The sequence below is a fragment of the Streptomyces sp. NPDC003036 genome (assembly GCF_040611175.1).
Classification (GTDB): domain Bacteria; phylum Actinomycetota; class Actinomycetes; order Streptomycetales; family Streptomycetaceae; genus Streptomyces.
The window spans coordinates 1-57,671 of sequence record NZ_JBEXNO010000008.1 but is presented as its reverse complement, the minus strand read 5'-3'; the positions used below and the strand labels follow the sequence as shown (position 1 = coordinate 57,671).

Annotated in this window: 49 protein-coding genes (1 of these 49 running past the window's edge); 29 read left to right on the top strand and 20 right to left on the bottom strand. The window is 71.2% G+C overall.

Annotated elements, in window-relative coordinates:
- On the bottom strand, positions 1-127 hold the beginning of the coding sequence (locus ABZX67_RS08140; protein ID WP_355356117.1) for a hypothetical protein. It extends 434 nt beyond the left edge of the window; 127 of the gene's 561 nt are visible here — the first part of the coding sequence; its start codon is at positions 125-127; its stop codon lies off the left edge, out of view.
- Positions 128-290: 163 nt separating this feature from the next.
- Between ABZX67_RS08140 and rimP the strand changes: the two genes are divergently transcribed.
- The 11 genes from rimP to ABZX67_RS08085 all read left to right on the top strand — a co-directional run bounded on the left by rimP (position 291) and on the right by ABZX67_RS08085 (position 13,632).
- Positions 291-788: a ribosome maturation factor RimP gene (gene rimP / locus ABZX67_RS08135; protein WP_355356115.1), complete on the top strand. Its 498-nt coding sequence runs from the start codon at positions 291-293 to the stop codon at positions 786-788.
- Between the two features lie 2 nt (positions 789-790).
- Positions 791-1,786 (top strand): transcription termination factor NusA, encoded by a 996-nt coding sequence (gene nusA, locus ABZX67_RS08130; RefSeq protein WP_355356113.1) that lies wholly within the window; start codon positions 791-793, stop codon positions 1,784-1,786.
- 116 nt (positions 1,787-1,902) lie between these two features.
- On the top strand, positions 1,903-2,181 hold the full coding sequence (locus tag ABZX67_RS08125) for a YlxR family protein (RefSeq protein WP_355356111.1): 279 nt from the start codon (positions 1,903-1,905) through the stop codon (positions 2,179-2,181).
- Positions 2,182-2,331: 150 nt separating this feature from the next.
- The gene (gene infB / locus ABZX67_RS08120) at positions 2,332-5,475 is read left to right on the top strand and encodes a translation initiation factor IF-2 (protein ID WP_355356109.1); all 3,144 of its coding nucleotides are present in this window, start codon (positions 2,332-2,334) and stop codon (positions 5,473-5,475) included.
- 147 nt (positions 5,476-5,622) lie between these two features.
- On the top strand, positions 5,623-5,916 hold the full coding sequence (locus ABZX67_RS08115) for a DUF503 domain-containing protein (protein ID WP_355356107.1): 294 nt from the start codon (positions 5,623-5,625) through the stop codon (positions 5,914-5,916).
- A gap of 64 nt (positions 5,917-5,980) precedes the next feature.
- Positions 5,981-6,433, top strand: a complete 453-nt coding sequence (rbfA, locus tag ABZX67_RS08110; protein ID WP_355356105.1) for a 30S ribosome-binding factor RbfA — start codon at positions 5,981-5,983, stop codon at positions 6,431-6,433.
- Positions 6,430-7,329, top strand: coding sequence for a tRNA pseudouridine(55) synthase TruB (gene truB / locus ABZX67_RS08105; RefSeq protein WP_355356103.1), 900 nt, complete (start codon positions 6,430-6,432; stop codon positions 7,327-7,329). Before rbfA ends, truB begins: the two co-directional genes overlap by 4 nt.
- A 122-nt stretch (positions 7,330-7,451) precedes the next feature.
- Positions 7,452-10,199, top strand: coding sequence for a serine protease (locus ABZX67_RS08100; RefSeq protein ID WP_355356101.1), 2,748 nt, complete (start codon positions 7,452-7,454; stop codon positions 10,197-10,199).
- Between the two features lie 42 nt (positions 10,200-10,241).
- Complete coding sequence (locus tag ABZX67_RS08095; protein ID WP_355356099.1) at positions 10,242-11,207, top strand: bifunctional riboflavin kinase/FAD synthetase; 966 nt, start codon at positions 10,242-10,244, stop codon at positions 11,205-11,207.
- A 114-nt stretch (positions 11,208-11,321) separates the two neighbouring features.
- Positions 11,322-12,896 carry a molybdopterin-dependent oxidoreductase gene (locus ABZX67_RS08090; RefSeq protein WP_355356097.1) on the top strand — a complete coding sequence of 525 codons (1,575 nt, stop codon included), beginning with the start codon at positions 11,322-11,324 and terminating at the stop codon, positions 12,894-12,896.
- Positions 12,897-12,978: 82 nt separating this feature from the next.
- Positions 12,979-13,632 carry a fasciclin domain-containing protein gene (locus ABZX67_RS08085; protein ID WP_355356095.1) on the top strand — a complete coding sequence of 218 codons (654 nt, stop codon included), beginning with the start codon at positions 12,979-12,981 and terminating at the stop codon, positions 13,630-13,632.
- A 79-nt stretch (positions 13,633-13,711) separates the two neighbouring features.
- On the opposite strand, the gene ABZX67_RS08080 is transcribed toward ABZX67_RS08085, so the two are convergent.
- Positions 13,712-14,452 carry an anti-sigma factor gene (locus ABZX67_RS08080; protein WP_355356093.1) on the bottom strand — a complete coding sequence of 247 codons (741 nt, stop codon included), beginning with the start codon at positions 14,450-14,452 and terminating at the stop codon, positions 13,712-13,714.
- Entirely contained in the window at positions 14,449-15,054 is a 606-nt protein-coding gene (locus ABZX67_RS08075; RefSeq protein ID WP_355356091.1) for a sigma-70 family RNA polymerase sigma factor, read from the bottom strand. The genes ABZX67_RS08080 and ABZX67_RS08075 overlap by 4 nt, the downstream gene beginning before the upstream one ends.
- Positions 15,055-15,216: 162 nt before the next feature.
- On the opposite strand from ABZX67_RS08075, the gene ABZX67_RS08070 reads away from it, so the two are divergent.
- Complete coding sequence (locus tag ABZX67_RS08070) at positions 15,217-15,681, top strand: ATP-binding protein (RefSeq protein WP_355356089.1); 465 nt, start codon at positions 15,217-15,219, stop codon at positions 15,679-15,681.
- Here ABZX67_RS08070 and ABZX67_RS08065 read toward each other — a convergent pair.
- From ABZX67_RS08065 to eccE, 9 genes are all read right to left on the bottom strand, one after another.
- A complete protein-coding gene (locus ABZX67_RS08065) occupies positions 15,678-16,688 on the bottom strand; it encodes an ABC transporter ATP-binding protein (RefSeq protein WP_355356087.1) in 1,011 nt (336 codons plus the stop codon). The genes ABZX67_RS08070 and ABZX67_RS08065 overlap by 4 nt on opposite strands.
- 8 nt (positions 16,689-16,696) lie before the next feature.
- On the bottom strand, positions 16,697-17,656 hold the full coding sequence (locus ABZX67_RS08060) for an ABC transporter ATP-binding protein (protein ID WP_355356085.1): 960 nt from the start codon (positions 17,654-17,656) through the stop codon (positions 16,697-16,699).
- Entirely contained in the window at positions 17,653-18,573 is a 921-nt protein-coding gene (locus ABZX67_RS08055; RefSeq protein ID WP_355356083.1) for an ABC transporter permease, read from the bottom strand. Before ABZX67_RS08055 ends, ABZX67_RS08060 begins: the two co-directional genes overlap by 4 nt.
- On the bottom strand, positions 18,570-19,577 hold the full coding sequence (locus ABZX67_RS08050; protein WP_355356344.1) for an ABC transporter permease: 1,008 nt from the start codon (positions 19,575-19,577) through the stop codon (positions 18,570-18,572). Before ABZX67_RS08050 ends, ABZX67_RS08055 begins: the two co-directional genes overlap by 4 nt.
- Before the next feature lie 41 nt (positions 19,578-19,618).
- The gene (locus ABZX67_RS08045) at positions 19,619-21,454 is read right to left on the bottom strand and encodes an ABC transporter substrate-binding protein (RefSeq protein WP_355356080.1); all 1,836 of its coding nucleotides are present in this window, start codon (positions 21,452-21,454) and stop codon (positions 19,619-19,621) included.
- A 183-nt stretch (positions 21,455-21,637) separates the two neighbouring features.
- Entirely contained in the window at positions 21,638-24,517 is a 2,880-nt protein-coding gene (locus ABZX67_RS08040) for an SCO5717 family growth-regulating ATPase (RefSeq protein WP_355356078.1), read from the bottom strand.
- 319 nt (positions 24,518-24,836) lie between these two features.
- Positions 24,837-25,070: a DUF397 domain-containing protein gene (locus ABZX67_RS08035; protein ID WP_355356076.1), complete on the bottom strand. Its 234-nt coding sequence runs from the start codon at positions 25,068-25,070 to the stop codon at positions 24,837-24,839.
- 128 nt (positions 25,071-25,198) lie between these two features.
- Positions 25,199-25,945: a hypothetical protein gene (locus tag ABZX67_RS08030; RefSeq protein WP_355356074.1), complete on the bottom strand. Its 747-nt coding sequence runs from the start codon at positions 25,943-25,945 to the stop codon at positions 25,199-25,201.
- Entirely contained in the window at positions 25,945-27,297 is a 1,353-nt protein-coding gene (gene eccE, locus ABZX67_RS08025) for a type VII secretion protein EccE (RefSeq protein ID WP_355356072.1), read from the bottom strand. Before eccE ends, ABZX67_RS08030 begins: the two co-directional genes overlap by 1 nt.
- A gap of 182 nt (positions 27,298-27,479) precedes the next feature.
- Between eccE and eccB the strand changes: the two genes are divergently transcribed.
- From eccB to ABZX67_RS07985, 8 genes are all read left to right on the top strand, one after another.
- Positions 27,480-29,009 carry a type VII secretion protein EccB gene (eccB, locus tag ABZX67_RS08020; RefSeq protein WP_355356070.1) on the top strand — a complete coding sequence of 510 codons (1,530 nt, stop codon included), beginning with the start codon at positions 27,480-27,482 and terminating at the stop codon, positions 29,007-29,009.
- Positions 29,010-29,023: 14 nt separating this feature from the next.
- Positions 29,024-30,283, top strand: a complete 1,260-nt coding sequence (gene mycP, locus ABZX67_RS08015) for a type VII secretion-associated serine protease mycosin (protein ID WP_355356068.1) — start codon at positions 29,024-29,026, stop codon at positions 30,281-30,283.
- Between the two features lie 120 nt (positions 30,284-30,403).
- Positions 30,404-30,832, top strand: coding sequence for a hypothetical protein (locus ABZX67_RS08010; RefSeq protein ID WP_355356066.1), 429 nt, complete (start codon positions 30,404-30,406; stop codon positions 30,830-30,832).
- A 6-nt stretch (positions 30,833-30,838) separates the two neighbouring features.
- A complete protein-coding gene (locus ABZX67_RS08005) occupies positions 30,839-32,683 on the top strand; it encodes a hypothetical protein (protein ID WP_355356064.1) in 1,845 nt (614 codons plus the stop codon).
- Positions 32,684-32,864: 181 nt separating this feature from the next.
- Positions 32,865-33,971, top strand: coding sequence for a S8 family serine peptidase (locus ABZX67_RS08000; RefSeq protein WP_355356062.1), 1,107 nt, complete (start codon positions 32,865-32,867; stop codon positions 33,969-33,971).
- 112 nt (positions 33,972-34,083) lie between these two features.
- Entirely contained in the window at positions 34,084-34,446 is a 363-nt protein-coding gene (locus tag ABZX67_RS07995; RefSeq protein WP_355356060.1) for a WXG100 family type VII secretion target, read from the top strand.
- Between the two features lie 78 nt (positions 34,447-34,524).
- Positions 34,525-34,824: a WXG100 family type VII secretion target gene (locus ABZX67_RS07990; RefSeq protein ID WP_355356058.1), complete on the top strand. Its 300-nt coding sequence runs from the start codon at positions 34,525-34,527 to the stop codon at positions 34,822-34,824.
- A 236-nt stretch (positions 34,825-35,060) separates the two neighbouring features.
- On the top strand, positions 35,061-35,576 hold the full coding sequence (locus ABZX67_RS07985) for a hypothetical protein (RefSeq protein ID WP_355356056.1): 516 nt from the start codon (positions 35,061-35,063) through the stop codon (positions 35,574-35,576).
- A gap of 189 nt (positions 35,577-35,765) precedes the next feature.
- Here the strand turns inward: ABZX67_RS07985 and ABZX67_RS07980 are convergent, their stop codons facing one another.
- From ABZX67_RS07980 to eccCa, 6 genes are all read right to left on the bottom strand, one after another.
- A complete protein-coding gene (locus ABZX67_RS07980; protein ID WP_355356054.1) occupies positions 35,766-36,149 on the bottom strand; it encodes a hypothetical protein in 384 nt (127 codons plus the stop codon).
- Positions 36,113-36,766, bottom strand: coding sequence for a hypothetical protein (locus tag ABZX67_RS07975; protein WP_355356052.1), 654 nt, complete (start codon positions 36,764-36,766; stop codon positions 36,113-36,115). The genes ABZX67_RS07980 and ABZX67_RS07975 overlap by 37 nt, the downstream gene beginning before the upstream one ends.
- Before the next feature lie 407 nt (positions 36,767-37,173).
- Complete coding sequence (locus tag ABZX67_RS07970; protein ID WP_355356050.1) at positions 37,174-37,683, bottom strand: hypothetical protein; 510 nt, start codon at positions 37,681-37,683, stop codon at positions 37,174-37,176.
- Between the two features lie 160 nt (positions 37,684-37,843).
- Positions 37,844-40,117 carry a hypothetical protein gene (locus ABZX67_RS07965; RefSeq protein WP_355356048.1) on the bottom strand — a complete coding sequence of 758 codons (2,274 nt, stop codon included), beginning with the start codon at positions 40,115-40,117 and terminating at the stop codon, positions 37,844-37,846.
- A gap of 12 nt (positions 40,118-40,129) precedes the next feature.
- Complete coding sequence (locus ABZX67_RS07960) at positions 40,130-40,633, bottom strand: hypothetical protein (protein ID WP_355356046.1); 504 nt, start codon at positions 40,631-40,633, stop codon at positions 40,130-40,132.
- 523 nt (positions 40,634-41,156) lie between these two features.
- Positions 41,157-45,122: a type VII secretion protein EccCa gene (gene eccCa, locus ABZX67_RS07955; protein ID WP_355356044.1), complete on the bottom strand. Its 3,966-nt coding sequence runs from the start codon at positions 45,120-45,122 to the stop codon at positions 41,157-41,159.
- A 281-nt stretch (positions 45,123-45,403) separates the two neighbouring features.
- Between eccCa and eccD the strand changes: the two genes are divergently transcribed.
- The 6 genes from eccD to ABZX67_RS07925 all read left to right on the top strand — a co-directional run bounded on the left by eccD (position 45,404) and on the right by ABZX67_RS07925 (position 52,559).
- Positions 45,404-46,903 carry a type VII secretion integral membrane protein EccD gene (eccD, locus tag ABZX67_RS07950; protein ID WP_355356042.1) on the top strand — a complete coding sequence of 500 codons (1,500 nt, stop codon included), beginning with the start codon at positions 45,404-45,406 and terminating at the stop codon, positions 46,901-46,903.
- A gap of 168 nt (positions 46,904-47,071) precedes the next feature.
- A complete protein-coding gene (rpsO, locus tag ABZX67_RS07945; protein WP_003958228.1) occupies positions 47,072-47,362 on the top strand; it encodes a 30S ribosomal protein S15 in 291 nt (96 codons plus the stop codon).
- 348 nt (positions 47,363-47,710) lie between these two features.
- Positions 47,711-49,933, top strand: a complete 2,223-nt coding sequence (locus ABZX67_RS07940; RefSeq protein ID WP_355356039.1) for a polyribonucleotide nucleotidyltransferase — start codon at positions 47,711-47,713, stop codon at positions 49,931-49,933.
- Entirely contained in the window at positions 49,930-51,309 is a 1,380-nt protein-coding gene (locus tag ABZX67_RS07935) for a pitrilysin family protein (RefSeq protein WP_355356037.1), read from the top strand. Before ABZX67_RS07940 ends, ABZX67_RS07935 begins: the two co-directional genes overlap by 4 nt.
- Before the next feature lie 39 nt (positions 51,310-51,348).
- Complete coding sequence (dapB, locus tag ABZX67_RS07930) at positions 51,349-52,104, top strand: 4-hydroxy-tetrahydrodipicolinate reductase (RefSeq protein ID WP_355356035.1); 756 nt, start codon at positions 51,349-51,351, stop codon at positions 52,102-52,104.
- Positions 52,104-52,559, top strand: coding sequence for a hypothetical protein (locus ABZX67_RS07925; protein ID WP_355356033.1), 456 nt, complete (start codon positions 52,104-52,106; stop codon positions 52,557-52,559). Before dapB ends, ABZX67_RS07925 begins: the two co-directional genes overlap by 1 nt.
- Here ABZX67_RS07925 and ABZX67_RS07920 read toward each other — a convergent pair.
- Complete coding sequence (locus tag ABZX67_RS07920) at positions 52,549-53,097, bottom strand: hypothetical protein (RefSeq protein WP_355356031.1); 549 nt, start codon at positions 53,095-53,097, stop codon at positions 52,549-52,551. The genes ABZX67_RS07925 and ABZX67_RS07920 overlap by 11 nt on opposite strands.
- Positions 53,098-53,193: 96 nt before the next feature.
- Positions 53,194-53,433 (bottom strand): hypothetical protein, encoded by a 240-nt coding sequence (locus ABZX67_RS07915; RefSeq protein WP_355356029.1) that lies wholly within the window; start codon positions 53,431-53,433, stop codon positions 53,194-53,196.
- 170 nt (positions 53,434-53,603) lie between these two features.
- Between ABZX67_RS07915 and thyX the strand changes: the two genes are divergently transcribed.
- From thyX to ABZX67_RS07900, 3 genes are all read left to right on the top strand, one after another.
- Entirely contained in the window at positions 53,604-54,344 is a 741-nt protein-coding gene (gene thyX / locus ABZX67_RS07910; protein ID WP_355356027.1) for an FAD-dependent thymidylate synthase, read from the top strand.
- Positions 54,345-54,542: 198 nt separating this feature from the next.
- Positions 54,543-55,442 (top strand): 4-hydroxy-tetrahydrodipicolinate synthase, encoded by a 900-nt coding sequence (dapA, locus tag ABZX67_RS07905; protein ID WP_355356025.1) that lies wholly within the window; start codon positions 54,543-54,545, stop codon positions 55,440-55,442.
- Positions 55,443-55,581: 139 nt separating this feature from the next.
- Positions 55,582-57,267 (top strand): ribonuclease J, encoded by a 1,686-nt coding sequence (locus tag ABZX67_RS07900; protein ID WP_355356023.1) that lies wholly within the window; start codon positions 55,582-55,584, stop codon positions 57,265-57,267.
- Positions 57,268-57,671: the final 404 nt, after the last annotated feature.

Genomic DNA, 57,671 nt, shown 5'->3' with positions numbered 1-57,671 from the left:
CGGCCGCCGACGCCGAACGCGCGGAGCCGCCGTCACCGGCCGAGCAGCCGGCCGCCCACAGCCCCGCCGTGGCGACCGCGCCCGTCGCGATGAGCGCACGCCTGCGTGTCGTACCCCTGCGCCCCACGCGTCTCTCCCATCGGCCACATCGGCCCGCCGGCGAAGATCATCGCAGGCGAGCGTACCCGCGGGTCCCGCGAGGTGGACGGCAACACCCCCCGCGACCGGATACCCTTTGCTCTGACACGCGACGATCCCACAACAGCACACGCGGCCGAGGAGTCACCCGGATGAGCACCACCCAGAGCGAAAGGCTGCGCGGGCTGCTGGAACCGCTCGTCAGCGCCCAGGGTCTGGATCTGGAAGAGATCGAGGTGTCACGGGCCGGCCGCCGCCGGATGCTCCGGATCGTCGTGGACTCGGACGAGGGCGTGGAGCTCGACGCCTGTGCCGAGGTGAGCCGCGCCATCTCCGACAAGCTCGACGAGACGGACGCGATGGGCGACGAGGAGTACGTCCTCGAAGTGAGCTCGCCGGGCGCCGACCGCCCGCTGACCGAGCACCGCCACTACGTACGCGCCACCGGCCGCCTGGCCCGGCTCCAGCTGCACGAGGGCGGCGACCTGGTGGCCCGCATCCTCTCCGTGGACGACGACGGCCTCGATCTCGAGGTGCCGGGCGTGAAGGGGCGCAAGCCCACCACCCGCCGCGTGGAGTTCCCGGACATCGCGAAGGCGCGCGTGGAGATCGAGTTCAACCGCAAGGACAAGAAGGAAGAGGAGGCGTAGCCGTGGACATCGACGTGAAGCTCCTGAGGGGCTTGGCACAGGAGAAGGAGATTCCCTTCGACCTGCTGGTCGAAGCCATCGAGTCGGCCCTCCTCATCGCCTACCACCGCACCGAGGGAGCCCGCCGCCACGCCCGTGTCGTGCTCGACCGGCAGACCGGTCACGTGACGGTGTGGGCGAAGGAGGACCCGGCCGACCTGGAGGAGGGGCAGGAGCCCAAGGAGTTCGACGACACCCCGTCGGACTTCGGCCGCATCGCGGCGAGCACCGCCCGCCAGGTCATCCAGCAGCGCCTGCGCGACGCCGAGAACGACGTGACGTTCGGCGAGTACGCCCGCCGCGAGGGCGACATCGTGGCCGGCATGGTGCAGCAGGGCAAGGACCCCAAGAACGTCCTGGTGAAGCTGGACGACAAGCTGGAAGCCATCCTTCCGGTGCAGGAGCAGGTGCCGGGCGAGGAGTACACGCACGGCCTGCGCCTGCGTACGTACGTCGTCCGCGTCGCCAAGGGCGTGCGCGGCCCGTCCGTCACCCTTTCGCGGACGCACCCCAATCTGGTGAAGAAGCTCTTCGCCCTGGAGGTCCCGGAGATCGCCGACGGTTCCGTCGAGATCGCCGCGATCGCCCGTGAGGCCGGTCACCGTACGAAGATCGCCGTGCGGTCCACCCGCTCGGGGCTCAATGCCAAGGGCGCCTGCATCGGCCCGATGGGCAGCCGGGTGCGCAACGTCATGGCCGAGCTGCTCGGCGAGAAGATCGACATCGTCGACTGGTCGGACGACCCGGCCGAGATGGTGGCGAACGCGCTCTCGCCCGCACGGGTCTCCAAGGTCGAGGTCGTGGACATGGCGGCTCGCTCCGCCCGGGTGACCGTGCCCGACTACCAGCTGTCCCTGGCGATCGGCAAGGAGGGGCAGAACGCCCGTCTGGCCGCCCGCCTCACCGGCTGGCGCATCGACATCCGCCCCGACACGGAGCAGCCCTCCGAGCAGGGCTGAGCGTTCCGGGGAATAGATCCCGCCGTGGTCACGTTGTGCCACAGCGAGTTCACGACAACAACCGTTCGATTTTTGCCCCAAAGGGGTGAGGTCGGTGCGGGGAGGTAGACTTAAGCGTGTCTGGCCGGACGCATGCCCGCGCATGCCCTGAGCGAACCTGCGTGGGATGCCGGGAGCGGGCGGCCAAGCGCGAACTGCTGCGCATCGTGGTGATCGACGGCGCCTGCGCCCCCGATCCACGCGGTACGCTGCCCGGCCGGGGTGCATACGTGCATCCCGCCTCGGTCTGTCTCGACCTGGCGGTCCGCCGAAGGGCGTTCCCCCGGGCCTTCAAGGTCCAGGGACCGCTCGAAACGGCGGATGTCCGCCAGTACGTCGAGCAGCCGGAACCGTAAGAAAGAAGTACGGCACGGAAAACCGTGCGGTCAGGTACCTCGCGAGTCTGGAAGTAGGTCGAGATTGCGATGAGCACTCGATGAGTACGCGATGAGTACGCCCATGAAGTAGCGACGGTCCGGCGGTAACCCGGACCTAAAAGGAGCGAAGTGGCTAAGGTCCGGGTATACGAACTCGCCAAGGAGTTCGGTGTAGAGAGCAAGGTCGTCATGGCCAAGCTCCAGGAACTCGGTGAATTCGTCCGTTCGGCGTCTTCGACCATCGAAGCGCCGGTTGTACGCAAGTTGACTGACGCGCTGCAGGGGCCCGGCGGCAACGCCGGCAAGTCCGCAGCCAAGCCCGGCGCGCCCCGCAAGGCCGCGCCTGCCAAGCCTTCCCCCGCCGCGCCGAGCCGCGCCGAAGGCACCCCCGCCGCCCCCGCGCCCTCCCCGGCGCAGGCTGGGGGCACCTCCCACGCCGCCAAGGCTGTGGGGGATCGTCCCGCTGCCCCGAAGCCCGGCGCCCCCGCGCCGAAGCCCGCGGCGGCCGAGAAGCCCTCGACGCCGGCCGCCGGCCCGCGTCCCACCCCGGGTCCGAAGCCGGCCCCCGCGGCGCCCAAGCCGGCGCCCGCGTCCCCGGCTCCGTCCAACCCGGAGTTCACCGCGCCTCCGGCGGCCCCGGCCGCCGGAGGCGCGCCGGCCGCCGGTCAGCGCCCCGGTGGCGCCACCCCCGGTCCCCGTCCGGCCGCACGGCCCGGCCAGGGCTCCGGTCAGGGCGGTGCCCGTCCCGGCGCCCCGCGCCCCGGTGGCGAGCGCCAGGCCCCGCGTCCGGGCGGTGCCCGTCCCGCGGGTCCGCGTCCGGGCAACAACCCCTTCACCTCCGGTGGCTCGACCGGCATGGCGCGCCCGCAGGCGCCCCGTCCCGGTGGTGCCCCGCGTCCGGGTGCCGGTGCGCCCGGCGCCGGTGGTCCGCGTCCGCAGGGCGCCGGTCAGGGCGGTCCCCGTCCGCAGGCCGGTCCCGGTGGTCCGCGTCCCACGCCCGGCTCCATGCCGCGGCCCCAGGCCCCGCGTCCGGGTGGCGGCCCTGCCGGTAACCGCCCGAACCCGGGCATGATGCCGCAGCGTCCGGCTGCCGGCCCGCGTCCGGGCCCCGGTGGCGCCGGTCGCGGCCCCGCCGGCGGCGGTGCCCGTCCGGGTGGCGGCGGCGGTCGTCCCGGCTTCGCCGGTCGTCCCGCCGGTCCCGGTGGTGGCGGCGGCGGCTTCGCCGGCCGTCCCGGTGGCGGTGGCGGCGGCGGTCGTCCCGGCGGTCCGGGTGGCGGCGGCTTCGGTGGCGGCGGTGGCCGTCCCGGCTTCGCCGGCCGTCCCGGCGGCCCCGGTGGCCGTGGTGGCACGCAGGGCGCCTTCGGCCGTCCCGGCGGCCCCGCGCGTCGCGGTCGCAAGTCGAAGCGGCAGAGGCGCCAGGAGTACGAGGCCATGCAGGCCCCGTCGGTCGGCGGCGTGATGCTGCCTCGCGGCAACGGCGAGACCGTTCGCCTGTCGCGCGGTGCGTCCCTCACCGACTTCGCGGAGAAGATCAACGCCAACCCGGCGTCGCTCGTCGCGGTCATGATGAACCTCGGCGAGATGGTCACCGCCACGCAGTCCGTCTCCGACGAGACGCTGCAGCTCCTCGGCGACGAGATGAACTACACGGTTCAGATCGTCTCCCCGGAGGAGGAGGACCGCGAGCTGCTCGAGTCCTTCGACCTCGAGTGGGGCGAGGACGAGGGTGGCGAGGAGTACCTCGCGCCGCGTCCGCCGGTCGTGACCGTCATGGGTCACGTCGACCACGGTAAGACGCGACTGCTGGACGCGATCCGCAAGACGAACGTCGTCGCGGGCGAGGCCGGCGGTATCACCCAGCACATCGGTGCGTACCAGGTCGCGACCCAGGTCAACGACGAAGAGCGCAAGATCACCTTCATCGACACCCCGGGTCACGAGGCGTTCACCGCCATGCGTGCCCGTGGTGCCAAGTCCACCGACATCGCGATCCTCGTGGTGGCGGCGAACGACGGTGTGATGCCCCAGACGATCGAGGCGCTGAACCACGCCAAGGCGGCCGACGTGCCGATCGTGGTCGCGGTCAACAAGATCGACGTCGAGGGCGCGGACCCGGTCAAGGTGCGCGGTCAGCTGACCGAGTACGGCCTGGTGGCCGAGGAGTACGGCGGCGACACCATGTTCGTCGACATCTCCGCCAAGCAGGGTCTGCACATCGACTCGCTGCTGGAGGCCGTGATCCTCACGGCCGACGCCTCGCTCGACCTGCGGGCCAACCCGGAGCAGGACGCGCAGGGCATCGCGATCGAGTCGCACCTCGACCGCGGCCGCGGCGCCGTCGCGACCGTCCTGGTGCAGCGCGGCACCCTGCGGGTCGGCGACACGATGGTGGTCGGCGACGCGTACGGCCGCGTCCGGGCGATGCTCGACGACAAGGGCAACAACGTCGAGGAAGCGGGTCCGTCGACCCCCGTCCTGGTCCTGGGTCTCACCAACGTCCCGGGCGCCGGCGACAACTTCCTCGTCGTCGACGAGGACCGCACGGCCCGCCAGATCGCCGAGAAGCGTGCTGCGCGTGAGCGCAACGCCGCCTTCGCCAAGCGCACCCGCCGGGTGTCCCTCGAGGACCTCGACAAGGTGCTCAAGGCCGGTCAGATCCAGGAGCTCAACCTCATCATCAAGGGTGACGCTTCCGGTTCGGTCGAGGCGCTCGAGTCGTCCCTGCTCCAGCTGGACGTCGGCGAAGAGGTCGACATCCGCGTCCTGCACCGCGGTGTCGGTGCGGTCACGGAGTCGGACATCGACCTGGCCATGGGCTCCGACGCCATCGTCATCGGCTTCAACGTCCGCGCGGCCGGCCGTGCCGCGCAGATGGCGGAGCGCGAGGGCGTCGACGTCCGGTACTACTCGGTGATCTACCAGGCCATCGAGGAGATCGAGGCGGCCCTCAAGGGCATGCTCAAGCCGGAGTACGAAGAGGTCGAGCTCGGTACGGCGGAGATCCGCGAGGTCTTCCGCTCGTCCAAGCTGGGCAACATCGCGGGTGTGCTCATCCGCTCCGGCGAGGTCAAGCGCAACACCAAGGCGCGCCTCATCCGCGACGGCAAGGTCATCGCGGAGAACCTCAACATCGAGGGTCTGCGTCGCTTCAAGGACGACGTCACCGAGATCCGCGAAGGCTTCGAGGGTGGTATCAACCTCGGAAACTTCAACGACATCAAGGTCGACGACGTCATCGCGACGTACGAGATGCGCGAGAAGCCGCGCGCCTGATCACAGGAGCGGTAAGCCGGGGCCGGTCGGCGGAGGAATATCCGTCGATCGGCCCCGGCCGTTCCGTGTACGGTTCTTGTGTCCCTGCCAAGTGGCAACTGATCGGCAGGGCCATCGAACCCGAACCGGCGGGACATCCGGACATACATGTATGTGGGGACTCTGTCCTTCGACCTGCTCCTCGGCGACGTACGGTCGTTGAAGGAGAAGCGCTCCGTCGTCCGCCCGATCGTCGCCGAGCTCCAGCGCAAGTACGCGGTGAGCGCGGCCGAGACCGGGGGCCAGAACCTCCACCGCAGGGCCGAGATCGGTCTCGCGATGGTCTCCGGAGACGTCGGGCATCTCACGGAGGTACTGGACCGGTGCGAGCGCATGGTCGCCGCCCGGCCCGAGGTGGAGCTGCTGTCCGTACGGCGGCGGCTGCACACCGACGAAGACTGATCGTGCAAAGGGCGCCAGACGTGCGGGACGACACCGCACAGCGCAAGAAAGAGGAGACGGACCAGTGGCCGACAACGCGCGGGCGAAGAAGCTGGCGGACCTGATCCGGGAGGTGGTGGCGCAGAAGCTCCAGCGCGGGGTCAAGGACCCGCGGCTCGGTTCGCATGTGACCATCACCGACACCCGGGTCACGGGGGACCTGCGGGAGGCGACCGTCTTCTACACCGTGTACGGCGACGAAGAGGAGCGCAAGGCCGCCGCCGCGGGCCTGGAGAGCGCCAAGGGCGTCCTGCGGTCCGCCGTCGGAGCGGCGGCGGGCACCAAGTTCACCCCGACGCTGACCTTCGTGGCGGACGCCCTGCCCGAGACCGCCAAGACCATCGAGGACCTGCTGGAGGTGGCCCGCGCCTCGGACGCCAAGGTGCGCGAGGCGGCCTCGGGCGCCGCGTACGCGGGCGAGGCGGACCCCTACCGCAAGCCGGGCGACGACGAGGACGAGGACGCCGCCACCGAATGAGCCAGCACACCACGACGCCGGACGGCCTTGTCATCGTCGACAAGCCGTCCGGCTTCACTTCGCACGACGTCGTCGCCAAGATGCGCGGGATCGCCAAGACCCGGCGCGTCGGACACGCGGGGACGCTCGACCCGATGGCCACCGGGGTCCTCGTCCTCGGCGTCCAGAAGGCCACCAAGCTCCTCGGTCACCTCGCGCTGACCGAGAAGGAGTACCTGGGCACCATCCGCCTCGGGCAGAACACCATCACCGACGACGCCGAGGGTGAGATCACCTCGTCCACCGACGCGTCCGCCGTCGTCCGCGAGGCCGTCGACGCCGAGGTGGCCAAGCTGACCGGCGACATCATGCAGGTGCCGTCCAAGGTCAGCGCCATCAAGATCGACGGCAAGCGGTCGTACGCCCGCGTGCGCGGTGGCGAGGAGTTCGACATCCCGGCCCGGCCGGTGACGGTCTCCTCCTTCCAGGTGTACGACATGCGCGAGGCGGTGGCGGAGGACGGGACGCCCGTCGTGGACCTCGTCGTCTCGGTCGTCTGCTCCTCCGGTACGTACATCCGCGCCCTCGCCCGCGACCTGGGCGCCGGCCTCGGCGTCGGCGGCCACCTCACGGCGCTGCGGCGCACCCGCGTGGGCCCGTACAAGCTGGACGCGGCGCGCACGCTCGACCAGCTCCAGGAGGAGCTGACCGTGATGCCGATCGCCGAGGCGGCGGCCGCGGCGTTCGCGCGCTGGGACGTGGACGAGCGGCGGGCGAAGCTGCTGCTCAACGGCGTACGGATCGACATGCCGGCGTTCGACAGGGCTCCGGTGGCGGTGTTCGGGCCGGGTGGCCGGTTCCTCGCGCTCGTGGAGGAGAAGGGCGGCAAGGCCAAGAGCCTCGCGGTCTTCGCCTGACACCCTCGCCCCGCGGAGTTCACCCGGTTGGCGAGGCGCTCGGAGCGAACACGGGGAGCGCTGGGGGGCGCTTTCCGTACGGGTCCTTCTCGCGGTGATCATCGCCGACCTACCGTCGAGCCATGGAACGCGGGGACGGTGCGACGCTCGTACACATCTGTGACGCGGGAGGCCGGGCGCGCGGTACCGGCTTCGTCGCGGACGACCTGGGAACGGTCGTGACCAGCCATGAGGCCGTCGACGGCCTGAGGCGGGTCGTGCTGCTCGGGCCCGGCGGCCGGACGTGCGTCGCCGAGGCCGACGCCATCACGCCGCTGCCGGGCGCCGCGCTCGCCCTCGTACGCGGCACCGGGCTCGGCGCGCGCCCCCTGCCGCTGGCGGACCGCCCCGGCGTCGAGCCGGGCACCTACGTACGGATCGCCGCGGGCGGCTGGCGCCAGGCACGGGTCCTCGGACCGGCCGACGTGACCTACACCGCCACCGACCGGTTCCATCCGCTCGGCGATGTGCTGGAGCTCGCCGTCGGCACCGAGGGCAGCGAGGCGCTGCGGCGGGGCGGCGAGGCCGCGGGCGGCCCCGTCGTCGACGCCGCGACCGGGGCCGTGCTGGGCGTCCTGGCCACCGCGCTGCACGCCGAGCGGCGGGCTGCCGGTTTCGCCGTACCCCTGGCGGCGATGGCCGCGCGCGACCCCGGAGGGCCGCTCGCCGCCCTGCTGCGGCGCAGCGCCGCGACCGTCCCGGCGTACGGGAGGGACCTCAACCTGGCGGGCGTGCTGGAGCTGGCCGCCGCCTCCGGGGACCCGGACTCCGGCGGGAGCGCCTGGCCGGAGCCGGTCGAGCGGGCCGAGGCGGCGCGGGGGTACGAGCTGTTCGCGGCGTCGCCGGACGAGCTGCTGCTGGGGCTGGTCGGCGAGCCCGGCAGCGGGCGCACCACCGAACTCGCGGCCCTGGCCACGCGCCGCGCGCGGGGCGCCGAGCCCGCCCCCAGCGTGTGGGTGCGCGGCGCCGACCTGCGGCCGGACGACACCTCGGTGGCCGACGGGCTCGCGCGGGCGCTGCGGCGCGCCGGCCGGACCGTCGCCGCGAGCGGGCGGCCGGGCCTGTGGGACGAGTCCGCCGCCGCCACGCCCGAGCGGGTGGCGGCTCTCGCCCGCGCGGCGGGCCGCCCCCTGCTCGTCCTCCTGGACACCCCCGAGGAGCCGCCACCGGCCTGGGGCGAGGGCACGGCGGCCTGGCTGCGCGCGCACGGCGCCCGGCTGGCGGTCGCCCGCCGCCCCGAGCAGTGGGAGCGGACGTGTGCGCCGTACCCGGCGGCCGCGGTGCGGTGCGTGCGCCTCGGCGACCTGACGGAGCGGGAGGCGCGGTGGGCGCGCGCCCGGTACGGGCTGCCCGCCGACGCCCTCGCGGACGCCGACGCCCGGCATCCGCTGGCGCTGCGGCTGCTCGCCGAGGTGCGGGAGGCGATGGGCGGGGGCGCGGTGGTGCGGGCCCGGCGGGGCGACATCTTCGCGGCGTACCTCGATCTGGTGTGCCTGCGCGTCGCGGTCCGGGTCGCGGACGCCTCCCGGCCGCCGGCGCGCGGCACCGCGGTGCGGCGGCTCGCGGCGCGGGTGGCGGGCCGGGTCCACGAGGCGGCGCGGCGCTGCCCGGGCCCGGAGCTGGACCGGGCGGCGTTCGAGGAGCTGTTCCCCTGGAAGGGCGGCTGGGCCTCCGCGGTCCTCGCCGAGGGCCTCCTCGTCCCGGCCGGCTCCGGCTACCGCTTCGGCCACGAGGAGCTCGGCGACTGGCTCCGGGCCGCGCACCTTGACCTCGACGCGGCCCTGCGGGCGCCCGCGGACGACGGCCGTACCGCAGAGCTGGCCGCGCGGGCGCTGCTGGCGCTTCCGGACGCGCGGGCGTACGCGGGCGTGCTGCGGGAGCTGGCGGACCGGATCGCCGATGCCCCCGACGTCGCGCCCGCCGCCTTCGGGCCCGACTTCTGGTCGCGGCTCGCGGTCGGCGAGGACGAGCGCCTCGACCTCTTGCGGCGGCTGGTGGCGAGCGGGAGCCCGCGGTTCCTCGACGCCGCCGCCGCGCGCCTGGTCACCGACCCCCGGGGCGTACAGCCGCTGCTGTGCCGCTGGTTCGCCGACGAGCGGCCGCTGCCCGCCGAGCCCGGCTCCCGGACGCGGCCGGTGCGGACCACCATCGCCGGGGCCGCGCAGGCGCTGCTGTACGCGCACCGGGGCCCGGCCCTCGACGACCTGTGCGAGGCGCTCGTCACCACCGCCCACCCGCGCGCCCACGAACTGCTCGCCGCCCTCGCCGAGGACGAGCCGTCCGCGCTGTGCCGCGCCGTCGACCGCTGGGCCCACGACGACGTACGCCCCGCCCGCCGCGCGGCCGCCGCCACGTACGGCCGGCTCGTCGCCGCGCACGCCATCGCCGCCCACGACCGCGAGCTGCTGCGGTACGCCGCCCTCGCGCTGCTCGCCCGCCCCGGCGACCACGCCCTCCACGAGACGGCCCTCGACCTGCTGGCCCGCGAGCCGCACGGGCCGGGCCTGCCGGGCGAGCCGGAGGCGCTGCTGCGGGCGGCCGCCCTGGGCGCCGAGCGGTGGCCGGAGGCCCGCGTCCGGGAGCTGGTGCGGCGCGCGGGCGCCCTCATGGTGCGTACCCCCGAGGGCGCGACCCGCTTCGACCGGCACCTCGTCGAGCTCGCCCGCGAGGTGCCCGGCTTCGCGGCGCTGGTCGCGGGATGGCTGGCCGGGGCCCCCGAGGAGTGGGTGTTCCTGGTGGGGCCGAGCGCGCGGCGCACGGTCGAGGCGCTCGTCACTCCGATGCCGATGCGGGCGGCAAGCCATCGGCATGGCAGTCTTAGACCTGCGTAATCCGTCAATGACGTACACAGGTTCGGGCGAGGAGCGGTCACAGTGCAGCGCTGGCGTGGCTTGGAGGACATCCCCCAGGACTGGGGGCGCAGCGTCGTCACCATCGGCTCCTACGACGGGGTCCACCGCGGGCACCAGCTGATCATCGGGCGCGCGGTCGAGCGGGCGCGCGAGCTCGGCGTCCCGTCCGTCGTCGTCACCTTCGACCCGCACCCCTCCGAGGTCGTCCGCCCCGGCAGCCACCCGCCGCTGCTCGCGCCGCACCACCGGCGGGCCGAACTGATGGAGGGGCTCGGCGTCGACGCCGTACTCGTCCTGCCGTTCACGGCCGAGTTCTCGCAGCTGTCGCCGGCCGACTTCATCGTGAAGGTCCTCGTCGACAAGCTGCACGCCCGCGCGGTCATCGAGGGCCCGAACTTCCGCTTCGGCCACCGGGCCGCCGGCGACGTCGCCTACCTCGCCGAGCTGGGCTCCACGTACGACTACGAGGTCGAGGTCGTCGACCTGTTCGTCAGCGGCGAGGCGGGCGGCGGCGAGCCGTTCTCGTCCACGCTGGCGCGCCGCCTGATCGCCGCGGGCGACATCGAGGGCGCCGCCGAGATCCTCGGCCGCCCGCACCGCGTCGAGGGCGTCGTGGTGCGCGGCGCCCAGCGCGGCCGGGAGCTCGGCTACCCCACCGCCAACGTCGAGACCCTCCCGCACACCGCGATCCCCGCCGACGGCGTCTACGCCGGATGGCTCGTCGTGGGGGAGGAGCGCATGCCCGCGGCGATCTCCGTCGGCACGAACCCCCAGTTCGACGGCACCGAGCGCACGGTCGAGGCGTACGCGATCGACCGCGTCGGCCTGGACCTGTACGGGCTCCACGTGGCCGTCGACTTCCTGTCGTACGTGCGCGGCCAGGAGAAGTTCGCCTCCATCGACGAACTGCTGGAGGCCATCGCGGCGGACGTGGAGCGCTGCCGCGAACTGACGTCGGCTCACGACAAGGACGCCGCCCGCCGGTAGGCCCCTCCCCGGGCGGGCGACGAACCGTCGACGAACCGTCGACGAACCGTCGATGAACCGCGATGAACCGGCGATGCGGGCAATCCGCTGCGCGCCCGGCTCCGAAGAAGGGGCGTGACTGCTTCTGAAGGGGTTTGGCCGCGCCGGCTGTTCGCCGGGCTGAGCGGACTGCTCGCCGGGTACACGGCCCTCGCGGTGGCCGAGCTGGTCGCCGCCGCCGTCCGCCCCGAGGCGGGCCCGGTGACGGCGGTCGGCGGAGCGGCGATCGACCGCACGCCCGCGCCCGTCAAGGACTGGGCGATCCGCACCTTCGGCGAGAGCGACAAGCTGGTCCTCCAGCTGGGCATCCTCGCCGTTCTCACGGCCCTCGCCGCCGCCTTGGGGCTGCTGGCGCCGCGCCACCGCCGGGTGGGCGCGGCGGCCGTCCTGGCCTTGGGCGTGGTCGGCGCCCTGGCGGCGACCGGCCGCCCCGACTCCGGCTCACTCCTGGACGCGGCACCGTCCCTGGCGGGGGCGTTGGTGGGGGCCGCCCTGCTCTTCGTGCTGGCGGGCCGGCTCAGCGCACCCGTGGCGGGGGAGGAACCGGAGGGGGCCGGTGGCTGGGACCGGCGCGGCTTCCTGATCGCGGCCGGTGCCGCCGCCGCGGCGTCCACCGGCGCGGGGGCCCTCGGCCGGGTGCTGGGCGGGTCGCGGGCGCGCGACGCGGTGTCCTCCCGGGCCGCCGCGGTCCTGCCGCGGCCGGACTCGCCCGCGCCCGCGCTGCCGCGCGGCGCGCAGCTGCGCGTCTTCGGCATCAGCCCGTTCACCACGCCGAACAAGGACTTCTACCGCGTCGACACCGCGTTGGTGGTGCCGAAGGTGGACGCCACCCGCTGGCGCCTTCGCCTTCACGGCCGGGGTGTGAGCAGACCGCTCACGGTCACGTACGACGACCTCCTCGGCCGGGAGCTGATCGAGCGGTACATCACGCTGACCTGCGTCTCGAACGAGGTGGGCGGGCCGTACGTCGGCACCGCGCGCTGGATCGGCGTGCCCTTGGCCGAGCTGCTCGCGGAGGCGGGGGTGAGACCGCCGTCCCGGGGAGGACCGGCCGACCAGCTGGTGGCACGGTCCGTCGACGGCATGACGCTCGGCACGCCGGTCGAGGACGTCATGGACGGCCGTGACGCCCTGCTCGCCGTCGGCATGAACGGCGAACCGCTCCCCTTCGAGCACGGGTTCCCGGTCCGCATGGTGGTGCCGGGGCTGTACGGCTACGTCTCGGCGTGCAAGTGGATCGAGGACATCGAGCTCACGACGTTCGACGCGTACGACCCGTACTGGGTGAAGCGGGACTGGGCCCGTCAGGCGCCCGTCAAGACGCAGGCGCGCATCGACACCCCCAAGCCCTTCGCCCGCCCGAAGGCCGGACTCGTCGTCGTCGCGGGGGTCGCCTGGGCCCAGCGCCGGGGCATCGACCGCGTCGAGGTGCGCGTGGACGACGGCCCCTGGCGGCCGGCCGACCTCGCCCGCCAGGCCACGGTGGACACGTGGCGGCAGTGGTCCCTGCCCTGGCTGGCGACTCCCGGAAGCCACACCCTGACCGTCCGTGCCACCGACGGTACCGGCCGGACACAGACCGAGAAGCGGACCCGCACGATCCCCGACGGGGCGAGCGGCCGGCACGCGGTGGTGGTCACCGTGGACTGATCCCCGCACCGCCCAGCTCCCGGCACCTGATCGCGTCTCAGGACCACCCGATACCAGCCCCCCGATACCAGAAGGACTCACCATGAACGCTCTGCGCTTCCGCCGTGCCGCCGCCGCCGTCGCCGTGGCCGCCACCCTCCCGCTGGCGCTGGCCGCCTGCTCCGACGACCCCGCCGGCTCCGGCGACGCCACCGACGACAGGTCCGCCACCGCGCCCGGCAGCACGCCGGGCGACACGCCCGACGACGCGACGGCGATGGAGAAGCCCTTCGGCCCGGCGTGCGCGTCGGTGCCGAAGGAGGGCGCGGGCAGCTTCGACGGGATGGCGCAGGACCCGGTGGCGACGGCCGCGTCGAACAACCCGGCACTGTCGACGCTGGTGGCCGCGGTGCAGAAGGCGGGCCTGGTCGACACCCTGAACAACGCCCAGAACATCACGGTCTTCGCGCCGACGAACGACGCCTTCGCCAAGATCCCGAAGGCGGACCTGGACAAGGTGCTCAACGACAAGGCGACGCTGACGAAGATTCTCACGTACCACGTGGTGGGCCAGAAGCTGACGCCGCAGCAGTTGGAGAGCGGTTCGTTCGAGACGTTGCAGAAGGGGATGGTGACCACGTCCGGCTCGGGTGAGTCGTACAAGGTCAACGACACGGCGAACGTGGTCTGCGGCAACGTGCCCACCGCCAACGCCACCGTCTACATCATCGACACCGTCCTGATGCCGAAGGCGTGACGGCGACGACGAGGGCGGGTGGTCCGGCTTCCGCCGGGCCACCCGCCCTCGTCGTGCCCCTGGTCGTGGTCCTGCCGGCTCAGGCCGGGAGCGGCATCAGCACCAGCGGCGTACTGGTCGGCTGCGGGGAGCCGCCGGCCGGTTCCACGGTGACTCCCATGCCGGTCGCGCGGCGGACACCGCCCTCCATGACCACGGCTCCGTCCTCACCGACGAGCCCCGCCGGCCGCATCCGGCCGCCGTCGTCGAACCACAGCTGGTACGTCTTGCCGGCGGGCAGCTCCGGCAGGCCGGCGGCGAGGAAGACGGCACGGTCCTCGTCGCGGGAGACGACCACCGTGGCCCTCGCCCCGCCCTTGGCGGTGCCGCTCACGGTACGGGCGTCGGCGGCGGCCAGCACCCTGGCGAGCTCCTCACCCTCCCGCTGGGCCTGCTCGGCCCGCCGCTCCGCCTGCCTGGCCTCCTGGAACTGCCAGGTCGCCACGCCGCCCAGCCCGACCGCCGCCGCCACGCACGCGGCCAGCAGCAGGTGCGGCAGCCTCCCGCGGCGTACGGTCACCAGGCCGCCCGCGCCGGGCGGCGCGTGCGGGGGCAGCTGGCGCACTCCGCGGATCCGCTCCATGACCTGGCTCTTCATCCCGTCGGGCGGGGGTGCGGCCATGGCGGAGCCGAGCCGGGCGGCGGTGGCCGTCAGCTCCCGTACCTCCTGGGCGCAGGCCGGGCAGTCCCGCAGATGGCGCTCGAACGCCTCACGTTCGTCGTCCGGCAGCGCGTTGAGCGCATAGGCGCCGGTGGGCGCATGCAGGTGTTCCTCGCTCACGCGTTCACTCCCATGCAGTCCCGTAGCCGGATCAGTCCGTCGCGCAGCCGGGTCTTGACCGTTCCCAGCGGTGCGGACAGCGAGGCGGCGACCTCCCGGTAGGTGTAGCCCTGGTAGTAGGCGAGCGTCACGGCCTGGCGCTGCAGTTCCGTCAGGGACCGCAGACAGCGCCGTACCTGCTCGCTCTCCAGCCGGACCGTCACCTCCTCGCTCACCTGGTCGTAGGCGGGTGTGCTCTCGCGGCGCGCGGTGCGCAGCTCCCGGTCGGTGGCGGCCTGCTCGGACCGGACGCGGTCAACGGCGCGGCGGTGGGCCATCGTCATCACCCACGTCATCACGCTTCCCTGGTCGCGGCGGTAGCGGGTGGCGGTGCGCCACACCTCCACCATGACCTCCTGGGCCACCTCCTCCGACTGGGCCGGATCGCGCAGCACCTTGAGCACGAGCCCGTACACGGGACCCGCGACCGCGCCGTACAGCGTGGCGAACGCCTCCTGGTCGCCGTCGGCGACGCGGGCGACGGTCTCGGACAGATCGGGGCCGCGTACACCCCCCGCGCGGGCGCGGCCCGTGGAACGAGGAGCGATGTGATGGTCGCCCATGCGCAGCCTTTCTGGATGTCGGGCGGGCGTCAGGTGGATGTCGAATGTCCGTGGCCCCACCCTCCGGTAGTCCTCTTCTCCGCCTGTGTTCGTAGCCGCACGGCGTGCGGATGGGCCCGCGGATCCACCCATCCGGTGGGGCTCCGGCGCCGAATGGGGAGTGTGAGAGTCGTCGTGTCGGTCATCGCCCCATCCCGGGATGACACCTGCCTGGTCGCCGCCCGCGACGGAACCGCCGAGGTGCGGGCCGAGGTCGGCCGGCAGCTGACGCGCTGGCGGCTGCACCGGCTCATCGACGACGCGCTGCTCATCGCCACGGAACTGCTGTCCAACGCCGTCCGCCATGGAACGCCGCCGCTGAGCGTGCGCATGTGGCTGGTGACCGGAGAACGCGGACGGCGCAGGCTGCGGCTGGAGGTGGAGGACGCCGGCCCAGGCATCGACATGGAGCGCGTACGCGCCCACTGGCGCCACCCGTCCTTCACGTTCCTCGCCGGAGGGCGCGGCCTGTTCATCGTCGACACGCTGGCCTGCCGCTGGGGGGATACGCCGTCGCGGCTCGGGCACACGGTGTGGGCCGAGCTGGACGCCACCCCGCCCGGCCCGGACCGGGGGCGCGCATCCTAAGGGGGTGTCTCGCCGGTCATGCCGGGCTCGCGGCGCGCCCAGTGGCACGCCGCTCCCCGCCCCCGCCCCGGCAGGACCGGCAGGTCCCGGGTCCGGCAGGCGTCCGCGAGGCCGGGGACGGCCGTCCGGGGTGAGGCCAGGACCGGGCAGCGGGGGTGGAAGCGGCAGCCGGGCGGAACGAGGGCGGGGTCCGGGGGCTCGCCGGTCAGGAGCACCGGCTCGCCGGGGGACTCCGGCAGGACGGACAGCAGCGCCCGGGTGTAGGGGTGCCGGGGGGAGGACAGCACCTCCTCGACCGGGCCCGTCTCCACGACGCGGCCCAGGTACATGACCGCCACCCGGTCCGCGATGTTCCACGCCAGGCCCAGGTCGTGCGTGACGACGAGCGCGGCCAGGCCCAGCTCGTCGCGCAGGCGCAGCAGCAGCGCCAGGATCTCGCCGCGTACGGAGGCGTCGAGCGAGGCGACCGGCTCGTCGGCGACGAGGAGCTCGGGCTCCAGGACCAGCGCCCCGGCGATGACCACGCGCTGCCGCTGGCCGCCGGACAGCTCGTGCGGATGGCGCAAGAAGAACCGCTCCGGCGGCCGCAGCCCCGCCCGGGCGAGCGCCGAAGCGACGGCGGCGCGCTCGTCACCGTCGTACCCGTGGATCCGCAGGCCCTCGGCGACCGCGTCGTACACCGTGTGCCGGGGGTTGAGCGAGCCGCTCGGGTCCTGGAGGACGAGCTGGACGCGGCGCCGGTACGCCTTGAGGGCGGCGCCCTTGTACGCCAGCGGCGCTCCGGCGTACGCCACGGAGCCGGACGTCGGCTGCACCAGGCCCAGCAGCGAGCGCGCCAGCGTCGTCTTGCCGCAGCCGGACTCGCCGACGAGCGCGACGATCTCGCCGGCGCCGATGTCCAGGTCGACCCCGTCCACCGCGAGGACCGGTGGGGAGCCGCGCCGCCGGCCCGGGAAGGCGACGCGCAGGCCGCTGACGGACAGCAGGGCGGTCTCATGGGGCTTCATGCGGGGCTTCATACGGGGCTCCCGGCGGGGAAGAGACAGGCCGAGCGGTGGCCGGGCGCCGCCTCGGCCAGCGGCGGCTCGTGGGACGCGCACGCCTCCACGGCGACCGGGCAGCGCGGGTGGAAGGCGCACCCCGGCGGCAGCGCGGCCGGGTCCGGTGGATCGCCCGGCAGGCCGCGCGGGGCGAACCGGGAAGCCGGGTCGCCGACGCGGGGGAAGGCGGCGGACAGCGCCCGGGCGTACGGATGCCGGGCCGCCGCGTACACCGCGCGCGCCGGGCCCTCCTCCACGACGCGGCCCGCGTACATCACCGCGAGCCGGTCGCAGGTGTCGGCCAGCACCGACAGGTCGTGGCTGATCATCATGAGCGCGATGCCCTGCTCGGCGACGAGCCGCTCGATCAGCCGCAGGATCTGCGCCTGGATCATCACGTCGAGCGCCGTGGTCGGCTCGTCCGCCACGATCAGCCGGGGCTCGCAGGCCAGCGCCATGGCGATCATCACGCGCTGCCGCTGTCCGCCGGACAGCTCGTGCGGGTAGGCCCGCGCCCGTGTGGGCGGGAGCCCCACCTGTTCCAGCAGCGCGGCCACGCGTTCGCGGGCCGTCGCCGCCGTTGCCAGGCGGTGGACGAGGAGGGGCTCGGCGATCTGGTCGCCGACGCGGTGCACGGCGTTCAGCGCGTGCATCGCGCCCTGGAACACGATCGACGCCCCCGCCCACCGGACCGCCCGCAACCGGCCCCACCCCATGGTCAGGACGTCCTCGCCGTCGAGCAGGACCCGCCCGCCGAGCCGCGCCGACGCGGGCAGCAGCCGCAGCAGCGCCAGCGCGAGCGTGGACTTGCCGCAGCCCGACTCGCCCGCGACGCCCAGCTTCTCGCCTGCCGCGAGGGCGAGGTCGACGCCCCGCAGGGCGGGCGTGTCCGTCCCGTAGGTGACGGTCAGGTCCCTGACGTCGAGCAGGCTCACCGCCCCACCGCCGGCCCCGCGTCGAGCAGCCGGGGGTTGAGCACCGACTCGATCGCCCGCCCGCACAGCGTGAAGGCGAGCGCGACGGCCGCGATGGCGACGCCCGGCGGCGCCAGGTACCACCAGTGCCCGGAGGAGACCGCGCCCGCCTCCCGCGCGTCCTGGAGCATGCCGCCCCAGGAGACGACGGCCGGGTCGCCGAGTCCGAGGAAGGCGAGCGTCGCCTCCGTCAGGATCGCGGTGGAGATGCCCAGCGTCGTCTGGGCCAGCACCAGCGGCATGACGCCCGGCAACACATGGCGGCGCATCAGGTGCGCGTGCCCGCCGCCGAGCGCCCTGGCGCGTTCGATGTACGGGCGCGACTCGACCGCGATGGTCTGCGCGCGCACCAGCCGGGCCGTGGTGGGCCAGCTGGTGACGCCGATGGCCAGGATCACCGTCCACACGCTGCGGGACAGGACGGTGGCCAGCACGATCGCGAGCACGAGCGACGGCATGACCAGGAACCAGTCCGTGACCCGCATCAGCACCGTCGCGAACCAGCCGCCGTAATGCCCCGCGACGACCCCGACGAGCGTGCCGATGGCGACGGACAGCGCCGCCGCCAGCAGCCCCACGGCGAGCGACACCCGCGCCCCCTGCACCAGCAGCCCGAGCAGCGACCGCCCGAACTGGTCGGTGCCGAGCGGGAAGCGCGCGCTCGGCGCCTCCAGCGGCATTCCGGGCGCGCGGGTCACGCTCCGCACGTCATCGCCGACGAGCAGCGGCGCGGCCAGCGCGACGAGCCCGATCGCGGCGAGGGCACCGAGCCCGTACAGCCCGGCCCGGTGCGTACGGTAACGGCGCCAGAAGCGGGCGAGGGAGTCGCGGCGGCGCGCCCACGTCAGGGAGGAGGCCGCGGAGGTCGAGGAGCTCATCGGGCCACCCGGGGGTCCAGCAGCGGGTACAGCAGGTCGGCGAGGAGGTTCATCACGATCATCGCCCCGGCGAAGACGACGAACAGGCCCTGCACGAGCGGCAGGTCGGGCACCGACAGCGCCTGGTAGAACAGCCCGCCGAGCCCCGGCCAGGAGAAGACCGTCTCGACGAGGATCGAACCGGCCGCCACATGGCCGAGGTTGATGAAGACCATGGTGACGGTGGGCAGGAGGGCGTTCGGCACGGCGTGCCGGCGGCGTACGACGGCGTCGCGGAGCCCCTTCGCCCGCGCGGTCACCAGATAGTCGCCGCCCCTCTCGTCGAGGAGCGAGGACCGCATCACCAGCAGCGTCTGCGCGTACCCGACGGCGACGAGCGTCAGCACCGGCAGCACCATGTGGTGCGCGACGTCGAGGACGTACGCGATGCCCGTCTCACCGCCGCCGGACTCCATGCCCCCGGTGGGGAAGACCCCCGGGACGGGGCCGACGCCGACGGCGAAGACGATGATGAGCAGCAGCCCGAGCCAGAACGACGGCACGGACCACAGCGTCAGTGCGACTCCCGTGTGCAGCCGGTCCGCGAGGCCGCCGTGGCGCCAGGCCGCGCGGGTGCCGAGCCACAGCCCGAGCGCCGAATAGACGGCGACCGCGACCCCGGTGAGGAGCAGGGTGGCGGGGAGCCGGCCCGCGATCAGCTCGCCGACGGGCGCGCGGAACTGGTACGACATGCCGAGATCGCCCGTCAGCGCCTTCGCGCAGTACTCCGTGAACTGCTGCCACACCGGCAGGTCGAGCCCGAACTGCCCGCGCAGCGTGGCCATTTGCTCGGCGGAGGTCGGCCGCCCGTGGGTCATGGCCCGGACCGGGTCGCCGGGGAGGATCCGGAAGAGGAAGAAGCTGGTGACGAGCACGGCGAACAGCGACACCACCGCGCCGCCCAGCTTGCCCGCCAGATGGCGCGGATACGACGAGACGGCCGTCCGGGAGCGCCGTACGGCCACCCCGGCGCTCGCGCTCGCGGCCGTGCTCGCGGTCGTCACGGCTATTCCCGCTCGTCGGCGGTGGCGCGGCGGCGCACGGCGGCCCAGGCACCGACGGCGAGGAGCACGAGCGCGGCGGTACCGGCCACCAGCCAGACACCCGCGGACCCGCCGGAGTCCCCGCCGGCCCGGCGCGCCGCCGACGCCGGTGCGGCGGACCACCAGCTCCAGTAGCCGTCCTGGCCCCAGATGTTCCCGGCCGCCTCCGGCATCGTCGTGATCGACCTGATGTGGTCCGTGCGGTACGCCTCGACCGCGTTCGGGTATGCCATGACGTTCATGTACCCGGTGTCGTACAGCCGTGCCTGCGCCTGCTTGACCAGCTCCGCCCGCTTGGCCGGGTCGTACTCGCCCGTCTGGCGGGCGTACAGCTCGTCGTAGGCGCGGTCGCAGACGAAGTTGTCGGTGGCGCCGGTGCCCGCGGGAGTCGCCGGGAGCGCCGCGCAGGTGTGGATGAAGAGCACGAAGTCGGGGTCGGGGTTGACCGACCAGCCGTCGAAAGCCAGGTCGTAGTCGCCCTTGAGCCAGGGGTCGGAGACGTTGTCGAGGCAGGTCACCTTCAGCCCGATGCCCAGCTGGGCCCACCACTCCTGGAGGTAGGCGGCGACCGCCTTGTCGTTGGGGTCCGTGGCGTGGCACAGGATCCGGAAGTCGAGCGGCCTGCCGTCCTTGCCGACGCGCTTGCCCGCGCCGTTCTTGCGGTAGCCGGCGGCGTCGAGGATCCGGGCCGCCTGCGCCGGGTCGTACGCGCGTTTCCGCGCGCCCTCGGGCTTCCAGAAGTACGGGGCGAAGCGGGGCGGGATGTACCCCTCGCCCTCGACGGCGTGGCCCTGGAAGACCTTGTCGACGAGGGTCCCGCGGTCGACGGCGAGGAAGAGCGCCTTGCGCACGGCCGGGTCGAGCAGCGCCGGGTGGCCGGTGCCGAACCTCTTGCCGTTCTTCGCCCGCGCGCCCGGGTTGGTGGCCAGGGCGTAGAAGCGGCGGCCGGGCGCGTCGTTCACCTCGATGTGCGGGGCGGAGCGCAGGGACGCGGCCTGGGCGGGGGTGAGGTTCGGTACGAAGGAGACCTCGCCCTTGCGCAGCGCGGCGACGGCGGCGTCCCCGTCCTTGTAGTACCGCAGCACCAGCTCGTCGAACTTCGGCGCCCCGCGCCAGAAGTCCTTGTTCCGCTTCAGCTTCACGTACTGGTCGACCTTGTAGTCCGTGATGAGGAAGGGGCCGTTGCCGACGATGGGGAAGCTCTTGTCGTTGGTGAAGGTGGAGAAGTCCTTCACGTTCTCCCAGACGTGCTTCGGCACGATCGGGACGTCGAGCGCGACCATCGTGGCCTGCGGCTTCTTGAGCTCGATGACGAGGGTGCGGGGGTCGGGCGCGGAGACCCGCTCGAAGTTGGCCGTGAAGCTGCCGTGGGCGGTGGCGGCGTCCGGGTCCGTCATCATCCGGCCGAAGGTCCAGGCGGCGTCCTCGGCGGTCACCGGCCGGCCGTCGGACCACGTCGCGTCGGAGCGGATGGTGTACGTCCACGTCAGCTTGGACGGGGACGGTGTCCAGGCGGTGGCCAGACCCGGGACGGGACGGGCGTCCCTGACGTCGTAGTTGGTCAGGTTCTCGTACGTGAGCCGGTGCAGGGTGGTGGAGACCAGCCGCTGGGCGACGAAGGGGCTCAGGGAGTCCACGCTCTGCGACACGGCGATCGTGAGGACGCTCTTCGCCCCTTCGCCGGCGTCGCCGTCGGCGTCCCCGTGTGCGGGAGGCGCGTGGAGGGCGGTGGCGGCGACGCACGAGGCGAGTGAGGCGAGAAGCAGGCGGAGGGAGCGGTGCGGAGCCATGGTGACCATGAGCTGACCTCGCGTCGGATGCGGGCGGCGGCGCCGGCTGGTGAAGCGAGGTGTACCAGCGCCGTAGGGCCGCGTCAACGAAGTGTCAGCACGCGTTGGGGGCGCGGAATACCCGAGCGGAATGCCCGAGGGCCCGCACCGTCACGGCGGTGCGGGCCCTCAGTGGTCCAGTCCTCTGCCGCCCTACTGTTGAGGGGCCGGCGGCGCCTGCGGAGGCTGCTGCCCGGGCTGCTGCTGCCCCGGCTGCTGCGGCACCTGGTGCTGCGGTGGCTGGGCGGGGTACGGCTGGCCGGGCACCGGCTGCTGCGGTGCGTACGGCTGACCGGGAGCGGGCTGCTGGGGCTGCTGGGGCGCGTACGGCTGGCCGGGCGCGGGTTGCTGATGCTGCCACTGCTGCGGCGGCTGGGCGGGGTACGGCTGCCCCGGCGCCGGCTGCTGCGGTGCGTAGGGCTGGCCGGGGGCCGGCTGCTGGGGCGCGTACGGCTGGCCGGGGCCCTGCGGCGGGTAGGGCTGGCCCTGCTGCGGGTACGGCTGGGGCTGGCCACCGGGCCCCTGCTGGCCCGGCACCGGCGGCGCCATCTGCGGCGGCATGCCGCCCTGCCCGTCCCCGGTCCACAGGCCCTGCGCCTGCTGCGCCCGTGAGAAGTCCTCGGCGACCATCGCGGAGAGGTTGAAGTACGCCTCCCGCGTCTTCGGCCGCATCATGTCGAGGTCCACCTCGGCGCCCGCCGCCAGGTGCTCGTCGAACGGCACCACGATCACCCCGCGGCAGCGCGTCTCGAAGTGCTGGACGATGTCCTCGACCTTGATCATCTTGCCGGTCTCGCGGACACCCGAGATCACGGTGATGGACCGCTGCACCAGCTCCGCGTACCCGTGCGCCGACAGCCAGTCGAGCGTCGTGGACGCGCTGGAGGCGCCGTCGACGGAGGGGGTGGAGATGATGATCAGCTGGTCGGCGAGGTCGAGCACCCCGCGCATGGCGCTGTAGAGCAGGCCGGTGCCGGAGTCGGTGAGGATGATGGGGTACTGCTTGCCCAGGACGTCGATCGCCCGCCGGTAGTCCTCGTCGTTGAAGCTCGTCGAGACGGCCGGGTCCACGTCGTTGGCGATGATCTCCAGACCGGAGGGCGCCTGCGAGGTGAAGCGGCGGATGTCCATGTACGAGTTGAGGTACGGGATCGCCTGGACCAGGTCGCGGATGGTGGCCCCGGTCTCGCGGCGCACGCGGCGGCCGAGCGTACCGGCGTCCGGGTTGGCGTCGATCGCGAGGATCTTGTCCTGCCGCTCGGTGGCCAGCGTGGCGCCCAGCGCGGTCGTCGTGGTCGTCTTGCCGACGCCGCCCTTGAGGGAGATGACCGCGATCCGGTAGCAGGACAGCACGGGCGTACGGATCAGGTCGAGCTTGCGCTGCCGCTCCTGCTCCTCCTTCTTGCCGCCGAGCTTGAAGCGGGCGGCGGCGGAGGGGTTGCGGCTGGACTTGGCCTTCTGCTTGTTGTTGCGCAGGAGGCGGTCGGACGACAGCTCGACGGCCGCGGTGTAGCCGAGCGGCGCGCCCGGCACCGAGCGCTCCCGCTGGTCGTGCGTGACGGGCGTGGGCCACGCTCCGCCGGTACGCGGGTCGTACGGGCCGGGCGCGGCCTGCGGCTGCTGGGGCTGCTGGGGTGCCTGGGCCTGCTGCGCGGGGTGTGGGAAGCCGTACCCGCCCTGCGGAGCCTGCGGGGGCATGGGCTGGGCCGGTTGCGCGGGGTGTGGGAAGCCGTACCCGCCCTGCGGAGCCTGCGGGGGCATCGGCTGGGGCTGGGGCTGGGCCTGCGGCTGGTTGGGCGCGGGTGCCTGCGGCGGCATGGGCTGGGCCTGCTGTGCCGGGTGCGGGAAGCCGTAACCGCCCTGCGGTGCGGGGGCGTTGGGCACAGGCGGCTGCGGCTGCGGCTGCGGCTGGGCAGGCTGCTGCGGCTGCACGGGCTGGGCCGGGTGCGGGAAGCCGTACCCGCCCTGCGGCGCCGGGGCGTTGGGCTGCGCGGCCGCCGGGTAGGCGGACTGGTCGGCGGTCGGCGCCGGGGCGGGCCACTGCGGGGCCGCCGTCGGCGCGGCGGGCTGGAACGCCGGCGGCAGCGGCGGCAGCGCCGCGCCCTGCGGCGCACCCGGCGCGGAAGCCCACGGCTGAGCCGGCGCGTCGGCGGGAGCAGCGTCCTGCGGCGGGGTGTTCTGCGGCGGGGTGTCCTGCGGTACGGCGTCGGCCACTTCGGCTTCCGCTTCCGCTTCCGCCGGGGCGGCGGCTCCCTCGGGCGCCTGGTCACGCGGCTCGTCGCCGCCCTCGTCGGCGGGGCGGTCGCCGGCCTGGGGAGCGGCCTCGGCCTTGGCCTCGGGATCCTCGGTGCCCGCGTCCTCGGCGACCGAAGACTCAGGGGCCTCGGCGGTCGCGGCGGTCTCAGCGGCCTTGGCGGGCTCCGCTGCCGACTCCTCGGCGGGTGCCTCCGCACTGCCAGACGGAGCTCCATCCGACGGAGCTCCATCCGACGGAGCTCCATCCGACGGAGCCGCACCCGAAGCGGCCGCCTCGCGCTCGGCGATCTCGGCCATCTCGCGCTTCAGCGCGGCGGGCGAGAAGCGCATGGTCGCGCCGCTCTCCACGTCGCCGCCCCCGAAGGGCTGCTCGGGCTCGGGTCGGCCGGCCCCTGCCGAAGCCTCCGCCACGGGAGCCTCCGCAGCATCAGGAGCAGGAGCAGGAGCAGGAGCAGGAGCAGGAGCAGGCGCGGGAGCAGGAGCAGGCGCGGGAGTCGCGGGCGGCGTCGCCCAGTTCGGCTCGAAACCGCTGCCCGGCGGCAGCCCCGGCACCGCGACCGGCATCGCCCCGCTCGGCGGCGGAGGCGGAGTGAACCCGCCACCCGCCGCACCACCGGTACCACCACCCGACGACGACGTGTCCGCGGCGTTCTGCGTGTACCAGGCCGGCGGGGTGTAGTCGATGGTGAACTCACCCGTCATCTCGGCGGGATCCGCGTCGGACTCGTCGACGGGAAGGTTCCAGCTCCCGTGGATGTCGTCCCGATCGCCGTTCACTTTGCCTCCTGGTGTGGTCGAGCACCCTTGTGCCGTGGTGGGTGGGGCCACCGTTGACTTCCGATCGGCCCGGCTCTGCGACCCACCCTAATCGTCAACAATGCCGGACCGGCAGGCTCACCCGGCGCTCACCCTTCGTCCCGTACCTCACGCCCTGCCCTGTCGTCACATGAGTTGGGCAGAGCGTGAGGTTCCCCGCCGGGAAAATCGGTACAACTGCCAATGAACCAGGAGCGCTCAACAGTCGCACGGCGAGGCCCTCACCACACCTCACCGAAGTCTTCGCGAAGCCCTCACGGGCCCTCGCGACCTCACCGCGTCACTTGATGTCGAACTCGCCGTCCCGCGCCCCGAGGACGAAAGCCCGCCACTCCGCCTCGGTGTACCGCAGTACCGTGTCCGGGTCCAGGGAGGAGCGCATCGCGACCGCGCCCCCCGGCAGGTATGCGATCTCGACCCGCTCCTCGTCGGGGCTGGTGCCAGGGGGACCGTGCCACTCGACGCCGGAGATGTCGAGGGCGTACAGCTCTTCCTTCTCCTGTGCGCTGCCCATCGGGGTTCCTTTCTGTCGCGGCGGCGGTCGGTACGGCCCGACTCCCTGTGGCGGCGGAACGTGAGGCATGTGTCGCTCCGCGTCACCGCCAGCATCCTAGGCCAGTTGGGGGACCCCGGACGGGGCGCTCAGTCCATCCGTCGCGGCATGCCCAGCAGGCCCGACTCCGCGTCCGTCGCGGTCGTCATCACCCAGTTCCGCTCGCGCCCGGAGCACCAGAGCGTGACGCCGTCCGCCAGCGTGGGCAGGGCCTCCGTCTCGACCTGGGTCAGCCCCAGGATCCGCCCGATCTGCTGCGCCTCCTGCGGCGAGACCCGCTGGACGCCGACGAGCGTGGACGCCCGCATCAACCGGGGCGCCACCGGGCTCAGATACGGCAGCAGCGTCAGGACCGACTGCCACGGCGACGACACCACGCGCCCGCGCGGCGGCCGCATGCCGCAGTCCCGTACCACCACGACCGGACTGCTCACCGTCGCGCCCATCGGCGGCACTCGGCCCACCTCGTGCAGGGTGATGCACTCCAGGCCGGCGCCCGCGGTCTGGGCGAGCGAGGTCCACTCCTGCGCGCGTCCGGTCTCCACCGCGACCCGCGCACCGGTGCCCGCCGCGCGCAGCGCCAGCACCTGCGCCGTCCACAGGCCGCCGATCAGCAGCACGTCGTACGGAGTCGAGCGGTGGAAGCCGATCATCTGCGGCCGGCCCTCGCCGTCGTCGCCGATGACCACGCCGTCGTCGCCGACCGGCAGGGACAGCGCGCCGAGATGGTCGGCCGCCATGGTGTGCCCGGCGAAACGCGGGCCGAACAGCCCCCGAAGCCCCCGCCGGGAAGCGGCCTCGGACACGGGCACGGATGCGGATCCGGTACGAGCCATCAGCGGGCACCTCCCAGCGGCAGCGTCGCCAGGACGCCCGGCAACTGCTCACGGTCCAGGCGCAGCAGGCTCACCTTCGCCGACCGTCCGGCCTGCTCCAATTCCCTGCGTACGCCGATCAGTTCAGTGTCGGAGCCGCCGGTGATCCGGACGTGCCCAAGTACATCCAGCGCCCCCTGGCGCGCACCGCGCCGCAGCGTGAAGCTCACGGTCGTCGCGTACGCGGGCACGGCGGTCAGCAGGGACACCAGCTTCGGCAGGGGCGTCGCCCCCCGACCCAGCTCGGGCCAGCGGCCCACCGCGTACGTCGTGTGCCAGCGGTCGTCGCACCGCCACACCCGCGACGTCTCCGCCGTGCGCCGCTGCGGCGCCGCGTCGGGCCGGCCCGCGCGGGCGGTCAGCCGCGCGCTCGCGCACGCCGCGATCGAAACCGTGGAGTTGAGCTCCTCCTGGTCCAGGACCACGGCCTGGAAACCGGCTCCGGTCATGCGGCTCGCCACATGGTCCGCCGCGCGCACGAGGCAGCGCTGGGCGCCCTCGATGCCGCCACCGCGCGCCGCGACCGCCTCCGCGCACAGCTCCGGGTCCAGCTTCACCGCCACCCACGTCATGCGCAGCGCGGGCGCGCCGGTCCGCTCCTGCAGCGGAGCGTAGGAGCGGCGGGCCACCGACTGCTGCGGCAGGTGCGGCGCGGGCGCCGGGCGCACCTGCTGCACCAACTGCACCGACTCCAGCACGATGTCGTCGACGTGCAGCGCGCTTCCCAGCACGGACAGCGGCAGCGCACGGGCGCCGAAGGCCGGGCGCAGCGCACTCCCGCTGGCCTCGATCCGTACGACCGCGGTCAGGAAGGTGCCGTCCCCGAGCATGCCGACGGTGCGGCGGTTGCGGTCGACGAAGGGGTACGGGCGGAAGCCCGGCACGCTCTCCGCGACGACGGCCAGCGACGGGTCGACGTCCGCCGGCGCCGGCGCGGCGCGACGGTTGCGCGCGCGCAGGGCCATGGCCGCCGACAGCCAGTCCCGCAGCGCCTGACCCCGGCGGCGGATGACGGCGAACAGCACCAGCAGGCACGCCACCAGGCAGGCGGGGATCAGCCACAGACCACCGAGGGCGACTCCCACCGCCGCCAGCGCCAGCGCCAGTTCCACCAGCATCAACTGGCGCAGCTGGAAGGGCCCCACACGGCTCGTGCGGGACAGGGGGCGCAAAGTCGTGGACGCCGGGACGGCGTTGCCGCGCGCGGCCGGGGCCACCGGCGCCGCCGGGGCGTTGCTTCGTTGCCGTCGGGAAGTTTCGGGGGCGGCCCGACCGGAGTTACGCCCATTTCGCGCGCGCGTCGCCGTACCCATCGCCGCGTTGCCCCCTCGTGTCCGTAATTACTGAATTCCCATGGGCGTTGACCGGGCGATCACCCTACCTGAGCGGTGGAACGCTGGTGCCAGCAGGCATAGTAGGGGGCGGCACCGACGACAGGTCCCGCTCGACGCATGTGGGAGCCTGGTCGCTCAGCGGGGAGAGGGACAACGGACACATGGCATCACGACGGGACGAACTCAACGCTTACACCTTTGCGAAGCGAAGGCTGGTGGCGCAGTTCGTACAGCCGAATGCGACCGGGTCGGAGGAGGGTGCGCCGCGGCCGCTGCGCGCGGTCCTGCCGGGCGTCATCGTCGGTGTGGTGATCCTCGCGATCTTCGGGGCCTGGGGCATGTTCAAGCCCGTGGCCCCCCAGGGCTGGGCGACCCCCGGCGAGAACGTGATCATCGCCAGCAAGTCGACCACGCGGTACGTGGTGCTGGAGACCAACAAGAAGAAGCAGCTCCACCCGGTGCTCAACATGTCGTCGGCCAAGCTGCTGCTCAACCCCGACAAGGGCAAGGTCATCAACGTCGACGAGTCGGTGCTCGACAGCGGCAAGATCCCGCACGGCGCCACCCTCGGCATCCCCTACGCCCCCGACCGGCTCCCCGACCCCAAGGAAGCGGGCGCGGCCAAGCGCTGGGCGGTCTGCGAGCGGCCCGGCGAGGGCGGCCGCGCCATCCAGAAGGCGGCGTTCGTCCTCGCCCAGCGCGAGGAGAAGAAGACCGAGGGCAAGGAGCGCCTCACCGGCGGCGAGCTGCTGTACGTCGAGGGCCCCGACAAGACCCGTTACGTGGTAGACGCCCAGGGCACCGCGTACCCCGTCAAGCGGGACGACGAGCTGCTCCTGCGCCAGCTCGTCGGGCAGGGCCGCGTCGCCCAGCGCGTGTCCGCGGCCTGGCTGGAGACCCTGCACAAGGGCGACACCATCGAGTTCCCCACCATCCCCGGCCAGGTCGGCACGGACGCCGACGTACCCGGCAGCCTCGACCCCGAGGTCAACAAGGTCGGCACGGTCCTGACCGCCACCGACGGCACCCGGGAGCAGCAGTACGTCGTCCTCCGCGACCGCGTCGCCCCCATCTCCGACTTCACGGCCAAGCTGCTGCTCAACAGCCGCCAGCTGGTCGAGCTCGACCAGGCCGGCCGCGCCACCTCGGTGAGCGCCGCCGCCTTCCAGCCGGGCGAGGCGTTCGGCGCGGACAAGAAGTGGCCGCGGTTCGCGCCGAAGCCCGTCAACGACGCCGGTACGGAAGAGGGCAGCCGCAACACCGTCTGCAACGTCCTGCGCGAGGTCGACACCGACAACGGCGCCACCACCCTCAGCACCTGGGCGGGCACCGACTTCCCCGCCCCGCTGCCCACCGGCGCCAGCAGCGCCTACGTGACCCCCGGATCCGGCCAGCTCTTCCGCCAGTTCAAGGGCTCGGAGACCGGCACCGGCTTCCTCTTCCTGGTCACCGACACCGGCCTGCGCTACGCGATGCAGTCCAACGGCGACACCGCCACCGACGACTCCGGCATCGGCTCCTCCGGCGACGAGAAGGAGAAGCAGGCGCGGGCACAGGAGGCCGCCCAGGCCCAGAACCGCCTCGGCTACAAGGACGTCGACCCGGTCCCCGTACCGGCGGAGTGGTCGACCTTCCTGCCGACCGGTCCCCGGCTGTCGACCGGCGCCGCGCGCCAGCCGCAGGGCTCCTGAGGACCGGGGCGGACATGACCTACACCTACCGACGCCTGCTGGCGGCCGCCCCCGTGCTGGTCGCCACCGCACTGGCCGCCGTCATCCTGCCCGCGCCGCCCGCGGCCGCCGACGACCTCCAGCAGTGCACCTTCCCCGGCAAGATGTACGAGGGCCGGCCCTGGGCGCTGCAGCGCGTGCTGCTGGACGAACTGTGGAAGCAGTCCACGGGCAAGGGCGTGCGCGTCGCGGTCATCGACACCGGCGTGGACGTCAAGAACCCGCAGCTGACGAAGGCCGTGGACACCGGCAGCGGCATCAACCTGCTGCCCAAGAAGGACGATCAGGGCAAGGAACTGGAGCGCGGCAAGGAGGACGGCACCAGCGACACGGTCGGCCACGGCACCAAGGTCGCCGGCATCATCGCCGCCCGGCCCGCCAAGGGCACCGGTTTCGTCGGCCTCGCGCCCGACGCCACGATCATCCCGATCCAGCAGAACGACGCCGAGGGCCACGGCACGGCCAAGACCCTCGCGACCGCCATCCGGCACGCGATCGCCGAGAAGGCGGATGTGATCAACATCTCGCAGGACACGGCGAACGCGGTGGAGCCCGCACCCCAACTCAAGCAGGCCGTCGACGCCGCCCTGGGCGAGGGCATCGTCGTCGTCGCCTCGGCGGGCAACGACGGACTGGGCGGCAACGTCAAGCGCACCTACCCCGCCTCGTACGAGGGCGTCCTGGCCGTGGCCGCCTCCGACCGCAACAACGAGCGCGCGCAGTTCTCCCAGTCGGGCGACTTCGTGGGCGTCGCCGCCCCGGGCGTCGACATGGTCTCCACGGTCCCGGGCGGCGGCCACTGCGCCGACAACGGCACCAGTTTCTCCGCGCCGTACGTCGCCGGCCTGGCCGCGCTCATCAAGGCAAAGCACAAGGACTGGACGCGCCAGCAGATCGTCGCCCAGATCCAGCAGACCGCCGAGCGCTCCGTGGCCGGCCACGACCGCCTCGTCGGCTGGGGCGTCGTCGACCCGGTCCGCGCCCTGACGGAGGACGACAAGCCCATCGACAAGCCGGTCGCCCACGAGGGCGTCACCCGCGCCGAGGCCCCGACCCCGGCCGAGGTCCACCTCGGCGAAACCCCGGAGGAACGCAACGCCCGCCTCGCGACGTACGTGGTCGTGGGCGGCGGCGTCCTCGTCGCGGCCATCTCGGGAAGCGCGGTGGCCGTTCGTGACGCACGTCGCAGGGCGAGGCGCGTGGCGTTGCAACTGCAGGGCCGGGAAATGGCGTGATCCGTAAGGCGCTTGGGACTGTCATACCCAGTGACTAAAGTGATGTGACGCAATCAAACAGCGGAAGCAAACGGGGAGGAACGAGCATCGTGCTCGAGGGAATGGTTGACGGGGGCGGCTATGGCAGGTGACCTCGAGCGCGGGGTTGGCGAGCTGAAGAAGTTCCAGCGGGATGTGAACGCCCTGCTGGCGAACCTCGAGGGCGGCGCCGGCGGCAGCTCCAAGATCGCCGAGGAGCGGGTCACCCGCGGCTCCCTCGGCCAGGGCATGGCGTTCGCCGAGGCGGACGGCTTCTACACCCAGTACAACCGCGTACACCAGGCGATCGTCCAGCTCTCCAAGCACCTGAGCGACCAGATCGAGCTCTACAGCATCGCGGTCCACGCGGCGGACGTCGGTTACGACAACGTCGAGGAAGAGCAGCGGCAGCGGTACCACGCGATCCAGACGCGACTGGCCGAGGAGCGGGAGAAGGCCGAGGCTCAGGGGCAGAAGCCCGAGACCGGCAAGCACCAGGACGGCAAGCGCGTCGGTAAGGATCTGGGGTGATGACTGATGAGTGACGAGAAGCAGCCCACGGAGCAGAAGCCGCCGGCGGACCCGAAACCGCTGCCGGAGCAGCTGAAGCCCCAGCAGCGGTACGAGCAGGAGCAGAAGCAGCAGGACGCGGCCGACACGACCATCACGGGCCAGCGTGTCGCCACGGACATGGCGCAGAAGGTGCACGAGACCTTCAGCGGCGTGTTCGGGGGCAGCGGCACGAGCCTGTTCGGCAAGACCAGCTTCGAGAACGCGCCTCTGAACGCGATGCTCGATCTGCTCGACAGCGCCAACCCGGCGGACCTCACGAACGCCGGCCAGAAGCTGGAGGACGCCACCAAGGCGCTCAACGAGGCGGCGAGGAACCTCGACAACTTCGTCAGCAAGACCGACTGGAAGGGCGAAGGCGCCGAGGAGTTCCGCCGCTACGGCAAGGAACTCGTCACGTACACCTACAGCTTGGGGTCGTTCTCCAACGTGGCGGGCGCCCAGCTGAAGGAGGCCGCGGTCGGCCTCAGCTCCGTCCGCAACTCCAAGCCGCCGCGCGACAGCCGCCTCATCCAGAAGAAGCCCGAGGACTTCGCCCTGCCGGAGCGCACGGAGGACAACCCGGACTACCAGAAGGCCCTCAAGGTCGAGAAGGACCGCCAGGAGGCCATCAACCAGATGAACCGTCTGGCGTCCTTCTACGCGGTCTCGGAAAGCACCTTGAAGTCGCAGGAGCCGCCGAAGCTGCCGAAGCCGCTGGGGAGCTCGGCGGTGCCGAGGCCGACCGGCGGTGTCTACGACGACGGAGGCGGTGCGAGTAGCGGCGCTCGGCAGCAGTCGGATGTGTCCGGGGCCTCTCCGGCCGTTTCCGGGGTGGCCCGCAGGGAAGTCGGCAGTGTCGGCGACGGCACACCGCGAACGGAAGTCACGGGCAAACCTGTCGACGTCGTGGGCTCGAACCCGCGCACGGAAATCGACAGCGTCCAGACGCTTCCGCCACCGACGACGCCCAATACGCCCACTCCCACCGTCCCGGCGACCGGCAACCCCGGCCCTCCCAACGGCGGCCCGCCCTTCCCGGGCTTCGGCCCGCCGGCCCGGCCCACGGCACCGAGGGCCACGGGGATGCCCGGTGTCCCTCGGACCAGTGGGGGCCCGGTCCCCAACACGACCAGCCGTACTGGCGGTCCTGGCAACCCGACCGGACGCGCCACGGGAACGCCTCCTGGACGCGCCACGGGAATGCCCGGTCGGTCCATGGGGACGCCCGTCACGGGTCACGGATCGCCCTCACAGGCCACCGGGCGTACCGGCCAGCCGATGGGTCGTTCCGGACCCATGGGGACGCCGACAGGCCAAGCCGGTCGCACCGGTGTCCCTGGGCAGACGCCGGTGACCGGTCGGCCGACCACGTCGGCGCCGGGCATGGCCGGACGCCAAGGCAGCCCGGGCGCGACGCCTCGTGCGGGCCAGAACGGCATCGTCGGAGGCACACCGCAGCGTGCTCCTGGTGGGTCCACCGGATCTCGCATTCCCAAGGGCACGGTCATCGGCGGGGAATCGGCGGCCACAGGCCGTCCCTCGGCCGCGAGGCCTAGCCAGTCCGGCGTCATCGGCGCCAATCAGGCGAATGGTGCCGCTCGCGCCACGGGACGCGGAACGCCCAGTGTGAACGGTGTGGTGGGTACGCCGCGTGGCGGCGCGACGGCCGCCCGGCCCGGCAGTGCGGCCATGGGCGCTCGCAGTGGCCAGCGTCAGACCCGTGACGAGGAAGAGGAGCGGAACAACTCCACCCGTCCGGATTACCTGACGGAAGACGAAAAGACGTGGGCAGCCAAGCGAGGGAATGCTGTGCCACCGGTGATCGACTAGGCACTCGGAAGGTTCGGAAGTCAGGATGACGCCTGTGATGAGTCAGGTCCGTAGGCACACCGTGCGGCGCGGCCTGCTCTGTGCCGTGGCCGCGGCTGGAGCTTGGACAGTGGGCCTCAGTGGCACGGCCACAGCAGCGACTGTCGTAGAGCCGCAGCCGTTGCAGTGGTACTTGGATGCCATGCACGCCGAGGAGATCTGGAAAACGGCTACCGGCGAAGGCATCAAGGTCGCGGTCATCGACAGCGGCGTCAATCCTTCCACGCCGTCGCTTCAAGGCCAGGTCTTGAAGGGACGGGACTTCACCGGCGTCGCGGGTGAGGAGACCGACGATCACAACGGGCATGGGACAACCATCGCCGAGCTCATCGCCGGCACGGGTAAGGGTGGCGGCCTGAAGGGCTTGGCGCCCGGGGCGAAGATCATCCCCTACCGAGTGTCCGACACCGAGTTGCAGAACAAGGAGAAGGTGAACGCCTCCGACATGCAACAGGCGATCCGGGCTGCCGCTGACAGCGACGCGCAGATCATCAACGTGTCGATGGCGAGCGACTTCTACAGCTCGGAAGAGCGAGACGCTGTGGAATACGCACAGAGCAAAGGCAAGCTATTCTTCGCCGGTGCCGGGAACGGCGCCAAGAAGGGAAACAAGAAGCAGTATCCGGCCAGCTATCCCGAAGCTATTGCTGTTGCCGCTACCGGGCAGGACGGCGTGGTAGCCGAGTTCTCGCAGCACGGCGACTGGATCGACATTGCTGCTCCGGGCGCCGACCTTCCCCGCTGGTGCGATGAGAAGCTGCAAAATTACTGCGACAGCAATGGCGGTACGAGTGCCGCCACCGCCATCGCCTCCGCAACCGCCGCCCTCATCTGGTCCAAGCACCCCGACTGGACCGGAAACCAGGTGCTGCGCGTCATGTTCGAGTCCGCCGGGCGTGGCGAGGACTGGAAGCCCGGCACGGTGAGCACGTATCTCGGGCACGGCGTCGTGCGGCCCAACGCACACCTCAACCGGGGGCTCGGAAAGCCGGGTGACCCCAACATCAGCCCGTTGACCAACAAGCGCGTCGGCGGCAAGCCCGGCTCGTCCGCTTCGTCGGCTCCTTCTGCACCAGGTTCGTCACAGGCCCCGAAGGACAAGGCCGCTGATGACGCAGCCATGGCAAGCTCTTCGAGCAAGAACGCAGACGGCAACGGCCAGTTGGGCCTCATCATCGGCGGAGTCGCAGTCGTGGCCGTCCTCGCGGGCGCGGGCGTCTTCGTGGCCCGTAGGCGGCGTACCGCCTGACGCGGCGGCCGCGTCAGGCGGTACGCCGGGGTAACCCACAAGACCATCGCTGCGGACGGCTGAAACGAAAGTCCGCAGTGCAATGGAAAACCCAAGAAAGGGAGAGCGACACATGGCAGTCCAGAAGGTCGGCGATGCAAGTCTCAAGGACTTCCAGGACGAAATCACCCGGAACTTCGACGACGTCAAGGGGCAGCTGAAGAACCTCCAGGGCGTTATCGACAGCCTCGAAGGCAACTGGAAGGGCATCGGCGCCGGCGCCTTCGACGTCAAGCAGACCGAGATCAACCAGGGCATGGTTCGTATCGCGAAGCTGCTGCTGAACTTCCAGGAAGCGATTCAGGTCACCCGCACGACCGCCGGCAACACCGAGGACGAGGTGGAGCAGGCGCTGCGCGGCGTCGACGTGACCGGCGGTTTCTCGGGCGACGCGGGTGCGGAGCGCCGCGCGACGTCGAACATCGCCAGCTACTAAGCGCACAGGTCGTCATCCCGCGACCGCGACCGCGATCAGCACAGAGAACACACGCCTCAATCGGTATTTGGAGGAACCGTGGCACAGTCCAACGACGGCGTGATGGTCGTCACTTACGCCTCGCTCGAGCAGGCGGCATCGACCATCGAGGCCCAGGCTGCCCGCCTGGACGCGTCTCTCGAGGCCATCCAGAACAAGATCAAGAGCATCTCCAACACCTTCGAGGGTGAGGCGAAGACCGCCGCGGACGGCGCCCACGCCAAGTGGGACCAGGAGACGCGCGCGATCCACAACGCCCTCAAGGGCATCGCCAAGGCCGTCCGCGAGGCCGGCCCGGCGTACCAGGCCGGCGACCGTAAGGCCGCCAGCCACTTCTAAGTCTCACGGCCCGGCGAGGGCCTGAGCAGCACGCAGAACGAGTAGCAGGGTGGGCATGCGCGGGAGATGCCCACCCTCACTCTTTTGTGTGCTTCGTGCTTCCGCTCGCCTCGGGAGCGATGGGGCGCCGGCCGCTTGGCAGAACTGGGCGCTGCCCGCACCGAGCTCACACGGATGACCATCCCGTCCGGCGGCCGATTCCTCCGACCGCCCTGGCCTTCCCTCTGGAGCCCGCTGTGCCTCTGCGGTCAGGTATCACCCGCCCGATATCCCTGCTCCTGTCGACCGCGCTCACGGCCGGACTCACCGGCTGCGCACTGCTGGACCTCGCCGAGGACTGCGACGGGACCCACGACCAGGTGCAGGAGATGGCGGCGCTCGACATCCTCGACTCCCGGCCCGCAGGAGCCACCGTCGCCCGGGGCTTCGAGGAGGTGGACGCCGGCTGCTGGGCGGACAGCGGCGACGTCTCGGTGTACGCCAGCCGGACATACGCCTTCCCCGGCACGCAGGCCGACGTGGCCGCGTACTACCGGACGGCGGCGGTACGGGACGGATGGACTCCGCACCCCGAAGCCTCGCCCGACGACCTGTGCTTCGTCAGGGAGAACATGGTCCTGCAGATCGTCTTCCTCGCCGCCGAGCGCCTCGCGGAGGACGGTTACGGAAGCCGGCCTGACGTCACCACCGGGGCCGGCTACTCGCTCGACGTCATCTCGTTCGTGAACAGCGGCGTCGAGGCGGGCTGTTAGCGGGCTTGCCGTCAAGTGATCCTGGAGTGCATATCACCGTCGGGTGATACGTCGCATGGGTCACCTAACGGGCTGAGCCCCGGAGGTACGGCCCTTGGGCCACAACACACCTCACACCCACATCCGTAGGCGGGCGTCGGCCGGTGCCCCAAGAATGCAGCCCGGCCCCCGGCGTTATATCTCGGCTGCCTAGCGCGGCAGCTGCAGATCCGTGCAGCCGTGTTGCTGAGCGGCCCGTTTTGCGAACGCGATGAGGGCGGCCTTCGCGAATCCCGGGTTGTTCGTCGTGGCCGTTTGCGGCCGGATGACGAAGGACGCACGGTCCCTGTCATCGGGACAGCGGGCGCTCGCCCAGTAGGTCTCCTTGGAGCCGCCAGCGTCCGCGTCGGTCATGTAGGAGCCCTGCGCACGTCGATTCGCCGCGTACGGGCCGAAGGTGGCCTCCAGGTAGTAGAGATCTTCACGTGTCGTGTAGTAGTCGTCGTTGACGAGCACGCAGATGTCGAGCGGTGAGGCACCACTCGTTCGTGTTTCCTTCACACCCGAGATGCGCTCTTCCCGGGTGAAAGGCAAGCCCGCGCAGGCTCCTTGCGCCGCGCTTGGGGCCGTGACGCCCCCGGCGTTGGGATGGACGGCAGCGGCCCGCCAGGTGTGGCGTCGCAGTCCCAACGTTCGGCAGCCTTCGCCGCCGTGGCGGTGACGAACTCGGCGACCTGTCCGGGCCCGTGTGACTCGTCCTTGATCGCTGTCACCACCAGCGTGGTGTCTCTGTTGCGGCAGGGGAGGACGACGGCAGTGTTCGTCAGATCGGTGAAGCCGCGCCAGCCACCACCCAGGGGTATGGGCAGCGCCTCAGCACGCTCTCGGGGGAGGTAGTCGTCCCAATGGGCGGTAACGACCGAGGCCCGAGCCGGTAGACGGCTGACCGTGACGTACAGGTCCGCGACCTTGCACCAGTCGTAGCCCCGGTCGGTCCGACCACGGCGGATGTCGTGGGGCAGTCCGCGCTCGTGATCCATCCCCGTGAAGGCAAGGGTCTCCTCATACGGCAGGACGCCGCCGCAGTACGTCTCGAGCTTGCTCTCATACCCCCACCGCTTGCCGGCGTCGCTGAGCCGGTACCAGCCGTATCCCGCGAGGGTGGCTAGCGCGAGGGGTACCGCGATCCAGAGTGCCCACCGTCGTATCACCTTGATCGGACCACCCTAGTATCGCCGTGCCGCACCCAGCTGTTAGGCACCGGGCCCGACCATGGGTGCCTGGGCGGGAAGATTCGAAGGCAGGTTGCACCCCTTCCTCTTGTGTGCGTACTGCGCCGCGCCGAGGGCGAGGTCGGTCAACCCCTAGAGATCCTTTCGCCGCTGCGGGGGAGAACAGGATCCAGCAGGCTCGGCTCGATCGGCGTACCGCACAGGGCGGCGGGTGTGGTGAAGCTCCCGCTACGGGCGACGAACACCCGGAGACGGCCCCGATCGCCAGCAACGCAGCCACTGCCGTGAGGCACGCAACCCATGCCTGTACGTGCTGAGGCGGCAACATCCCCCTCTGGCCTTGTGGGAGCGCTCGCCCCCGCTCCCGCCCATAGCCGAGCGCCGTCTCACCAGATGTCACCCCGGCAGGCAGCCGAATCGGCCATCGCGTCCGTGTAGTCGGTGATCAGCGCCAGGATCTGGGATTCGGTGGCTGGCTCACCCTCGATGCGAATCGAGGTGAACAGCTCACCGTCGGTATCCTTGTCGATCTTGCTCGGGTCCACACACTTGACCCGGCCGATCGCTCCGGTGCTGGAGTACATATACCGCTTGTCGGCGGTCTCCTTATCGCCCGGTTCGACGCCGATCGTATTGGTTGCGACGTAATTCAAGGTGGAGCCCTGCTCGTACCACTCGACAGCAGCGGCGAGCGCGGCTTTTCCATCCACGTTTACGTAGCAGCGCCTCGCCCCAGAGCCTCGGGTGGCTCTGAAGGAAACGTTCTCGCCTGCCGGAAGGAGCGGCCTCAACACGTCGGGAGAGACTTTTGTGCCGCACAGCGATGTGGGAATTTCGTACTCCTGCGTCGGTGTAGAGCAGGCACCGAGGGCCAGAGACAACGCCAGCACACTCATGGTGGCGGCGACGGCCCGCCCGTGCGTCCCAAATGGCCCATGCAGTCGATGTGACCTTGGTTTGTCTCCGAAGAGCATCATCGTCTCTCTTGGCGAAGTGGTGTCCGCGGTGGCAGGGCGTACCTGCCGCTGCGGACTCGGCAATAGATCACTAAACGACTCAGGTGGGAATCTCCGTTTCGAGGTCGTCTGCCATTCGGCGAACCGATGTGGACGCGTCATTGAAACCATCCGCGGTGCCGAGACGGGTCCACTCCTCGACCCTGGCCATGTCGGGCGACTTATGCGCCGCCGTAGCTAGGCGTGCGGCCTCAGCGCTGAGGAGGATGTTCCTCTCCTTGCTGTCCTCCCACAGCTGCCCCACAGTGGACCCACGGTTCTTCAGGTTCTCTGGTTCGGAATCCTTGAAGACCTGTTCAAGGAGGACGCCGCTCACCGTACCCGCGGCGCCGCCGACTGCGGCGCCCACGACCGGGGATGCAATGAAGGAGGTGCCGATGCCGACACCCGTGCCGATGATGCCGGAGAGGGCGCTCTTCCTTTGGTTGACCGCCAGCTCGAAGTCGGCGTCGGCTTCCTTCGCCTCACCCAGCACGGCTTCCTGCCGCCCGATGGCAAGTGTGCCGCCAACCTCGGCCGAGCGCCGGGAAATTTCCCTGATGGTGTTCTCCGCGCCGTGGTCGTAACGCTGATTCGCCGGCAGCTCCGGGTTCAGGTGGTAATCCATAAGGTTGGCCATGTATGCCTTCTGGCCCACCTCGATGGTCGCGTAGCCTTCAGGGTTTTGCCCAACGGTCACCAGGAATCGTGTCACAGATGCGTGGTCCAGGTCCGCTACCGCCCCCGTGATGGGGAACAATTTGCTGACGCTCTTGTTCTTCTCATCGGCGTCCGCGGTTGCCCTGTTGATGTCCGGCAGGTACTCAGAGGCGATCTGGCCCAAGCTGTCGGACATGAAGCCGTGATCCGTGAGGCGTTTGGGAACTTCGGAGACCGAAGCGAAGATGTCCTCCACCAGCCGGGCCTGCGCGGCGTTGTGCGCCGGAGTGTCGGCAGTAGGCATCTCCCCGGCCCGGTGGCCGGTTGCCGCAGCCTCCAATGCCAAGGCCAGGTTGTTGCGGCCTTCGATGCTGTCCTCGCCCTTGCTGTCCACCTCCGGCGGCCAGTGGCGCTCCTCGAAGAGGTACTGGAAGTTGCTGAGTTCCTTCCTGCCCTTGTACTCGTTCTCGTCGTCGGAGTCGTACGTGAATTCGTGGTCGTCGTCCTTCGACAGGAATTGCTGGTTGAAGAAGTCGGCACCGGCACCCGGGCTGTTGGACAGGGCCTTCAGGAAGCCCACCAGAGGGTCGGAACCAGAATCCGTGCCGGTCCGGTTAAGTTCGGGGGCAGCCGGGAGGTGTTGCCAGGCCGGTTGGCGGCCGTTGTCGCTGCGAGTCTTCTCGACCTGCATCAACTTGGCGCCGTAGTCCTGGAGGAACCCGTCATCGAAGTCGCCCCAGCGCATCAGGTTGCTCATCACCTGGAAGCCGAAGACGCCGCTGTGCTTGTTGAGGGGCTGTCCGCCGAGGTCGGCCATGTCGTACTTCCACTTCGACATCTCGGGAGTGTCGGCGTGCGAAGCGGTGGCCAGCGTAAGGCTGAGGTTCTTCTGGAGGTCGTCGTATTGCTCGCGCCGGTCGTGGTAGACGTCATAATTTCGCGACATGTCGGTGATGCCCGCCCAGAACTCAAGGGTCCCCTTCGGCCCCAGCTGCTCGGCGAAGCGCTCGGCGAACAACGGGTCCCCGGAGCGCTTCTGCAGGCCCGCGTTGAGCCGGTCGAAGTCGCTGGGGGTCAGGTCCTCGGGCTTCTTCTTGGCCAGCTTGGCGAGCTCCTCCGCCTCCTTGAGGGCGGCGGCCGCGGCGTCGCGGTCCTTGTACTTCGCCTCCGAGAAGCCGTAGTCGGTGAGGTCGACCAGCGCCTGCAGGGTTGTGGCGGCGGAGTTGTCGATCTCGCTCGCCTTGTTGACGATCCCCTGAAGCTCGTCGCGCAGCCCGTCGATGTCCTTCTGCGTCACGTCCTTGGCTTCGGGGTTCGCGTCGACCTTGAAGCTCTTACCGCTGACCGTGACCGTGAGCTGCTTCGTACGTCCCCGCTCGATGGCCTCCTTGAGCAGTCGCTGCTGCGTCTTCAGCTCGTCGCGCGTGTCCCGGAGGATGTTGAGGATGGACGTGGCCTGCGTGTGCGCGTCGGAGAACTCGCCGGCGGTCTTGGCGATGAACTGCCGGGAGACCGCGGCGTTGTAACCGGCCCAGTTCGCCTTGTTGGCCTTGCCGACGAGCCCGTCCTTCGCATCCGCCGCCAGCTGTTGCAGTTTGGTCAGCATGCTCGTCCAGTCGCTGACCGTATCGTCGAGCGGCTTGAAATTGGCGGAGTGCAGATCTTCGAAATCCACCGGCTGATCCCCCTAGTCCTTCTTATCCTTCTCGTCCTTCTTCTCACCGTGCACTGAGTTCTTCTCGCCCGGTGGTGCGTAGGACTCGTCGAAGCCGGCATCGAGCGTGGCGATGCTGCTGACGTGACGCTCGATGTGGATTTCGTCGCCCTGGTGCGCCTTCGTTGTGAAGTCCATGTGGTTCGAGATCAGCGCGCAGGCGTCCATGAGGGTGCTCAGCTGCCGGTCCCAGCGGGCGGCCACGTGCTTCAAGGCCCCACCCAGCGCGAAGCCCTCCTTGGTCAAGGCGGTTCCGGCTGCGTCGGTCTCGGCGACCCGAGCCTCTTTCCACATGCGGTTGTAGAGCTTGAAGGCCTCGTCACCGATCGCGGCAAGGTCCTTCTGGGAGACCAGCAGATCGCCCGTGGGGCCGCCCGCGTTGGGCCTGTCCTCGGGTGGCAGTCCGTTCAACCGCATTCCGGTCGACTGCTTCTGGGCAGCCGATTCCTTCAGCTGCTCCCACTCGTTCCACGCCATCGTCCGGGCTCCTTCCCCCGCGCCTGCCGCGCGCCTCATGTGGCATGAACCTATTGAGGGTGCCAGCCCTCGCGGTCACGAGCGAGGACTTTCCTCGACGTCGGTTGCGACGCTGTACATGAGGTCGCCCACGGTGCGTGCCATTTCCGGATGTCCCGGCCATGGTGTCGCCGTCACCGTCTGGCACATGCCGCCGGCGACCTCACATTCCTCCGTCCTCGGCCGTCTCCCAGATACGCGGCCGCGCCTCACCCGCCTGAAGGCCTCGGCGTGGCCCAGCGGCCCCTAGTAAGCCGCCGCGAGCCGCATCAACTCCACCACCTGCCACAAGAGGATCCCGCGGCCACCACCAGCCCGATCCGCCGCCACCCGAAGGACGCAGCCGACGGCTCGTGGGCCTCCGGGTCGTCGAAGTGGGGGGCCCGGAAGCGCCACCAGAGCCTGCGCGGTACGTCCGTGACGGCCATGGCGAGGAACAGCACCGCGAACGCTCCGGCGAAGACGCTCGCCCAGATCAGCCCGCTCACCCCAGCAGCTCCGGCATCAGCCCCGTCTGCACCAGCGGGTTCCCCCGCTGCCGCGACACGAAGGTGCCCCGGCCCGCCGGCATCGGCCGCATGCGGACGCCGCCCAGGATGTCGCCCTCCTGCGGGTCTCCCGACAGCAGGACGCCCTGGGCGCCCAGCTCCATCATGCGCTGCATGAACGGCTCGTAGGAGGCGCGGCTCGCGCCCGCCGCGCTGCGGGCGATGATGAAGCGCACGCCCACGTCACGCGCGAACGGCAGGTGTTCCGTCAGCTTGGACAGCGGGTTGCCGCTCGACGTCGACACCAGGTCGTAGTCGTCGACCACGACGTACACCGACGGGCCCCGCCACCAGCTGCGGTCCCGCAGCTGCTGCGCCGTCACGTCGGCCGACGGCGTACGGCGCTGCATCAGGTCGGCCAGGGCGTCCACGTGGTGGTCCATGTTGTTGGACATGGGCACGTACTCCGCCAGGTGCGAGGCGGGAGTGACGTCCAGCAGCGCGCGCCGGTTGTCGACCACGAAGAACTTGCAGGAGTCACCGTCGTACCGCTCGCTCAGCTGCTTGATCAGCAGCCGCAGCAGGTTCGACTTGCCCGACTCGCTCTCGCCGAACACCAGGAAGAACGGGTCGCGGTCGAAGTTGACGAAGACCGGCTCCAGGTTGTTCTCGTCGATGGCGAAGGCGACGCCCCTCTTCGGCTCCACGAAGCCCGCCGGCAGCTGCTGCACCGGAAGCTCGCGCGGCAGCAGCCGCACCGCGGGCGCGCCCGGCGCCGTCCAGTGCCGTGCGACCTCCTGCGCCATCGCGGCGGCGGCCTCGGACAGCTCCGTGTCGGAGTTGATGCCGTCGATACGCGGCACCGCCGCCATGAAGTGCAGCTTCTCCGGGGTCAGACCGCGCCCCGGCACACCCGTGGGCACGTTCACGGCCGCCTTGCGGTCCAGCTCCGAGTCCATGGTGTCGCCGAGCCGCAGCTCCAGGCGGTTCATCAGGTGGTCCTTGAGGTTCGCCCGGACCTCCATCGACCGCGAGGCGGTGAGGATGACGTGGATGCCGTAGCCCAGACCGCGCGCCGCGATGTCGAGCACCGCGTGCTCCAGGCCCTCGTACTCGGTGCGGAAGTTGCCCCAGCCGTCGATGACGAGGAAGACGTCACCCCACGGCTGCTCCGTCACGGAGATGTCGCCGCGCGCCCGCAGCCTGCGGTACGTGCCGATCGAGTCGACGCCCGCGCTGCGGAAGTACTCCTCGCGCCGCGCCAGGATTCCGTACACCTCGGCGACCGTGCGCCGCACCTTCTCCGGGTCCAGACGCGAGGCGACCCCGCCCACGTGCGGCAGCCCGGCGATCGACGCCATGCCGCCACCACCGAAGTCCAGGCCGTAGAACTGCACCTCGTGCGGCGTGTGCGTCAGCGCGAACGCCGAGATGATCGTCCGCAGCAGCGTCGACTTGCCGGACTGCGGGCCACCGATGATCTGCATGTGGCCCGCCGCACCCGAGAAGTCCCGGTACAGCGTGTCGCGGCGCTGCTCGAACGGCTTGTCGACCACGCCGAGCGGCACGATGAGCCGACCCGCTCCCTCGTACCCGGGCTGGGTCAGCCCGCGTCCCTGCACACCCGTCAGGCCGGGCAGCAGCTCGTCCAGCGGCGGCGGGTTGTCCAGCGGCGGCAGCCACACCTGGTGCGCCTCCGCGCCCCGCCCCTCCAGCCGCCGCACGATCACGTCGAGTACGGAGTCGGCCAGCGCGTCGTCCTCGGGCGTGCGCTGCTCGGGCACCTGCGCCTGCGCGGTCGGCTGGATGTAGTGCACCGGCACCGGCGCGGCCGTGAACAGCGCCGGCCGGCGGTCCACCGGAAGCGGCCCGCCGGGCACGGCGGCGTGCGCGTTCTCGCGGTACACGCCGGAGACGTACGCCGCCTTGAACCGCACCATCTCGTCCGTACCGAACTTCAGGAAGCCGGAGCCGGGCACGTTCGGCAGCTCGTAGGCGTCGGGCACACCGAGAGCCGCGCGGGACTCGGCCGCCGAGAAGGTCCGCAGACCGATCCGGTACGACAGATAGGTCTCCAGGCCGCGCAGCCGGCCCTCCTCCAGGCGCTGCGAGGCGAGCAGCAGGTGCACGCCGAGGGACCGGCCGATACGGCCGATCTGCACGAACATCTCGATGAAGTCCGGCTTGGCGGAGAGCAGCTCGCTGAACTCGTCGATGACGAGCACGAGGGAGGGGATGGGCTGGAGCGGGGCTCCGGCGGCACGGGCCTTCTCGTAGTCGTGGATGTTGGCGTAGTTGCCCGCGTCGCGCAGCATCTCCTGGCGGCGGTTGAGCTCACCGCGGATGGAGTCGCCCATGCGGTCCACCAGCGTCAGGTCGTCCGCCAGGTTGGTGATGACGGCCGCCACGTGCGGCATCTGCGACATACCGGCGAAGGTGGCGCCGCCCTTGAAGTCCGCGAGGACGAAGTTCAGCGTCTCCGAGGAGTGCGTGACCGCCAGACCGAGCACGAGCGTACGCAGCAGCTCCGACTTTCCGGAACCGGTGGCGCCCACGCACAGACCGTGCGGGCCCATGCCCTCCTGGGCCGCCTCCTTCAGGTCCAGCATGACCGGCGTGCCGTCCTCGCCCACACCGATCGGCACCCGCAGCCGCTCCGACTGCGAGCGCGGCCGCCAGGTGCGGCTGACGTCGACGGACGCCGCGTCGCCGAGGTTCAGCAGATCGGTGAAGTCCAGGTTGGCCAGCAGCGGTTCGTCGTCGTCCGACCCGGAGCCGACCCGCAGCGGCGCGAGCTGGCGCGCCAGCGTCTCGGCGGCCTCCAGGCTCAGCCGGTCCGGAGCGCCCTCGTACACCATGCCGTGCGCCGATTCCAGGCGCAGCGAGTCGGGCTGCACCACGACCGACAGGCCGCCGCGAGCCCCGTGGACCTCGCCGGGTACGACCTCGATGATCGTCACGCCCTGCAGGCCCTCCGCCGTGGCGAGCGCCGACATGGAGGGGATGGACTGGCCGTCGAGGACGACCACGACGTGCGGCTGGTCCAGCAGCGGGTTGCCGCCGAAGCGCGGACGGCCCTCCAGCCGCCCGCCGAGCAGCTCGTCGAGCTCCCGCGCGTCGGTGGTGATCAGCCGCCGCGAGCCCGCACCGTCACCGGGCCCGGAGGCCTGGACGTGCGGGAACCACTTGGCGAACTCCCACTGACCGGCGCTCTCGCGGCCCACGGCGAGGGCGATGACCAGGTCCTCGGGGGAGTGCAGCGACGCCAGCGAGCCGATCATCGCGCGCGCGGCCGAGCGCGCGGACTCCGCCTCGCCGCTCACCGTCAGGTGGTAGAAGGCGCGCAGCGACACGGCGATGGGCAGGCCCTCCAGCGTGCTGTGGGCGTTGATGAACTGCTGCATCGCACCGGCCGTGAGCGGCTCCAGCTCGTCCACGGGTGCCGTTTCGGGGGCGATGAGCGGGGTGGCGAGCTGCTGGCTGCCCAGCCCGATGCGCACCTGCGCGAAGTCGTCGTCGGCGACGCGCCGCTCCCAGACGCGGCTGCCCTCGGCGACCAGCGCCCACAGCTGCTCGGGGGAGGGGTGCAGATAGAACTGGGCGTCGCGCTGGAGGCGCGCGGTCCGCAGCACCGTACGCCGGGTCTGCGTCAGGTACTTGAGGTAGTCACGGCGCAGGTCGGCGAGCTGCCCCTGGGTGCCGCGCCGGTAGCGCACCATCATCGCGATGGCCATGGCCACCGTCGACGCGATCATCACCATGCCCATGATCCGCATGACCGGATTCGGGGTCATGAAGAAGAAGACGACCGAACCACCCATGCCGAGCGTCGGCAGCAACTGCATCAGCACGCCCTCCTGCTGCCCCCTGGGCAGCTCGGGAGGGGGTTGCAGTTGCACCTGCTCGCCGGGTACTTCGGACGGCAGGGCCCGTGGTGGGCGCTTGACGATGATTTGACTCACAGCTCACCAATTCCCTTGGCGGACGGAAACGTTCCTATCGGCGCCCCCGTGGCGACGGGTTCCATCCGCGGGGAGGGATCCTACTTGTGAGGGGGGTTACGGGTGGGCGGTAGGGTGGCGAGAAATGGTGGCGCACCCGTGAACCTCCGCAAACAAATGGGTCATTCGGAGCGCCACGGCAGGACTTCGACGACTTGGACGACGCTCGGCGCCCGAGGTCGTCTCCGACGCCTCGACGACGATCGACGCACGACATCCACGAGGGGAAGCAGCAGGTGAGTATGACGGCCTCAGCCGCGGCCACCGGAACGGGTCACCCGGCTCCCGCGACACCGTCCGGCGGCGGAACGGGATTCTGCCGCGTCACGGTCGTCGCGCCCGACGGCCGCGTCGACGTGGCACTGCCCGAGGACATCCCGGTCGCCGACCTCTACCCCGAGGTCCTCAGGCTGTCCGGCCAGAGCCCCGCACCCGGCGCGCCCGTCGGCTACCACCTGGTGCGCCGCGACGGCACGGTGCTCGACAGCGCGCGCTCGCTGGCCGCGCAGCGCATCCTCGACGGGGAGCTGCTGTCGCTGCGGCCCTTCGCCGAGTCGCTGCCCCCGGCCGTCTTCGACGACGTCGCCGACGCGGTCGCCTCCGCCGTCGCCCGTGACCGCACCCTGTGGTCCGACGCCCTGATGCGCGGCGCCGGCCTCTTCGGCGGCTCGGTGCTGCTGGTCCTCGTCGCGTTCGTGCTGTGGACGGCCGACCCGCGGCACGACATGCACGGCCTGCCGGGCATCCTCGCCGGCATCACCGGCGTCCTGCTGCTCGCGCTCGCCGGCGTACGCGCCCGGGTCTACGACGACCGGGCCTCGGCCATCGCGCTGGGCGTCGGAGCCATGGCGAACGCCGCGGTCGGCGGAGCGGGCCTGCTGCCGCTCACGGGCGGGCAGGGCGTCGGCAAGCTGCAGTTCCTGCTGGCCTGCGCCGCCGTCCTGGTCGTCGCCGTCATCCTGACGATCGTGGCGCCCGGCGGCGACGGCCCCTTCGTCGCGTTCGTCTTCGCCTCGGCCGTCGGCCTGCTGGTGACCTTCGTCGCCATCACCACCAAGATCACGCCCGCCGAGACGGCCGCCGTGTGCGCCCCGCTCGCCGTGGGCGCGCTCGCCTTCCTGCCGGGCCTGTCCACCCGCTTCGCCCGCCTCCCCATCGGCTTCGAGCCGCCCCGCACCTCCGTCGGCGGTTACGGGGCCGAGCCCGAGAACCAGGGCCCCATCGACTCCGAGCGCATCGCCGCCCAGGCCCGGCGCGGCCACGAGCTGCTGGTCGGGCTCGTCGGCGGCTGCGCGCTGCTGGCCGTCGGCGCCTCGGCGGTCCTCGGCTTCTCCGACAACGTGTGGGGGCAGCTGCTGGCCCTCGCCACGGGCGTCGCGATGCTGATGCGCGCCCACCTCTTCCGGTACACCGCCCAGGTCGGCTGCGCGCTCGCCGCCGGCCTCGGCTCCCTGGTGCTGCTGGGCCTGGGGCTGTGCCTCAACCCGCCGGCGACCATGATCCGCGACGCTCTGCGGGGCGACGGCACCGCGCTGGACATCCGTACGATCTGGCTCACCGCGGCGGTCGCCGCCGTGGCCGCGCTGATCGTCTCGATCGGGCTGATCGTGCCGCGCAAGGGCGTCACCCCCTTCTGGGGCCGGTTCCTCGAGATCGCGGAGTCCTTCGTGCTCCTCACCCTCGTACCGCTGTGCCTGGCGGTCTTCGACGTCTACCACTCCATCCGTGCGCTGACGTCCTGACCGGGCCTGGTACGCTGTGTAACGGCCGTTTGTGTACGCGCACCCGGAGAGCTCGCTCTCTCTGGAGTGCAGCGCCCATCGTGCCTTCGCCTCCGAGTCACGGAAGCTCCCCTGAGACCAAGACCAGGGGCACTCGCGGGCGCATCGAACACCAATGAGGAGTACCGAGTGTCTCTCGACGCCGCTACGAAGAAGCAGATCATGGCCGAGTTCGGCACCAAGGAGGGCGACACCGGCTCCCCCGAGGTCCAGGTCGCGATGCTGTCCCGCCGTATCTCGGACCTGACCGAGCACCTCAAGACCCACAAGCACGACCACCACTCCCGCCGGGGTCTGCTGATCCTGGTCGGCCAGCGCCGCCGCCTGCTGCAGTACCTGGCCAAGAAGGACATCCAGCGCTTCCGTGCGCTGGTCGACCGCCTCGGCATCCGCCGCGGTGCGGCCGGCGGCGCCAAGTAAGTCGCCGTGAAGGGAGCGGTTCCCACGCTGAGGGGGCCGCTCCCTTTGCTGTTGCTGTAAGCGCCGCACCGCCCCCAAGGGCTGTACGCGCTGTGATCGGAATGCCAACCTGAGCCAAAGCTCAGTAATCTGGTCGCACAACGCAATAACGAAAACGCCATAAGAGCCGCAAAGGCTGGCTGGGAGAGGCGCCCCTCGCCGTCGCCGGTCCTCGGTAGTGGCCCCCGGGAGGGACATCCCGGGTGCTTCGATCGAAGACCGGCCCGCACACAAGGCGCGCTTCTCCGCCCCGTTCCCCGCCACACGGGCAGGGGACGCAAAGACGACAAGCAAACGGAGAAATCGCTAGTGGAGAACGAGACCCACTACGCCGAGGCCGTCATCGACAACGGCACCTTCGGCACCCGCACCATCCGCTTCGAGACGGGCCGCCTGGCCAAGCAGGCCGCCGGCTCCGCCGTGGCGTACCTGGACGACGACACCATGGTGCTGTCGGCCACCACGGCCTCCAAGAAGCCCAAGGACCAGCTCGACTTCTTCCCTCTGACGGTCGACGTCGAGGAGCGGATGTACGCGGCCGGCAAGATCCCCGGCTCCTTCTTCCGCCGTGAGGGCCGCCCCTCCGAGGACGCCATCCTCACCTGCCGCCTGATCGACCGGCCGCTGCGCCCCTCCTTCAAGAAGGGCCTGCGCAACGAGATCCAGATCGTCGAGACGATCATGGCGCTCAACCCCGACCACCTGTACGACGTGGTCGCGATCAACGCCGCCTCCTGCTCCACGCAGCTGGCGGGCCTGCCCTTCTCCGGCCCGATCGGCGGCACCCGTGTCGCCCTGATCAAGGGCCAGTGGGTCGCGTTCCCGACGCACACCGAGCTCGAGGACGCCGTCTTCGACATGGTCGTCGCGGGCCGCGTCCTGGAGGACGGCGACGTCGCGATCATGATGGTCGAGGCCGAGGCCACCGAGAAGACGATCGAGCTCGTCAAGGGCGGCGCCGAGGCCCCGACCGAGGAGGTCGTGGCCGCCGGTCTCGAGGCCGCGAAGCCGTTCATCAAGGTCCTCTGCAAGGCCCAGGCCGACCTGGCCGCCAAGGCCGCCAAGCCGGTCGGCGAGTTCCCGGTCTTCCTCGAGTACCAGGACGACGTCCTGGAGGCGCTCACCGCCGCCGTCAAGCCGGAGCTGTCGCAGGCGCTGACCATCGCCGGCAAGCAGGAGCGCGAGGCTGAGCTGGACCGCGTCAAGGAGGTCGCCGCCGAGAAGCTGCTCCCGCAGTTCGAGGGCCGCGAGAAGGAGATCTCCGCGGCGTACCGCGCGCTGACCAAGAAGCTGGTCCGCGAGCGCGTCATCAAGGACAAGGTCCGCATCGACGGCCGTGGCCTGACCGACATCCGTACGCTCGCGGCCGAGGTCGAGGCCATCCCGCGCGTGCACGGTTCCGCGCTGTTCGAGCGTGGCGAGACCCAGATCCTGGGCGTCACCACCCTCAACATGCTCCGCATGGAGCAGCAGCTGGACACCCTCTCCCCGGTGACCCGCAAGCGCTACATGCACAACTACAACTTCCCGCCGTACTCCGTCGGCGAGACCGGCCGCGTCGGCTCCCCGAAGCGCCGCGAGATCGGCCACGGCGCGCTCGCCGAGCGCGCGATCGTGCCGGTCCTGCCGTCGCGCGAGGAGTTCCCGTACGCGATCCGCCAGGTGTCCGAGGCCCTCGGCTCCAACGGCTCGACGTCCATGGGCTCGGTCTGCGCCTCCACCATGTCGCTGCTGAACGCCGGTGTGCCGCTGAAGGCCCCCGTCGCCGGCATCGCCATGGGCCTGATCTCCCAGGAGATCGACGGCGAGACGCACTACGTCGCCCTCACCGACATCCTCGGTGCGGAGGACGCCTTCGGCGACATGGACTTCAAGGTCGCCGGTACGAAGGAGTTCGTCACCGCCCTCCAGCTCGACACCAAGCTGGACGGCATCCCGGCCTCCGTCCTGGCCGCGGCCCTCAAGCAGGCCCGCGACGCCCGCCTCCACATCCTCGACGTGATGATGGAAGCGATCGACCGCCCGGACGAGATGTCCCCCAACGCCCCGCGGATCATCACCGTCAAGATCCCCGTGGACAAGATCGGCGAGGTCATCGGCCCCAAGGGCAAGATGATCAACCAGATCCAGGAGGACACCGGCGCCGAGATCACGATCGAGGACGACGGCACCATCTACATCGGTGCCGCCGACGGCCCGGCCGCCGAGGCCGCCCGCGCCACGATCAACGGCATCGCCAACCCGACCATGCCGGAGGTCGGCGAGCGCTACCTGGGTACGGTCGTCAAGACCACCACCTTCGGTGCGTTCGTGTCCCTCATGCCGGGCAAGGACGGCCTGCTGCACATCTCGCAGATCCGCAAGCTCGCCGGTGGCAAGCGCGTGGAGAACGTCGAGGACGTGCTCGCGGTCGGCGCCAAGGTCCAGGTCGAGATCGCCGAGATCGACCAGCGCGGCAAGCTCTCCCTGGTCCCCGTGATGGCGGACGAGGACGCTTCCGCCGACGACGCGAAGGACGACACCGACCAGTGACGTCCCGTAGTCCGAAGACGACGGCCCGCACCTCCTCGGAGGCGCGGGCCGTCGCCCGTACCCAAACGCTTCTCCCGGGCAAGGACGGCATCGGCACGGTCCGCCGCACCACCCTCCCGGGCGGCCTGCGCATCGTCACGGAGACCTTGCCCTCCGTACGCTCCGCCACCTTCGGCATCTGGGCGCACGTCGGCTCCCGCGACGAGACGCCCGCCCTCAACGGCGCCACGCACTACCTGGAGCACCTCCTCTTCAAGGGCACCCGCAAGCGGTCCGCCCTCGACATCTCCTCCGCCCTCGACGCGGTCGGCGGCGAGATGAACGCCTTCACGGCGAAGGAGTACACCTGCTACTACGCGCGCGTCCTCGACACCGACCTGCCGCTCGCCATCGACGTGGTGTGCGACATGCTCACCGGCTCGCTGATCCTCCAGGACGACGTCGACGCCGAGCGGGGCGTGATCCTCGAAGAGATCGCGATGACCGAGGACGACCCGGGTGACGTCGTCCACGACCTGTTCGCCAAGACGATGTTCGGCGAGACTCCGCTGGGCCGCCCGGTCCTCGGCACCGTCGACACCATCGAGGCGCTCTCCGCGGACCGCATCCGCCGCTTCTACAAGAAGCACTACGACCCGACCCACCTGGTCGTCGCCGCCGCCGGCAACGTCGACCACGCCACGGTCGTACGCCAGGTCCGCCGCGCCTTCGAGAAGGCCGGCGCCCTCACCCGCACCGACGCCGTCCCCGTCGCCCCCCGCGGCGGCCGGCGTGCCATCCGCACCGCGGGCCGCGTCGACGTGGTGGGCCGCCGCACCGAGCAGGCCCACGTCGTCCTCGGCGTGCCGGGCATCGCCCGCACCGACGACCGCCGCTGGGCCCTGGGCGTGCTGAACACCGCCCTCGGCGGCGGCATGTCCTCGCGCCTCTTCCAGGAGGTCCGCGAGAAGCGCGGCCTGGCCTACAGCGTCTACTCGTACACCTCGGCCTTCGCCGACTGCGGCCTGTTCGGCGTGTACGCGGGCTGCCGCCCCAGCCAGGTCCACGACGTCCTGCGGATCTGCCGGGACGAGCTCGACCGGGTCGCGCGCGAGGGCCTTGACGACGACGAGATCGAGCGGGCCATCGGCCAGCTGAAGGGCTCCACCGTCCTCGGCCTGGAGGACACCGGCGCCCTGATGAACCGCATCGGCAAGAGCGAGCTGTGCTGGGGCGACCAGATGTCGGTCGACGACATGCTCGCCCAGATGGCCGCCGTCACCCCCGACGACGTACGGGACGTGGCCGCCGAGCTCCTCGGACAGCGCCCGTCGCTGTCCGTGATCGGCCCCCTGAAGGACAAGCAGGCCGACCGCCTCCACGACGTGGTCGCGTAACCGCACATCCGCCATGGAACCGAAGGAAGAAGTACGAGCATGAGCAGCAAGCTGCGCGTCGCGGTCATCGGCGCCAAGGGCCGCATCGGCTCCGAGGCCGTACGCGCCGTCGAGGCCGCCGAGGACATGGAGCTGGTCGCGGCCCTCGGCCGGGGCGACAAGCTGGAGACCCTCGCCGAGACCGGCACCCAGGTCGCGGTGGAGCTCACCACCCCCGACTCGGTCATGGACAACCTCGACTTCTGCGTACGCCACGGCATCCACGCCGTCGTCGGCACCACCGGCTGGACCGAGGAGCGCCTCGCCCGGCTGTCCGGCTGGCTGGAGGAGTCCCCCGACACGGGCGTCCTCATCGCCCCGAACTTCTCCATCGGCGCGGTCCTCACGATGAAGTTCGCGCAGATCGCGGCGCCGTACTTCGAGTCCGTCGAGGTCGTCGAGCTCCACCACCCCAACAAGGTGGACGCCCCCAGCGGTACCGCCACCCGCACCGCGCAGCTGATCGCCGCCGCCCGCGCCGAGGCCGGCTGCGCCCCGCAGCCCGACGCGACGGCGACGGCCCTGGACGGCGCGCGCGGCGCGGACGTCGACGGCGTCCCCGTCCACGCGGTACGCCTGCGGGGCCTGCTGGCCCACCAGGAGGTGCTGCTCGGCGGCGAGGGCGAGACGCTGACGATCCGGCACGACTCGCTGCACCACAGCAGCTTCATGCCCGGCATCCTGCTCGGCGCCCGCCGCGTGGTCACCACCCCCGGCCTCACCTTCGGCCTGGAAAACTTCCTGGACCTGGGCTGATGCGCGCCAAGCTCACGTACTTCCTCACGGCAGCCGTCCTGGTCGTCTACTTCGTCCTGGTCGGCAGCCGTGGCGTGATGCTGATCCAGCAGGGCACCGCGCTCACCGTCACCTTCGGCTGCGCGGTGCTCATCCTGCCGGTCATCGGCGTCTGGTTCCTCTGGAAGAACACCCGGTTCGTCACCAAGGCCAACCGCCTCGCCGCCGAACTCGAAGCCGAGGGCGGCCTCCCGGCCGACGACCTGAAGCGCACCCCGAGCGGCCGCGTCGACCGCGAGGCCGCCGACGCCGTCTTCGCGCAGCGCCGCGCCGAGACCGAGGACTCCCCGGACGACTGGCGCTGCTGGTTCCGCCTCGCGGTCGCCTACCACGACGCCCGCGACACCCCGCGCGCCCGCAAGGCGATGCAGCACGCGATCGCCCTCCACGAGGGCAGGCGCCCGGTCAGGAACTGACGGCGAACTCCGCGCTCCACGCCCCCAGGCGCTCTGCGGCCCGGTCGAACGCCTCGACCCGCGCCAGGAAGTCCGCGTTGTGGTCGGTGAGCAGCGGCAGCTGCCCACCACCCTGGCGTACGAGCACCAGAGCCTGCCCCTGCACGGTGCGCGGCAGCCCGAGCCACCGCACGGGCTGCTGCACCGTCCGTACGACGGAGACCCGCGCCCACGGCACGGTCTCCGTCCGGAAGAACCCCACACGCCGTACGCCCTCGCGGCTCACCCACGCACCCATGCGCAGCAGCCGCAGCGCCGCGCCGATCACCAGCGCGGCCACCCCGAGGCAGACCGCCGCCCCGGGCAGCGCCCCCGCGAAGGCGATGATCATCGTCGCCAGCAGGACGAACGAGGCGAGCAGCAGCGCCAGCGCCGCGGCCCCCACGCGCCAGGGCCCCGGCCGGTACGGACGGCGCCACTGGTCGTGGTCCTCGTAGGGAAGCGCGACGTCCTCGCTGGTGTCGAAAGCACGGTCGGCCGTCAGGAAGGGCAGGGGCACGACGGATCCTCACTCATACGCACGCTCGATGGGGCTGTGCCCGGTGAGGCTACCCAGCACCTTCCGGACCGGCCACCGCAGGGTGGCCGTAGGGGTTCAACGGCCCTGGGAGGCCTCGGACTGCTGCGTGTGACCGGCCGCGGGGCCGCTCTCCAGCGCAGGCATCCCGAAGAGGAGCGACCCCACCAGCCCGGCCGCGACGGTCAGCCCGATCAGCGTACGACCGGCGACCTCGGACAGGCTGGGACGCTCGCGGGGCGGAGGAGTGACGTTACTGCGGAAGCGCTCGGCCTCCGCGACGAAGGCGAACGGGACTGCCTCACGCCGGCCGAACATGTGTGAGAACCCTCCTTGAAACTCGTGACGGACACTGCTACTGGGACAGACGCATGAAGCAGCGGTTTGGTGCCCCTTTCGGTGCCCGAATTCCAGGGATTCATGTGCTGTCAGTGCCGCGACGTAGAGTGGGCGCCGCCCGAGCGACGCGATTGGAAGGACCCCCGCCGGTGAGCGACACCCCCGCCGAAGACCTCAAGCCCACGTTCCGCAGCGATGTGACCGTCGAGCTGGTCAAGCACAGCGCCGCCGACTCCGACGTCCTGTGGGCGGCCCGCGTCTCCACGGCCGGCGAGCAGTCCCTCGACGAGCTGCAGAAGGACCCGGAGCGCTCCAAGGGGCTCATCAACTACCTGATGCGGGACCGCCACGGCAGCCCCTTCGAGCACAACTCGATGACCTTCTTCATCAGCGCCCCGATCTTCGTCTTCCGCGAGTTCATGCGCCACCGCGTCGGCTGGTCGTACAACGAGGAGTCCGGCCGGTACAGGGAGCTCCAGCCGGTCTTCTACGTCCCCGACACCTCGCGCAAGCTGGTCCAGCAGGGCCGCCCGGGCAAGTACGTCTTCGTCGAGGGCACCGAGGAGCAGCAGGCGCTCGTGGAGCGCACGATGGAGGCCTCCTACGTCCAGGCGTACGAGGCGTACCAGGACATGCTCGCGGCGGGCGTCGCCCGCGAGGTCGCCCGCTCGGTCCTGCCGGTCGGCCTCTTCTCCTCCATGTACGCCACCTGCAACGCCCGCTCGCTGATGCACTTCCTCGGCCTGCGCACCCAGCACGAGCTGGCCAAGGTGCCGTCCTTCCCGCAGCGGGAGATCGAGATGGTCGGCGAGCGGATGGAGGAGCACTGGGCGCGCCTGATGCCGCTCACGTACGCCGCCTTCAACGCCAACGGCCGCGTCGCCCCGTAATCACGGCCCGGACCCGCAGCCGGGAGCCCGTACCGAGGCCGCCCGAAGTGTCCGTATTGCGGCGTTCCGAGAAGTTCATCTAGGCTGATCAAACGGACCCGGCACTGCTTGAACCCCCGAGCAGGCAGTGCCGGGCTCCACCTCCCCAGCGTCCCCCGAGGGGACCCCACGCGCTGAGCAACGAGTAGCGTGTTACCCATGGCTCCGATCTCGACTCCGCAGACCCCCTTCGGGCGGGTCCTCACCGCTATGGTCACGCCCTTCACGGCGGACGGCGCTCTCGACCTCGAAGGCGCACAGCGGCTCGCCACCCACCTGGTGGACGCAGGCAACGACGGCCTGGTCATCAGCGGCACCACCGGTGAGTCCCCGACCACCAGCGACGCGGAGAAAGAGCAGCTCGTACGGGCCGTCCTGGAAGCCGTCGGAGACCGCGCCCACGTCGTCGCCGGCATCGGCACCAACGACACCCACCACTCCATCGAGCTCGCCCGTGCCGCCGAGCGCGCCGGCGCACACGGCCTGCTCGCCGTCACCCCGTACTACAACAAGCCCCCGCAAGAGGGCCTCTTCCGCCACTTCACCGCCATCGCGGACGCCACCGGCCTGCCGGTGATGCTCTACGACATCCCCGGCCGCAGCGGCGTCCCGATCGACACCGAGACGATCGTCCGCCTCGCCGGCCACCCGCGCATCGTCGCCAACAAGGACGCCAAGGGCGACCTCGGCCGCGCCAGCTGGGCCATCGCCCGCTCCGGCCTCGCCTGGTACTCCGGCGACGACATGCTCAACCTCCCGCTGCTCTCCGTCGGCGCCTGCGGCTTCGTCTCCGTCGTCAGCCACGTCGTCACCCCCGAGCTGCGCACCCTGCTCGACGCGTACCTCACCGGTGACGTCCAGAAGGCGACGGAGGTCCACCAGCGGCTGCTCCCGGTCTTCACCGGCATGTTCCGCACGCAGGGCGTGATCACCACCAAGGCCGCCCTCACCCTCCAGGGCCTCCCCGCCGGGCCGCTGCGCCTCCCGCTCGTGGAGCTCACCCCGGAGGAAACCGCCCAGCTCAAGATCGATCTCGCTGCCGGCGGGGTACAGCTGTAGCACCAGACTTCATAACCGAATAGCCCAACAACAGCCCAACAACTGAACACAAGATCCAAAACAGACAACAGCAAGTGCACGAATGTCACGCGCGCCACGTGCCCAAGCGGTACGTGGCGCGTGTGGTGAGGAGAGTCTTTTGAGTCATCCGCATCCTGAACTGGGCGCGCCCCCGAAGCTGCCCAAGGGCGGCCTGCGCGTCACCCCGCTCGGCGGTCTCGGTGAGATCGGCCGGAACATGACCGTGTTCGAGTACGACGGCCGGCTGCTGATCGTCGACTGCGGTGTCCTGTTCCCCGAGGAGGAGCAGCCCGGCATCGACCTGATCCTCCCGGACTTCACCACCATCCGGGACCGCCTCGACGACATCGAGGGCATCGTCCTCACGCACGGCCACGAGGACCACATCGGCGGCGTCCCCTTCCTGCTCCGGCTGAAGCCGGACATCCCGCTGATCGGCTCCAAGCTGACCCTCGCCCTGATCGAGGCCAAGCTCCAGGAGCACCGCATCCGCCCGTACACCCTCGAAGTCGTCGAGGGTGACCGCGAGCGGCTGGGCCCCTTCGACTGCGAGTTCATCGCGGTCAACCACTCCATCCCGGACGCCCTCGCCGTCGCCATCCGCACCCCCGCGGGCATGGTCGTGCACACCGGCGACTTCAAGATGGACCAGCTCCCGCTGGACAACCGCCTCACGGACCTGCACGCCTTCGCGCGGCTCAGCGAGGAGGGCATCGACCTCCTGCTGTCGGACTCCACGAACGCCGAGGTCCCGGGCTTCACGGCGCACGAGCGCGACATCTCCAACGTCATGCGCTCGGTCTTCGCGGGCGCCCAGAAGCGGATCATCGTGGCGAGCTTCGCCAGCCACGTCCACCGCATCCAGCAGATCCTCGACGCGGCCCACGAGTACGGCCGCCGGGTCGCCTTCGTCGGACGCTCGATGGTCCGCAACATGGGCATCGCCCGTGACCTGGGCTACCTCCGCGTCCCGCCGGGCCTGGTCGTCGACGTCAGGACGCTCGACGATCTCCCCGACCACGAGGTCGTGCTGGTCTGTACGGGTTCCCAGGGCGAGCCGATGGCGGCCCTCTCCCGCATGGCCAACCGGGACCACCAGATCCGGATCGTCCCGGGCGACACGGTGATCCTGGCGTCCTCCCTGATCCCGGGCAACGAGAACGCCGTCTACCGCGTGATCAACGGCCTCACCCGCTGGGGCGCCAACGTCATCCACAAGGGCAACGCCAAGGTCCACGTCTCGGGCCACGCCTCGGCCGGCGAGCTGTTGTACTTCTACAACATCTGCAAGCCGCGCAACCTGATGCCGGTCCACGGCGAATGGCGCCACCTGCGCGCCAACGCCGAGCTCGGCGCGCTGACGGGCGTCCCCAAGGACCACATCGTCATCGCGGAGGACGGCGTCGTGGTCGACCTGGTCGAAGGCCGCGCCCGGATCGTCGGCAAGGTCCAGGCGGGTTACGTGTACGTCGACGGCCTCTCGGTCGGCGACGTCACCGAGACCTCCCTGAAGGACCGCCGCATCCTCGGCGAGGAGGGCATCATCTCGGTCTTCGTCGTCGTGGACTCCACGACCGGCAAGATCACCGGTGGCCCGCACATCCACGCCCGCGGCTCCGGCATCGAGGACAACGCGTTCGACGCGGTGATGCCGAAGATCGCGGAGGCCCTGGCGCGCTCGGCCGCCGACGGCGTCGCCGAGCCCCACCAGCTCCAGCAGCTGATCCGCCGCACCGTCGGCAAGTGGGTCTCGGACACCTACCGCCGCCGCCCGATGATCCTCCCTGTGGTCGTCGAGGTCTGACGGCCCGTCGGGCCCGACCTGGAGCGGGGCACCTCGATTTGCATCGGGGCGCCCCGCTCCAGTACGTTTACGGCTCCGCCTGACCGGGAACCCGGCACATCCGTGTGCCGAGTGGGTCCCCGGAGGACCGGAAATACCGACTCAGAAACTCTGATAAAGTCGGTCCGGTCGAAAGGCAGCCGAAAGGCAAAGGCCCTCCAACGGCCACCGGAAACTGAATCCGAACCGGAAACGGAACGGAAAAAGAATCTGGTAAGGTTGGAAACACCGAAGGGAAGCGCCCGGAGGAAAGCCCCAGAGAGTCTCTGCGGGTGAGTACAAAGGAAGCGTCCGTTCCTTGAGAACTCAACAGTGTGCCAAAAATCAACGCCAGATTAGTTGATACCCCGTCCATCTTCGGATGG

Coding starts and splice junctions, on each gene's coding strand:
- rimP (WP_355356115.1), top strand. CDS start 291: ATGAGCACCACCCAGAGCGAAAGGCTGCGCGGGCTGCTGGAACCGCTC.
- ABZX67_RS08115 (WP_355356107.1), top strand. CDS start 5,623: ATGTATGTGGGGACTCTGTCCTTCGACCTGCTCCTCGGCGACGTACGG.
- truB (WP_355356103.1), top strand. CDS start 6,430: ATGAGCCAGCACACCACGACGCCGGACGGCCTTGTCATCGTCGACAAG.
- ABZX67_RS08100 (WP_355356101.1), top strand. CDS start 7,452: ATGGAACGCGGGGACGGTGCGACGCTCGTACACATCTGTGACGCGGGA.
- ABZX67_RS08085 (WP_355356095.1), top strand. CDS start 12,979: ATGAACGCTCTGCGCTTCCGCCGTGCCGCCGCCGCCGTCGCCGTGGCC.
- ABZX67_RS08075 (WP_355356091.1), bottom strand. CDS start 15,054: ATGGGCGACCATCACATCGCTCCTCGTTCCACGGGCCGCGCCCGCGCG.
- ABZX67_RS08065 (WP_355356087.1), bottom strand. CDS start 16,688: ATGAAGCCCCATGAGACCGCCCTGCTGTCCGTCAGCGGCCTGCGCGTC.
- ABZX67_RS08055 (WP_355356083.1), bottom strand. CDS start 18,573: ATGAGCTCCTCGACCTCCGCGGCCTCCTCCCTGACGTGGGCGCGCCGC.
- ABZX67_RS08045 (WP_355356080.1), bottom strand. CDS start 21,454: ATGGTCACCATGGCTCCGCACCGCTCCCTCCGCCTGCTTCTCGCCTCA.
- ABZX67_RS08035 (WP_355356076.1), bottom strand. CDS start 25,070: ATGGGCAGCGCACAGGAGAAGGAAGAGCTGTACGCCCTCGACATCTCC.
- ABZX67_RS08030 (WP_355356074.1), bottom strand. CDS start 25,945: ATGGCTCGTACCGGATCCGCATCCGTGCCCGTGTCCGAGGCCGCTTCC.
- eccE (WP_355356072.1), bottom strand. CDS start 27,297: ATGGGTACGGCGACGCGCGCGCGAAATGGGCGTAACTCCGGTCGGGCC.
- eccB (WP_355356070.1), top strand. CDS start 27,480: ATGGCATCACGACGGGACGAACTCAACGCTTACACCTTTGCGAAGCGA.
- mycP (WP_355356068.1), top strand. CDS start 29,024: ATGACCTACACCTACCGACGCCTGCTGGCGGCCGCCCCCGTGCTGGTC.
- ABZX67_RS08010 (WP_355356066.1), top strand. CDS start 30,404: ATGGCAGGTGACCTCGAGCGCGGGGTTGGCGAGCTGAAGAAGTTCCAG.
- ABZX67_RS08005 (WP_355356064.1), top strand. CDS start 30,839: ATGAGTGACGAGAAGCAGCCCACGGAGCAGAAGCCGCCGGCGGACCCG.
- ABZX67_RS08000 (WP_355356062.1), top strand. CDS start 32,865: ATGCACGCCGAGGAGATCTGGAAAACGGCTACCGGCGAAGGCATCAAG.
- ABZX67_RS07995 (WP_355356060.1), top strand. CDS start 34,084: ATGGCAGTCCAGAAGGTCGGCGATGCAAGTCTCAAGGACTTCCAGGAC.
- ABZX67_RS07970 (WP_355356050.1), bottom strand. CDS start 37,683: ATGAGTGTGCTGGCGTTGTCTCTGGCCCTCGGTGCCTGCTCTACACCG.
- ABZX67_RS07960 (WP_355356046.1), bottom strand. CDS start 40,633: ATGGCGTGGAACGAGTGGGAGCAGCTGAAGGAATCGGCTGCCCAGAAG.
- eccD (WP_355356042.1), top strand. CDS start 45,404: ATGACGGCCTCAGCCGCGGCCACCGGAACGGGTCACCCGGCTCCCGCG.
- dapB (WP_355356035.1), top strand. CDS start 51,349: ATGAGCAGCAAGCTGCGCGTCGCGGTCATCGGCGCCAAGGGCCGCATC.
- ABZX67_RS07925 (WP_355356033.1), top strand. CDS start 52,104: ATGCGCGCCAAGCTCACGTACTTCCTCACGGCAGCCGTCCTGGTCGTC.
- ABZX67_RS07915 (WP_355356029.1), bottom strand. CDS start 53,433: ATGTTCGGCCGGCGTGAGGCAGTCCCGTTCGCCTTCGTCGCGGAGGCC.
- dapA (WP_355356025.1), top strand. CDS start 54,543: ATGGCTCCGATCTCGACTCCGCAGACCCCCTTCGGGCGGGTCCTCACC.